Origin of the sequence: uncultured Haliea sp., assembly GCF_963973825.1 — a bacterium.
Lineage (GTDB): Bacteria > Pseudomonadota > Gammaproteobacteria > Pseudomonadales > Halieaceae > Haliea.
The window spans coordinates 169,556-227,226 of record NZ_CAXBAE010000004.1; the positions used below are offsets into that span (position 1 = coordinate 169,556).

The 57,671-nt window shown below is 60.0% G+C and carries 39 protein-coding genes (2 of these 39 running past the window's edge); 20 read left to right on the forward strand and 19 right to left on the reverse strand.

Going from position 1 to position 57,671, the window contains the following annotated elements; all coding sequences use genetic code 11:
* The 4 genes from AACZ17_RS07180 to AACZ17_RS07195 all read right to left on the reverse strand — a co-directional run.
* On the reverse strand, nt 1-327 hold the 5' end (the start) of the coding sequence (locus AACZ17_RS07180) for an acyl-CoA thioesterase II (protein WP_290743042.1). 549 nt of this gene lie to the left of the window's left edge; only the first 327 of its 876 coding nucleotides appear in the window; its start codon is at nt 325-327; its stop codon lies off the left edge, out of view.
* A 22-nt stretch (nt 328-349) separates the two neighbouring features.
* Entirely contained in the window at nt 350-1,642 is a 1,293-nt protein-coding gene (locus tag AACZ17_RS07185; protein ID WP_290743045.1) for a TetR family transcriptional regulator, read from the reverse strand.
* Nucleotides 1,643-1,727: 85 nt separating this feature from the next.
* The gene (locus AACZ17_RS07190) at nt 1,728-3,101 is read right to left on the reverse strand and encodes an MATE family efflux transporter (protein ID WP_290743048.1); all 1,374 of its coding nucleotides are present in this window, start codon (nt 3,099-3,101) and stop codon (nt 1,728-1,730) included.
* The gene (locus AACZ17_RS07195) at nt 3,101-3,697 is read right to left on the reverse strand and encodes a DNA-3-methyladenine glycosylase I (protein ID WP_290743051.1); all 597 of its coding nucleotides are present in this window, start codon (nt 3,695-3,697) and stop codon (nt 3,101-3,103) included. The genes AACZ17_RS07190 and AACZ17_RS07195 overlap by 1 nt, the downstream gene beginning before the upstream one ends.
* 115 nt (nt 3,698-3,812) lie before the next feature.
* On the opposite strand from AACZ17_RS07195, the gene AACZ17_RS07200 reads away from it, so the two are divergent.
* Nucleotides 3,813-4,571, forward strand: coding sequence for an enoyl-CoA hydratase-related protein (locus AACZ17_RS07200; RefSeq protein WP_290743053.1), 759 nt, complete (start codon nt 3,813-3,815; stop codon nt 4,569-4,571).
* Here the strand turns inward: AACZ17_RS07200 and AACZ17_RS07205 are convergent.
* The 6 genes from AACZ17_RS07205 to AACZ17_RS07230 all read right to left on the reverse strand — a co-directional run bounded on the left by AACZ17_RS07205 (nt 4,559) and on the right by AACZ17_RS07230 (nt 18,943).
* The gene (locus tag AACZ17_RS07205; RefSeq protein WP_290743311.1) at nt 4,559-7,093 is read right to left on the reverse strand and encodes a triple tyrosine motif-containing protein; all 2,535 of its coding nucleotides are present in this window, start codon (nt 7,091-7,093) and stop codon (nt 4,559-4,561) included. The genes AACZ17_RS07200 and AACZ17_RS07205 overlap by 13 nt on opposite strands.
* A gap of 582 nt (nt 7,094-7,675) precedes the next feature.
* Nucleotides 7,676-12,163 (reverse strand): two-component regulator propeller domain-containing protein, encoded by a 4,488-nt coding sequence (locus AACZ17_RS07210; protein ID WP_290743055.1) that lies wholly within the window; start codon nt 12,161-12,163, stop codon nt 7,676-7,678.
* 134 nt (nt 12,164-12,297) lie between these two features.
* Nucleotides 12,298-12,948 (reverse strand): hypothetical protein, encoded by a 651-nt coding sequence (locus AACZ17_RS07215; RefSeq protein ID WP_290743058.1) that lies wholly within the window; start codon nt 12,946-12,948, stop codon nt 12,298-12,300.
* A gap of 330 nt (nt 12,949-13,278) precedes the next feature.
* Complete coding sequence (locus tag AACZ17_RS07220) at nt 13,279-15,303, reverse strand: S8 family peptidase (protein ID WP_290743061.1); 2,025 nt, start codon at nt 15,301-15,303, stop codon at nt 13,279-13,281.
* A 1-nt stretch (nt 15,304) separates the two neighbouring features.
* Nucleotides 15,305-17,146: an EAL domain-containing protein gene (locus tag AACZ17_RS07225; protein ID WP_290743064.1), complete on the reverse strand. Its 1,842-nt coding sequence runs from the start codon at nt 17,144-17,146 to the stop codon at nt 15,305-15,307.
* A gap of 87 nt (nt 17,147-17,233) precedes the next feature.
* The gene (locus AACZ17_RS07230; RefSeq protein WP_290743067.1) at nt 17,234-18,943 is read right to left on the reverse strand and encodes a bifunctional diguanylate cyclase/phosphodiesterase; all 1,710 of its coding nucleotides are present in this window, start codon (nt 18,941-18,943) and stop codon (nt 17,234-17,236) included.
* Nucleotides 18,944-19,193: 250 nt separating this feature from the next.
* On the opposite strand from AACZ17_RS07230, the gene nadA reads away from it, so the two are divergent.
* Nucleotides 19,194-20,267: a quinolinate synthase NadA gene (nadA, locus tag AACZ17_RS07235; protein ID WP_290743070.1), complete on the forward strand. Its 1,074-nt coding sequence runs from the start codon at nt 19,194-19,196 to the stop codon at nt 20,265-20,267.
* Nucleotide 20,268: 1 nt separating this feature from the next.
* On the opposite strand, the gene AACZ17_RS07240 is transcribed toward nadA, so the two are convergent.
* Nucleotides 20,269-21,735 (reverse strand): M48 family metalloprotease, encoded by a 1,467-nt coding sequence (locus AACZ17_RS07240; RefSeq protein ID WP_290743073.1) that lies wholly within the window; start codon nt 21,733-21,735, stop codon nt 20,269-20,271.
* A gap of 194 nt (nt 21,736-21,929) precedes the next feature.
* Here AACZ17_RS07240 and AACZ17_RS07245 point away from each other — a divergent pair, with 194 nt between their 5' ends.
* The 9 genes from AACZ17_RS07245 to AACZ17_RS07285 all read left to right on the forward strand — a co-directional run bounded on the left by AACZ17_RS07245 (nt 21,930) and on the right by AACZ17_RS07285 (nt 35,555).
* The gene (locus AACZ17_RS07245; protein ID WP_290743314.1) at nt 21,930-22,169 is read left to right on the forward strand and encodes a sulfurtransferase TusA family protein; all 240 of its coding nucleotides are present in this window, start codon (nt 21,930-21,932) and stop codon (nt 22,167-22,169) included.
* A gap of 18 nt (nt 22,170-22,187) precedes the next feature.
* Nucleotides 22,188-23,264, forward strand: a complete 1,077-nt coding sequence (locus AACZ17_RS07250) for an AI-2E family transporter (RefSeq protein WP_290743075.1) — start codon at nt 22,188-22,190, stop codon at nt 23,262-23,264.
* A 4-nt stretch (nt 23,265-23,268) separates the two neighbouring features.
* On the forward strand, nt 23,269-26,127 hold the full coding sequence (locus AACZ17_RS07255; protein ID WP_290743078.1) for an insulinase family protein: 2,859 nt from the start codon (nt 23,269-23,271) through the stop codon (nt 26,125-26,127).
* A gap of 253 nt (nt 26,128-26,380) precedes the next feature.
* Nucleotides 26,381-29,032, forward strand: coding sequence for a pyruvate dehydrogenase (acetyl-transferring), homodimeric type (gene aceE, locus AACZ17_RS07260; RefSeq protein WP_290743081.1), 2,652 nt, complete (start codon nt 26,381-26,383; stop codon nt 29,030-29,032).
* A gap of 20 nt (nt 29,033-29,052) precedes the next feature.
* Nucleotides 29,053-30,717, forward strand: coding sequence for a dihydrolipoyllysine-residue acetyltransferase (aceF, locus tag AACZ17_RS07265; RefSeq protein ID WP_290743085.1), 1,665 nt, complete (start codon nt 29,053-29,055; stop codon nt 30,715-30,717).
* A gap of 71 nt (nt 30,718-30,788) precedes the next feature.
* Entirely contained in the window at nt 30,789-31,715 is a 927-nt protein-coding gene (locus AACZ17_RS07270; protein WP_290743089.1) for a hypothetical protein, read from the forward strand.
* Nucleotides 31,712-32,548 carry an HAD-IIB family hydrolase gene (locus AACZ17_RS07275; protein WP_290743092.1) on the forward strand — a complete coding sequence of 279 codons (837 nt, stop codon included), beginning with the start codon at nt 31,712-31,714 and terminating at the stop codon, nt 32,546-32,548. Before AACZ17_RS07270 ends, AACZ17_RS07275 begins: the two co-directional genes overlap by 4 nt.
* A 5-nt stretch (nt 32,549-32,553) precedes the next feature.
* Nucleotides 32,554-33,783: a glycosyl transferase gene (locus tag AACZ17_RS07280; RefSeq protein ID WP_290743095.1), complete on the forward strand. Its 1,230-nt coding sequence runs from the start codon at nt 32,554-32,556 to the stop codon at nt 33,781-33,783.
* Nucleotides 33,783-35,555 carry an alpha-amylase family glycosyl hydrolase gene (locus tag AACZ17_RS07285; protein WP_290743098.1) on the forward strand — a complete coding sequence of 591 codons (1,773 nt, stop codon included), beginning with the start codon at nt 33,783-33,785 and terminating at the stop codon, nt 35,553-35,555. The genes AACZ17_RS07280 and AACZ17_RS07285 overlap by 1 nt, the downstream gene beginning before the upstream one ends.
* Here the strand turns inward: AACZ17_RS07285 and AACZ17_RS07290 are convergent.
* Nucleotides 35,542-37,389, reverse strand: a complete 1,848-nt coding sequence (locus AACZ17_RS07290; protein ID WP_290743101.1) for a choice-of-anchor I family protein — start codon at nt 37,387-37,389, stop codon at nt 35,542-35,544. The genes AACZ17_RS07285 and AACZ17_RS07290 overlap by 14 nt on opposite strands.
* A 202-nt stretch (nt 37,390-37,591) precedes the next feature.
* Between AACZ17_RS07290 and fabV the strand changes: the two genes are divergently transcribed.
* The 3 genes from fabV to acs all read left to right on the forward strand — a co-directional run bounded on the left by fabV (nt 37,592) and on the right by acs (nt 41,649).
* Complete coding sequence (gene fabV, locus AACZ17_RS07295) at nt 37,592-38,782, forward strand: enoyl-ACP reductase FabV (protein WP_290743103.1); 1,191 nt, start codon at nt 37,592-37,594, stop codon at nt 38,780-38,782.
* A gap of 4 nt (nt 38,783-38,786) precedes the next feature.
* Entirely contained in the window at nt 38,787-39,620 is an 834-nt protein-coding gene (locus AACZ17_RS07300; protein WP_290743106.1) for an MBL fold metallo-hydrolase, read from the forward strand.
* An 88-nt stretch (nt 39,621-39,708) separates the two neighbouring features.
* A complete protein-coding gene (gene acs / locus AACZ17_RS07305; RefSeq protein WP_290743109.1) occupies nt 39,709-41,649 on the forward strand; it encodes an acetate--CoA ligase in 1,941 nt (646 codons plus the stop codon).
* Between the two features lie 9 nt (nt 41,650-41,658).
* Here the strand turns inward: acs and AACZ17_RS07310 are convergent, their stop codons facing one another.
* The 6 genes from AACZ17_RS07310 to AACZ17_RS07335 all read right to left on the reverse strand — a co-directional run bounded on the left by AACZ17_RS07310 (nt 41,659) and on the right by AACZ17_RS07335 (nt 48,119).
* Nucleotides 41,659-42,321: an exonuclease domain-containing protein gene (locus tag AACZ17_RS07310; protein WP_290743112.1), complete on the reverse strand. Its 663-nt coding sequence runs from the start codon at nt 42,319-42,321 to the stop codon at nt 41,659-41,661.
* Entirely contained in the window at nt 42,321-44,156 is a 1,836-nt protein-coding gene (locus AACZ17_RS07315) for a DUF294 nucleotidyltransferase-like domain-containing protein (protein WP_290743116.1), read from the reverse strand. Before AACZ17_RS07315 ends, AACZ17_RS07310 begins: the two co-directional genes overlap by 1 nt.
* Nucleotides 44,157-44,200: 44 nt before the next feature.
* Nucleotides 44,201-44,677, reverse strand: a complete 477-nt coding sequence (locus tag AACZ17_RS07320; protein WP_290743118.1) for a hypothetical protein — start codon at nt 44,675-44,677, stop codon at nt 44,201-44,203.
* Between the two features lie 17 nt (nt 44,678-44,694).
* Nucleotides 44,695-46,425, reverse strand: coding sequence for a sodium:solute symporter family protein (locus AACZ17_RS07325; RefSeq protein ID WP_290743121.1), 1,731 nt, complete (start codon nt 46,423-46,425; stop codon nt 44,695-44,697).
* Between the two features lie 10 nt (nt 46,426-46,435).
* Nucleotides 46,436-46,702, reverse strand: coding sequence for a DUF4212 domain-containing protein (locus AACZ17_RS07330; RefSeq protein ID WP_290743124.1), 267 nt, complete (start codon nt 46,700-46,702; stop codon nt 46,436-46,438).
* Nucleotides 46,703-46,796: 94 nt separating this feature from the next.
* Nucleotides 46,797-48,119: a DcaP family trimeric outer membrane transporter gene (locus AACZ17_RS07335; RefSeq protein WP_290743127.1), complete on the reverse strand. Its 1,323-nt coding sequence runs from the start codon at nt 48,117-48,119 to the stop codon at nt 46,797-46,799.
* Nucleotides 48,120-48,261: 142 nt separating this feature from the next.
* On the opposite strand from AACZ17_RS07335, the gene AACZ17_RS07340 reads away from it, so the two are divergent.
* A complete protein-coding gene (locus AACZ17_RS07340; RefSeq protein ID WP_290743131.1) occupies nt 48,262-48,918 on the forward strand; it encodes a response regulator transcription factor in 657 nt (218 codons plus the stop codon).
* A gap of 57 nt (nt 48,919-48,975) precedes the next feature.
* Here AACZ17_RS07340 and AACZ17_RS07345 read toward each other — a convergent pair whose 3' ends face one another.
* The gene (locus tag AACZ17_RS07345) at nt 48,976-52,485 is read right to left on the reverse strand and encodes a PAS-domain containing protein (RefSeq protein WP_290743134.1); all 3,510 of its coding nucleotides are present in this window, start codon (nt 52,483-52,485) and stop codon (nt 48,976-48,978) included.
* Between the two features lie 199 nt (nt 52,486-52,684).
* Between AACZ17_RS07345 and AACZ17_RS07350 the strand changes: the two genes are divergently transcribed.
* The 5 genes from AACZ17_RS07350 to AACZ17_RS07370 form a co-directional block, all read left to right on the forward strand.
* Entirely contained in the window at nt 52,685-54,316 is a 1,632-nt protein-coding gene (locus AACZ17_RS07350) for a 3-(methylthio)propionyl-CoA ligase (RefSeq protein WP_290743136.1), read from the forward strand.
* A 143-nt stretch (nt 54,317-54,459) separates the two neighbouring features.
* The gene (locus tag AACZ17_RS07355) at nt 54,460-56,043 is read left to right on the forward strand and encodes a FadD3 family acyl-CoA ligase (RefSeq protein WP_290743139.1); all 1,584 of its coding nucleotides are present in this window, start codon (nt 54,460-54,462) and stop codon (nt 56,041-56,043) included.
* A 28-nt stretch (nt 56,044-56,071) separates the two neighbouring features.
* Nucleotides 56,072-56,557 carry an Lrp/AsnC family transcriptional regulator gene (locus tag AACZ17_RS07360; protein ID WP_290743141.1) on the forward strand — a complete coding sequence of 162 codons (486 nt, stop codon included), beginning with the start codon at nt 56,072-56,074 and terminating at the stop codon, nt 56,555-56,557.
* The gene (locus AACZ17_RS07365; RefSeq protein WP_290743143.1) at nt 56,554-57,021 is read left to right on the forward strand and encodes an Lrp/AsnC family transcriptional regulator; all 468 of its coding nucleotides are present in this window, start codon (nt 56,554-56,556) and stop codon (nt 57,019-57,021) included. Before AACZ17_RS07360 ends, AACZ17_RS07365 begins: the two co-directional genes overlap by 4 nt.
* Before the next feature lie 11 nt (nt 57,022-57,032).
* A protein-coding gene (locus AACZ17_RS07370; RefSeq protein ID WP_290743146.1) for a CoA-transferase crosses the window boundary here: on the forward strand, nt 57,033-57,671 show its 5' portion. It continues 234 nt past the right edge of the window; only the first 639 of its 873 coding nucleotides appear in the window; the start codon lies at nt 57,033-57,035; its stop codon lies beyond the right edge, outside the window.

Below are 57,671 nucleotides of genomic sequence, written 5' to 3' on the forward strand. Positions count from 1 at the left end.
GGCCTGGAATGACACCGACGTGCTGAAAATGGGAATGCCATCCTGTTTCGCGGTCACTCGCCGCGTGGTGAAGCTACCGCCGTCGCGCAGGGGGTCGACTTCGTACACTATCTGCTTCTTGGGGTTTCCCGGGCGCAGGAAATAGGCGTGCATGGAGTGTGCCTTCCGCTCGCTGTCCACGGTCCTGCTGGCCGCGTTGAGGGACTGTCCCAGCACCTGACCGCCGAATACGCGGGGCGGGTAGCTCGGGCTGTTTCCGATGAACAGGTACTTGTCGATGCGCTCGACTTCGAGCAGGGTCAGTAGCTTCTGCAGTTTGTCTGCCACAAATATGCCTCTCTGATTGGGTTCAGGCCCGGCCCTTGCGGGGCGCGAGTCCGTTGAAAAACAGGTCGAAGTAGTCGATGGCGACCGCGTCGAGATCGTCCACCCGTCGCCAAAGTTTGATGTCCATGGAGGCGTTGATGGCGCCCGTGATCAGTTGCTGTGCGATGAAGGGATCGATGTCCCGAATGCTGCCGTCGCTTATTCCCTCACGGATGAAGTCGCCAAAGCGTCGATTGGAGGCCTCAGTGCGCGCCAGGATCTGTTTACGGCGTGGCATCGGCAGTGCGGTGATGGTGCTGTAGCGAATCAGCGGGCCGCGGTCAGAGTTCTGCGCGTGAAAGATCTTCCGGCACACCTGGTCGATCTTGTGCAGCCCATTACCCTGTAGCTGCACTGCCTGGGCATGGATCTCTTCATTGATGTCCAGCGAATAGGTATAGCAGTTGAACAGCAGGTCCTCCTTGTTGCGGATATGATAGTAGAACGCACCCTTGGAAACGTTCAGCTGCTCCGCGATTTCATCCAGCGAGGTACCGGTGAACCCCTTCTTGTTAAAGAACCAGGTGCCTGTTTTGTAGAACGCCTGCTGTTTCTGCCTGTTCTGTTCATCGCGGTCGAAGCCCTGTATGTAGGGTTCCGGTGATGAGCTGATGGCCAGTGGTGCGGGTTGATAGATGTCCTCGCCGCTGCGCAGGCCATGAGCGATAATGTCCCAGGCCTGTGCTGCCACTTCGGGTACGGAGCTCCTGGGCAGGCTGTGCAGCCAGAAAAATACCCAGTCCACCGAGCCCAGGATCGCCCGCGTTGCAGCCGAGGTTTCACAGTGCCTGATTTCACCCGCGGCGATACCGTCGCGCAGGTAGCCACGTAGGTGCTTGAACATGTCAATGTAGCGTGCCTCCACCTCATCTCGCTGTGCCCCCTGCAGGGAGGCGATCTCCAGCAACGCCGCGTAGTGGGGCCCCCTGTTTTCCTGCGCCGCCAGCCAGTTTTCGAATTGCAGGAGGAAGAACTGACGCGCGCGCTCCAGCGGGCTCGCGCAGCGGCGTTCAATCTCGGCCATCGATTGCAGGTGATGATCCAGCGTTGCCAGATAGCACTGGAAAATGAGCTCTTCCTTGGTTTTTACATAGTAGTAGAGGCTGGTTTTCGTGAGTCCCAGGGACTCGGCGATATCCCGCAGCGTGGTTGCCCGCGAGCCCTTCGAATTGAACAGTTGTGCCGCCTGGGAAAGGATGGCAGCGCGTTTGGCATCGTGCTGTGCAGTTCGGTTGAACGGTGATCCTTGTTGTGGTCCCTCACTCAGTCTGGTCATGCAGCGCCTCTGCGGATTCTGGAGCTTCCGCCGTCCGTACTCGATAGTCGACAATTCAAACTTTAAGTATTTTTTTTGTCGCTGTCTAGCGCGGGACCTGTGCGTTTCTGCCGGAGGTGGTGTCCAGCCATTTCCGGGAGCGATAACGCCACATCAACAAGCAGGATTTCAACAGGTAATCCAGCAGCATCACGGCAAAAACCCAGTAGACGGACAAGCCGAACTGTACGCAGAGCCAGGCGGGCAGGAGGCGACCGAAGATAATCCCGACGAATGTTGCCAGCAGCGGAAAGCGTGTGTCGCCAGCTCCCCGCAGTGCGCCGGCCAGCGCAAAATCAACCGCCATCATGGGCTGTGCAAGACAAATGATGAAGATGAAGCCGACCGTGAGGTCTATTACCTCGGGATCGTCGATCATGAAGGCAGCCAGATCCCGGGCGTACCAGGCCATCAGTGCCGAGAGTGTGATCATGGCCAGGAGCGCCATACGCAGTGATCGCCAACCGATGAGCATCGCCTGCGCCGGGCGGCCCGCTCCCAGCTGCTGCCCGACCAGAGTCGCCGTTGCAATGCCGAAACCAAAGCCGACAACGATGGGAAAAGCCACAAGGCTGATACCAATGCCGTAGGCAGCATAGGCACTGGTGCCGTAGTTGGCCACAATTGCAAAGAATGCGAGGAAGGCGATCTGTACAACACCCTGTTCAGTGACGGCAGGGAGGGCAATGCGCACCAGTTTGCGGGCTGCGGTCCAGTCGAAGCGCGCCTCTCCTACGGGTTGCAGGTTGAAGCGGCCTCTCCACCACATCAGGACGAACGCTACGGTTACCAAAGCGCCCGCTATGCCACCGCCCAGCGCCACCCCGGCCACGCCCATGGTCGGTAACGGGCCTACGCCAAATGCCAGCGCGTAGCCGAACATGACATTCATGAAGGTGCTGCAGGCGAGAAAATACAGCGGTGTAATGACATCGCCCGTGGCACGCAACGAGGTGGACAACATCATGTTTGTTGCCGAGAAGAGATTGAACAAACCGAGCCAGAAAATAAAACTCGCGGCGAGGACGGTCGTCGCGTCGTCCAGGCCGAAAATTCCCGCGATGGCTTCGGGCACCCAAAGCACAGGAACAGTCAGCAGTGCCGCAACCAGCAGAGCCAACAGCAACGCCGTCCAGCTTGCCATCTCTGCCGCTGCGACCTGTTTGGCCCCCCAGTGCCTCGAAACGGTCGCGGTGGTCGCCACCGAAAGCCCCATGAGGATAGCCTGCACAAGAAAGAACACCCGGTGGCCTGTGGTTACCGCAGCGACAGCAGACGTTCCAAGCCCTGCGGCGATCTTGATGTGCAGAAAGCCGACGGTCGTGAACAGCAGGTTGGAAATAATCGTGGGCCACGCCAACTGCCATACCCGTGCACTGCTCGACTCCCGCGCCTCCAGCGATCGACCCGCGTCCCCCATCAGGCCCCCTCGGTCTCAAACGCGAGGCGATGGCACTCCGCGTGCCGAAAGCAGTCTGTGAGGTGATCGTTGACCATGCCTATGGCCTGCATGTAGGCATAAATGATCGTCGACCCCACGAAGCTGAATCCGTGACGCTTCAGATCCTTGCTGATCCTGTCCGAAAGCGGCGTGCGGCCCGGCACCTCAGCCATACTATTCCAGTGATTGGTGATCGGAACATTGTCGACATACTGCCAGAGGTAACTGGAGAATGAGCCAGCGGATGCCTGGATGTTCAAAAATGCCTGGGCATTTTTACGCGCGCTGAACACCTTTAGCCGGTTGCGCACGATGCCGGGATCCAGCAGGGCGCTCTCCAACTGCGCATCGGACAAGACCGCCACTTTCTCGGGGTCCAGCCCTGCAAACATGCGATGATAGCCGCCGCGCTTGCGCAGTACCGTAATCCAGGAAAGGCCCGCCTGTGCCCCCTCCAGCACCAGAAACTCGAATAGCGTAGGGTCGTGCCGCACCGGGACGCCCCACTCCTGATCGTGGTAGGCCAGGTAGAGGGGGTCCGTTCCGCACCAACCGCAGCGCTTCATTGTGTTCATTCCTCTCCTGTCCCGGCAAAAGCACTCAGTATCAGACTGGCCCGGTATCCTGTCTAGCGCCAATACGCCGGTGTTATCTGGCGCCTTATCCCGGTGTGTGCCAGAATTCATCCCCATGACAGATACCATACGCTATGAGTGCACCGGGCACATCGCCCGCCTGACACTGAACAATCCCGCTCAGCACAATGCGCTCGGGCAAGAGCAGCTGAGCGCCATTCAATCTGCCCTGGTGGCGGTGCAAGGCGACGAGCAGGTCCGGGTCCTGATCATCACCGGTGAGGGCGACAAGACCTTTTGTGCCGGTGCGTCCCTGCAGCAGCTGGGAAGCGGCAGTTTGTCCGGCGACGCCTTTCAGGAAACAACCGACCTGATCGCAGAGCTTTCTATACCCACCATCTGTGCGATCAGCGGTAACGTGTATGGCGGTGGCGCCGAATTGGCGCTCAGCTGTGACTTTCGTGTCGGAATTGCGGGCAGTAAACTAAGAGTTCCCGCGGCAGCCATAGGCCTCTGCTACCCTGTCAGCGGGGTGAACCGCTTTGTGGAGCGTTTGGGCGTTAGCGCCGCGAAGCGCATGCTACTGGCGGCAGAGGAAATGCCCGCGCAGACGCTGCTGGAGATTGGCTTCCTTGACTACCTGGTGCAGCCTGCGGCCCTCAAAGACACCGTCGACAGGCTCGCAGCCAGTATCGCAGCGCTCGCTCCGCTTTCAGTAAGAGCCATGAAAAAGATCATCCAGCAATCAGCTGCAGGCACGCTCGATCGGGCGTTCGCCCAGGGGCTGGCGGCTGAGTGCATGGAGTCACAGGACCTGCAGGAGGGGTTCAGGGCGCGTCAGGAGAAGCGTGAGCCCAGGTTTCAGGGCCGCTGATCCTTTTTCTTCGGCTTCTCAGCGAGCAAGAACTGTCCGAGCACAGACTTGCGGTCTGAACCAATCGTGAGGGCGCCGCGCGCAGCCAATGCAGCGTCAGCCACGATGGCAAAACCAGCAAACTCCGCCGCCTCAAAACTCAGGCCTGCCGGTATGCCCACGCCGTTGTCCTGAATTTCGAGCTGCACTTCGTTCACCGATGGCATCGTTAAAGCGATACGCAGGTAGCAAGGCCCCTGTGACGCTGCGAAGCTGTGACTCAAGCTGTTCTCGAATAGCTCACCAACAATCACTGCAATCGGTATGGCCTGAGAAGCTGGAAGCAGTTCGTTCGTGGCATCGTTGATTGCGGTCAGTCGCTGGTTCAACGCTGGATGCCGCTCTGCCGCGAGTGTGAAGAGCTTTGAAACGAAGGCATGGGGATCAAGGTAGAGCTGCTCCCCTCGGTAGTAAAGTGCATCCTGAACCAGATCCAGCACCCGCAGCCTGTACTCAATACCAGACTGAAGGGCTGACGCGTCGCCGTGTGCGTACTCGGCGCTGCGTCGGATACAGACATTTGCCCATGCCAGCAACTCCTTGTTGTAGCGATGCATTGAGTCTGCGAGTACACGCTGAAAGTCCATCTGGTCCTGGACCTCGTCAGCGAACTGATCCGCTATTCTCTGCATCTCATCCGCTTGCTTCTCTGCCTGCTCCTTTAGCATTCGTTCCCGGTATACCCTGAGCATCAGATAGACGATAGCCAGCACGAACAGGCCGTAGAGCGTATATGCCCACCATGTCCGCCACGGCGCGGGTTTGACAGTGACGCCGATCGATACGCCCTCCGGGCTCCATACCCCAGAGGCATTAAGAGCTTGTGCTTTGAACACGTAACTGCCGGCGGGCAAATTGGTGTATGTGGCGGAACCGCGGTTGCCGATGTCTACCCAGTCGTCATCAAAACCCTCCAGCTTGTGACGATACCTGGTGGTATCCACGTTGGTAAGGTCTCGTGTGCTGAAATTCAGTGTCAGAAACCGATCTTTGTGGGTTAGGGTGATGGTTTCGGTGCGCAACAAGCGCTGCGACCCACGAAATCGCTGAGCGCCAGCGTTAATTTTGTTCAGATAAAGACGTGATTCTTGCGGGGGCGCCGTGGCAAGGCTTGGCGTAATCTTTGTAAACCCGAGGTTGCTTCCAAAATATAACGTTCCGTCTGTAGAGCGTAGTGACGCGCCGAAATTAAAGTTGTCGGCCTGCAAGTGATTGGCTCGGCTGTATCTTCGAAGGAACCGCAGGTCTGAAGAGTATAAAAAAAGCCCGTTTGATGTTGCGATCCAGAAGCGTCCTGAATCGTCTTTCTCGATAGCATATATTGCGGACGCAAACTGCAAGATCTCTGGCATTACCTCCCGAAGAGTCGCTGTAGACTGTAGTGACTTGATTGAAGCTATCAACATGCCATGACTTTGAGTCCCAATTAAGAAACTCTCGGGTGAAACCTGACTGACTGCGGTCAAGATCATGTTATTTGGCTTGCCACCCTTTGTCAGAGATAATTCCACGACGTCCATTTCCTCCGGCTGCACTGCAAAGATTTTGGATCCACCTATAGCCAATACTCCAAACTCGACCGGAAAAATTCCAAGTATCGGCTCATTTAGCAATTGAGATGACTGTAAAGCGATTCGAGAATCGTCTACTCGGGAAAGTAAAAAAAGCCCGTGGCTATAACTGCCGATTAATGTCCTATTTGAGTCAATCTGGGCTATGCTGGCAACCGCGAAATCATCATCGAAAACCAGATCGGATAAAATTGGAGAGTTATTTCCTGTATCGAAGATAGTTAGTCCTGACCGTCTGGTTCCTATCCACAGAGATCCGAAAGCACTACTAACTGCCATAATCCTATCGTCAACAATTTCCAGCGTTGGAAGCACACTTCTTGCATCTTTGATGGATTCCGAACCAGGACTATAGCGAAGCAGTCCATTATATGTTGCAACCCAAATATCTCCGTTCGAGTCCTCAGAGAAATCTAAAACGTCTTGCAAGGGCGCTTCTTCGGTGCGACTAAAATTCCCAAAATCGCTGATGGTAAGTCGAGATAGCCCGTTGAACGTCCCGATCCAAAGTTGATTCTCGTCTGAGGCTAGTGCAGTTATGTGATCCCCTGAGAGCCCGGAGTTGCTTTTGGTATATTCCTGAAAAAGAGTTCCGGATGGAGTGAATGCTGACAGACCTTTGTCGGTACCCAAAAATATTAAATCTCGGAAAACCGCTAACTTACGCGACGATCCACGTGTAGCGTCGAGCGCGGTCTCCAAATCTGTAGGCGATGCCTGATTGCGAGCGCCATACTTCTCTGTATTCTCAAGACTATGATTCTCGCGTAGATTTAGGGTATCGCCGCCGGATGTTATCCATCGTAGAGCGTCACGCCAGGTAGTCTCTACTGACTTGCGCTCCGAAACATCCAGTTTTACAAGACCATGTGAGCCGGAGACAAAGAATACGTCGCCTCCGTTTGAAAACATCACTTGATGAGCATCGCCTGCTCCTGAGTCTCTCCAAGCACGCGTGATCCAATGGATTGGTGCGCCCGTTGATATGTCGATGCCGTGAACTTTTCCCTGTGCAATAAATATCAGGTCTCCAGAGCTATGCGCAATTGCGTCAGTAATACCTTGGCTAGGTGCACTCGGAAATAGGAGAAAGCTCTGTCGTTGAGAGCTATATCTCATGAGACCGAGGCTTGTGGACGTAGCCCAAATTTCACCGTTAGAATCCTCGGCAAGCGCGGTTATATCTAGAGAGGGTGCATAGTGCTCGTGCCCTTTTTGGGCACTAAACGAAATTACCTGCTCTCCATCATGCAGAAAAACTCCGCTTTGCGTAGACGTCCACAAGCGGCCGTAGGAATCGATTAGAATTGCTGTTACCGGCCTGTTCCTGAGATTAGCCGAGCTCGAAAAATCTTGGATTGAAATTTGACTGGCTTGGATTCGAGTCGCGTCTTGAAGGGTTGAACTTTGAATCTCAGTAGCATGCGTCGGAAAAGATACTAACAATGTTGCCAATGTGGAACATATAATTGCTAGGGGAACCTTACTCATCGTCTAAGCAGGACGGCGAAGCCGATTAATCGCCGAAAGAAAGTCTTCATTGGCGAGCTCCAACTCGTTGATTTCTCCATCCAGGATGCGAGCACTATCCGATTTTGAAATCTTCTCGATTTCCGAGCTGATTATTCGTACTCTTTCAGCCCCTAGGTTTGAGCTCATGGACTTAATGGCGTGTGCCGCTGAGAAAATGGAGTTGCTATCCCTTTCTTTTGAGGCCAACTTTAGTTGCTCAATCTTTTGAGTCATCTGGTTGCGATAGCCGTCTATAAGCTTTTCAAGTAAGTCAGAGCCGGTTTGCTTTTCAACGGCAAAAATATTCTCAAGGGCCCTCATGTTCAGAGTTTCTGTGCCCAAATAAACATTAGTGGTAGTTCTCGTGTCTGAGGAATCATCGTCTTGTGATTCTGTATGAGCCGCGCGCCTCACCACGATCCCCTGCGATTCAAGCGCATCCCTAATTTCGTCCATCTTGAACGGCTTCGTGAGGTACTGATCCATTCCGGCTGCAATGCCTCGGCGCATTTCGTCATTGCTGTTTCCGGCAGTAAGAGCAATTATCGGCGTTTTTCTAATGCCACTGATCTGCTCGTGCTCTCTTATACTGGCCGTCGCTTCATAGCCATCCATCACAGGCATTTGACAATCCATGAAGACCACGTTGTACGTGGACTCTTTGAATCTCTCGAGCGCTTCTTTTCCGTTATTTGCGACCGTTACCTCGCAACCAAACATTTCTAAAACGGCCCTCGCAATTTTCTGATTGGTTTCCAAGTCCTCTGCGATTAATACGCGGACCACCTCACCTTTGCCGGCTTGTCCAAAGTGGACGTCATCTGTGAAATCGTCATTCGGTAATCTATTGCCTGGCTTCAGCTGAAGAAGTGATGTGCTCGAAGCTGGTTTAATGATGACTGAATCGATCAGATTCTCATAAGGCTCGGTATCAAACCTGAAAGAACAAAGTAGAATCTTTCGCTCAAAATGACAGTCTGAAAGGAAGTCGATTAAATCCGTCTTTCCTATGAAAGCGTCAACATCGACTACTATTTCCGAGCTCGTATGCTCTTTGACGAATGCCTCGGTTTGAGTGCGACAGATATATGCCTTTCTTTGAGCTCGCTTCGCGTGTCCAACAAACGATTCGATAACCCTCTCGTTGATTGAATATAGAGTTACCCCAGAGGCGACATTTTCGCTGGGCGACTTGCCATTCCCGGGTGCCTCGAGGGAAGGTATCGTGATCAAAAATTTTGTCCCAACACCAAGTGATGACTCGACCGAAAGGTTTCCGCACATAAGCTCCACAAAGTTCTTCGAAATAGCTAGACCCAATCCAGTTCCGCCGTATTTTCTGGTGGTGCTTGCATCGGCTTGAGTAAATGCTTCAAACAGACGTTCCTTCGCATTGGGCTCGATCCCGATGCCGGTGTCGCTCACCTCTATAGATAGGCTGCCCTTACCATGAGTCGAATCTTCCGGTTTCCAACCTGCCCTCAGTGTCACTGAGCCTTCCTCGGTGAACTTAATTGCATTGCTAAACAGATTAGTTACGATCTGCCTAATTTTCGTTGGGTCTCCAATCAGTCTGTAAGGTATGTTAGGCTCGATGTAATAGAACATTCCGAGAGACTTCCTGTTTGCAGCTTCGCTTTGGATATAGCATATTTCATCTAGAAGTCCCACTAGGTCAAACTCGATACGCTCGACCACTACTTTGTCGGCTTCAATTTTCGAGAAGTCGAGAATCGAGTTGATGAGATCCAGAAGAGATTCTCCACTGGAATGCGCTGCTAACGCGTAACGCTTCTGCTCCTCCGAGAGTGGCGTATGCTGCAGTAGCTCCGTCATCCCAATTATTCCGTGCAGAGGAGTTCTGATTTCGTGTGTTACGGTCGCCAAGAAGTCAGATTTCGCCCGGTTTGCCCTCTCGGCTGCGTTTCTAGCTTCTTCTAAATCTACAGTGCGCTCTTGAACCTTGTTCTCTAGTTCACGTTGCCGGGCGATAGCAAGAGCGCTTCTGGCTCTTTGTTGGGCAACGATGGCCGCCATGACGAGAATTGCCGCGATACCATAGAATATGTATGCGATGGGACTAAACCATGGTGCAGGATGAACTCGCAGAGAGAAAGATAATGTTGCGGGGCTCCAGACACCATCTGAATTGCTGCCTTGTAGGAGGAACTCGTAGTTTCCAGCTGGAAGGCTTGTGAACGAGACAGACCTGGATGTGCCGAGCTCTATCCATTCATCGTCAAACCCGTTCAGCTTGTAGCGATACAGATTCGATGACGGGTTTGTGTAATCAAGAGATGCGAACGTAAAGCTGGCATATCGGAAGTCGTGAGCTAGTTCTATTTCCTTTCTTTCAGACAGCGGCTCGTCGAAGAATACTTCCTCGTTAAGAATTTTAAATTCTGTGATTTGAACTGGTGGTAAGTATACGCTTTTTCTAAGATTACTCGGGTCAATTATGTTGAAGCCATTGTTACCTCCGAAATACAGTATTGATTTGCTATCTCTAAATACGGCGCCATGATTGAACTCCGAACCCTGTAGGCCATCGGAAAGGTCGAAATTTTCTGTTGAGTTTTTATCAACAGAGAATCTTGAAAGCCCTCGATTGTGGGACATCCATATGTTTCCATCGCTGTCGCTAGTTATTGCATAGACATCCGCGCTTGGAAGATTGATCGATTCAAGGTACTGTGAAAAACGGTTGATCTTCCTCCGTCTGTCATCCCTAGTCCATGAATTTAGTCCTCCGCTTTGTGTTCCAATCCAGAGTGTCCCCGATTTGTCCTCGTGTAACGCCCAGGGCATATTGCTCGAAAGGCTCTCAGGGTCGTCTAGACTAGACTTGAATCCTTTGAATTTGACAATTTCCGCCGAGTCATCGAAGAAATTTAAGCCGTTTTCAGTTCCTATCCAGATGTCCCCGGCGCTATCTTCTGAAATTGCAATCACATTATTACTGCTGATGCTATCCGGATTGTTTGGGTCGAAAAGGTAAGTTTTAAAGCTTTTGCTTTTCTCAATAAAAACGCTCAGTCCGCCACCATATGTGCCGACCAATAAATTTCCGTTAGACGCCCGAACGATCGATGTGATTCCATCAGCCTTCAGGCTACCTTCGTCCGATATGCGCTTCTTGTAGGTTTCGACCTTGTTGTTTTCGAAGCTGAATCGGTTTAGCCCAGCATCAAGGGTTCCTATCCATAAGGACTCATCTTCAATTAACAGGCTCATTACAAGCTGAGAGGATATTTTTTCATTTATGGCTGTCGCAGGTTGATAGTGATCGGAGGTGCCCCCTCTTGGGTCGTAGATGTGTATTCCCGAGTTCGTTCCTATCCAGATTCTTCCATCGCCGTCTTCGGCAAAAGTGTTTATCGAGTCCCCAGAAGAGCCGGTTTCAGAATCTACGCGTGAGAACAGCGATCTCGTACCGTATGCAAGTCCATTGAAGGTGCCTATCCAGATAATTCCTGCTTTGCTTTGAAATATGCTAAACACTTGATCATCAGGTAGATTTGAGTTCGTAGCATTGATCCAAGTAAACGTGTCGCTCTCTGGTTCCCATACGCTCACGCCTGAACGTGTTGCTACCCAAACGTTGTTAGATTGGTCTTCGATCGACATGTACACGGTGTTGTCGGAGAGGGCTCTATTTCTTGTGGATTCGTTGGTGTAGCGTGTAAAACGTCCTGTATTCGGGTTGAACTTGATCAGCCCCCCATTGAGTGTTGATATCCACAGCTTTCCATCTTTAGATGCCATGAGGTGGCTAAAGCGAGTGACCCCGGTGAAGTTTTCAACGTCCGTTGTGACTGCAATGATATTTTCAAAGTCGCGCTGTCTGTTGAGCTGTAGTAATCCCAGTCCGTCTATTAATATCCAGAGTTTCTTGTCGGCCGTCTCCACAAAGGAAACAGCACGGGTTTGCTTCGCGGTAGTGTCGGGCGGGAAATGATCAAACTTTTGCGTATTTGGCGAAAATCTACTGAATCCGGCGCCACCCTCATAAGCTATCCAGATAAAACCATCACTATCTTTGTACATTGAATATATGTTGTTGGACAAAGGGTGCTTATCAGATTGCGTGGTTGCCGCTTGAATTGACGAGAACTTGTGGTTAGCGGGGTTGTATTTGTTTAACCCACCTCCTGCCGTTGATACCCAAAGGAAGCCGTTCGAATCCTCTACGATATCAGTAGTTGACTGATGGCTTATCGAGGCCGGATCTCGGTTAGATGCTCTAAATCTAGTGACGGAGTAGCCGTCAAATTTGTGTAGGCCCTCCTGTGTAAGTATCCAGATGAAGCCGTTACTGTCTTGAAAGACACTTCTAACAGACTGTTGCGTAAGTTCTTTGGTTGCGGGGGAAAGCTGAAACGTGTAGTCGCGGGGGCTCAACGACTCAGCCACATTGCTAAACAACAGAGCGCCGAGAAAGCAAAGCAGGGTGTTGACTGATATCTTCAAACAAATGGGCCCCGTTTAGATAAGATCGGGGTCCGATGATAGCGTGCTTGCACTGTGGAGGTCACGCCGGAGCTACAACCAAAAAAAAGCGGCTTATAGCCGCTTTTTTTCTCAGTTCTTCGCCACACGGCCGCCTATCGAATACCCCACCGATATCCTGCCTGATCGGCGACGTTGCGGATGCCCCAGCGATAACCGGCCTGGTCGGCGACGTTGCGAATGCCCCAGCGATAACCGGCCTGGTCGGCGACGTAGCGGATGCCCCAGCGATAACCGGCCTGATCGGCGACATTGCGGATGCCCCAGCGGTAACCCGCCTGGTCAGCGACGTTGCGGATGCCCCAGCGATAACCGGCCTGGTCAGCGACGTTGCGGATGCCCCAGCGGTAGCCTGCCTGGTCAGCGACGTTGCGGATGCCCCAGCGGTATCCGGCATGGCTTACAACTCCGGCGCCAGAGTCGCTTGGGTCACCAGAAACGCTGGCGCTGCCAAGCGCAGCATCGGTTGATGGTTCCCTATCAGTACTCGCCCACTTAAAATTTGGGGTGCTCGCGGCTGCGGTTTCCCAGTGTGCTGAGTATGTTTGTTGGCTGACATTGGAATCTCCCCACTTGTAGCCGGGAGCGCGATATTCATACTGTTTTGCGATCGACGCAGGTATATCGGATACTTTCAGGGTGTTTTCTTCGGTATCCTGCAGGTTGCCTGCAAACGAGTAGCTGCTGAGAGTCATCGCGGCGAAAGCGCAAGCAGCGAAGGTTTTTGTAAGTCGCAATGACTTCATGTCGTTTCTCATAAAATCCTCTGCCTCATCGCGTGATACGGCCACCCTTGTGACCCAATTTCTTTAACCTGATCTCGTCCTTGAGAGGCACTTTGCATCGCGGGTTTGTGATGCTTAGGGACGTTATAGAGTTGGGGAAGAGGGGGTTGAAGAGGTTTCCATACCCTGTTTGGGGCAGCGGTTTCTTAAAGGAGCGCGGAAGGCGTCCGCTGATTCATAGTTGGCTTGAGGTAATTGGCTCTAAATGATTGAAAAACAATTAAAAAAATATGCGCGGTGAGGTGTTGCTCCGGGTTTGACCCATATGGGGTAGCGGGTCGAAATTGCGGGTTAGTTGCTGGAATTGACGTCCGCGTTGCGCGAGAGTTCTTCGATCTTTGCTTTCTCGGAAAAGTAGATTTCGAGCCAGTTTATCGGCAAGTTTTCTTCCGGTGGGAGGCCGTCTTTTCGCTCGATGTGGGCTTTAACGCCCCACCGCAAAGCGCTGGAAGGGGCGTCCTCCGTGGCATCGGGAGCGAGCATATGCTCGATACCCGGCAGCGTCGGCTGCCCGGCATCGTCAACTACAGCGGGGCCCTCGAAGTGCATTTCTCCGCTGATCTCACGAGCGAGGTCCAGCCCCGCATTGCCGCAGCCTGATATCCCCAGCGTCACCGCGCGTGTCGCGCTGACAGCGCCGCTACCCTGCTGGAAGGGGCTGTAGTAGAGGCGACCGTTCCTGTGTATGGCAGGTTCGGCGCTGCTCATCAGTTTGCATTTGATGTCATCGGGGCTCAGGTCGGGCTCGAGTTGGAGCAACAGGGCGGCAATACCGGAAACCAGTGCGCTGGCCTGTGATGTGCCGGTCATGACCAGCTCACCGGTGCTGATCATGTAGTTTGGGTGTTTCTGCGTCAGTGCGCTGCCCGGTTCTGCCAGGCCCGCTATGTGGCCCCCAGGCGCGACGACATCCGGTTTGATATGGCCGCTGGGCGTGGGGCCTCGCGACGAGAATCCAGGGATGTAGTCGTCGTTACGGTCGTCAACTGTCCAGGAGTCCGTGTAGGCGCCAACGGTGATGATGTAAGGGAGATTACCGGGGGAGCCGATGGTCATGGGTGCGGGACCTTCGTTCCCGGCCGCCGCGACAATGGTGATCCCTGCGGCCCAGGCGCGCATCAGCGCCTGATTAATGGGGTCAAGGAAATAAGGCCAGCGGGGGCGGGCGGCAAACGAAAGATTGAGCACCTTGATATCAAGGCGCTCCCGATTGTCGACAGCCCACTGAATGCCGCGGACGATGTCCAGAAAATCGCCTTGCCCTTCTTCATCGAAGGCTTTGATGGCGACCAGTCGAGCGTCCGGGGCAATCCCTTTATAGCTGCCATCCGGCTTACCATTTGTGAGCACTTGCTCACTGTGAGCGATAACGCTGCTCATGTGTGTGCCGTGTCCGCTGGCATCAGGCACGGGGTGGTCGGCGACATCACGGATTGCGTCGTAGCGGCCTGCAATGCGGTTCTCGCCGCGGGTATCTTTGGCGAGTGCCGGGTGCTCCCAGAGTCCCGAGTCGAGTACGGCAACGGTAACGCCGCGGCCGGTGATCCCGTGGCGGTGTAGTTCGGCTGCGCCTGAGACGCTCGGGAAGTACGTGTCCGAAAAGTAATCGGTGTACCCCGGGATCATCTTGAGTTTGCACTCCTCACCGAATTGAAGCGCCACACCGAAATGGTGTTGTTGCCAGCCCGCAGACCCTGCGTCCGCTTGCTGCGGGAATGCCACGGCCAATGTTGCAATGTCACCTGGCAGGGGTGCCGGAACACGCCCGTTAATTTCGCCCTGCGTATGCCAGGCGCCGTCGCCCTTCTGCGCGGGTGGCGGGAGCTTGAGCGGCGCCGCTCCCAGCTGTATCTGTGCGTCCGGCCCAAGCGCTCCGGGCCAGGAGAGTTGCACTTGCGTGAGTTGTTCAGCGGCCGCTCCGAGATTATGTATGTCCCATTCCAGCCTGTTGTCGCTGACGCGGGCCTCCAGTGCGCCACCCAGATGGCACTGGCCCGTGTCTGGCGGAGGAAGCGGCTCGGACATGTCCATCGACAGGTCGTCAATCAGTCGTAAAATCAGCGGTGAACTGCGAATCTGGTCCAGCTGTGCCGCGGTGACAGCGGCGCCCAGCGCCTGGATGATGGGAAGATCGTGGGTGACGGTGCCGCCGACGCCTTCCACCAATTGCCGCAGTTCCGTCACGTCAGTGCCCTGCAGCATAATCATCAGGGACGCATCGTCAGGGTTTTCGGCGTGGGCCGGTAATGCGAGCCACAGCAACGCGGCCAGGCTCAGTGGCAATTTCCTCAGTGACAGACGCATCTGTGCTGTCAATCTATTGTCCCGAGGCGAGTTGCTCGGAAAAATTGTGGCGCAGCAGGTTGGGTACTTCCTCCGGATAAACCGGCACGGAAAAATAGTAGCCTTGCAGCAGGTCACACTTCTTGTCGACGAGGTAGCGCATCTGTTCTGCCGTTTCTATGCCCTCGGCGATCACACGCAGGTTGAGGGTGCGCGACAAGGCCAGGATGGCATCAATGATGGCGGCGCCATCGGGGCTGCCGAGGTCTGCGATAAAGCTCTGGTCGATCTTCAGCGTGTCGATCGGAAAGCGCTTGAGGTAGCTCAGTGAGGAGTAGCCAGTGCCAAAGTCGTCGACCGCGAGGTCCAGACCAATGGCCTTCAACTCCTTGAGTTTGACAATGTTGGCCTCCGCATCTGTCATGATGGCGCCTTCGGTGAGCTCCAGCTCCAGCCTGTGCGGCAGCATCTTCGACTTCTCCAGAAAGCCGCGTACAAACCGGGACAGGCCGCTCTGGTTAAACTGCAGGGGGGAAATATTGACGCTCACGCGGAAGGCCGGCAGTCCCAGGCTATCCCAGTACTGGCAGTCTTTTGCGACCTGGGTCATGACCCATTCCCCCAGCTCTATGATCTGCCCTGTGCGCTCCGCAACGGGGATGAACTCCGCTGGCGATACCATGCCGCGCAATGGGTGCTTCCAGCGCACCAGCGCCTCGAGGCTGACGACGTTGCCCGTGGCGACTTCGACCTGGGGCTGGTAGCGCAGCTCGAGTTCACCCGCCTGCATCCCGTGACGCAGCTCTTCTTCCATCTTGAGCTGCTCTACGGCCTTGGCGTTCATCTCTTCGTTGTAGAAGCGGAAGCAGGCTCGTCCCTCGGCCTTCGCCACGTACATGGCGGTATCGGCATTGCGGATCAGGCTGTCGGGGTCCTCCCCATCAGTCGGGTAAATGGCGATGCCGATACTGGGCGTAACAACCGGGTTGTGCGATTGCAGTGCGATGGGCTGCGACAGGCTTTCGAGAATGCGCCGCGCAATGCTCTCCACATGCTGGGTATCGGGTACGTCGGAGAGTACGACGGTGAACTCGTCACCCCCCAATCTGGCGATTTCCGCGCTGCCATCGCCGCTCGCATCGTCGTCTTCATCGTCATCACTGAAGAAGTTGATGGCGTCATCCTGTCGTAGCTCCAGTGTAAGGCGCTTGGCGATCTCTACCAGCAGCCTGTCACCCCGGCCGTGGCCGATGGAGTCGTTGATCCGTTTGAAGTTGTCCAGGTCGATAAAGAGCAGTGCAGCGTAGGACTTGCGACGTTGGCTGCGCTTCAGAATGCGCACCAGCTGTTCATTGAAATTGCGGCGGTTTGGCAGGTTCGTCAGCGGGTCGTAGTAGGCCAGATAACGCAACCGGTCTTCCTGGCGACGCAGGGCGTTGAAGGCCTGGCTGGCACGCAGCATGTACTGTACATCCCTGCCCAGCAGGGACCAGTTTACCGGCTTGGTTTTGTACTGGGTGGCGCCGGCGTCAAAGCCCAGGTCGATGGAGTCCCGATCGTCGGAGCCCGTGACGATCATGATGGGGATGGACTCCCCCTGGGGCATCTCGCGAATAAGCTTGCAGACTTCAAGCCCCGACATGCCCGGCATTTCGACATCCAGGAATACCAGGTCTGGCCGTTCAGACGAAAACAGCTCCAGCGCCTCTGGGCCACTGCTGGCCTCGATGACAATCATGTCCTCGGCTTCCAGGCACTGCCGTGTCAATAAACGCACAATCTGGTCATCATCACAGACCAGGATTTTTGCGCGTAGCGGGTGTGAACTGGACTGTGGCATCAGTACGTTATGCGCGGCAACCTGAAGATCGGTCAAGGCTACCACTCCGTGTCGCTACCGCATAGGCTTCTTTGTCCAAGGCGCCGATGCAAGGCTGCGTATCGCGGGCCCTGTTACAAAATGTCAGGATGATATGCGCTCCCGCTGCTTGAAGCGCTGCTCCTGTACGAAGCGCGGCAGCTGCTGCAGTGGAATGGCTTTGCTGTAGTAGAAGCCCTGAACCTGCTCGCAATTCTGGCCGCGCAGGAAGCTGACCTGCTCGTGATTCTCAACGCCCTCTGCGATTACTTCGATTTCCAGGCGTCGGGCCATTTCTATGATCAGGCTGCACACCGCCGCCTGCTGCGGGTTATGAGGCAGGTCCCTCACGAAAGCTGCGTCGACCTTGATGGCGGAGATGGGTAGCTCGGTGAGGTGGGTGAGTTGAGAGAAACCGGTGCCGAAGTCGTCCAGCGAAAAACGGATGCCCATCTGCATCAGTTCGTGCATGCGTGCCTTGATGGCAGAGGGATCTTTCAGGATGGTGGTTTCTGTCAGTTCGAATTCCAGGCGAGCGGGATTTGCACCCGTGCGCTGCAGAATGTCTTTCACCGCAGTGATGAACCGATCGTCCTGAATCTGCGAGAACGAAATATTGACCGCCACCACAACGTCATGCATCTGCTGGTCACCCAGCCAATTGAGGGCGCAGCAGGCGTGCTGTATGACCTGATAACCGATGGTTTTCATCAGGCCCATGTCTTCACATTCGGCGATGAATTCACCGGGACAGATCAGGCCGCGTTGCGGATGATTCCAGCGCAGCAGGGCTTCCAGCCCCGCCAGCTGCCCGCGCTCAAGGTTCATGCGCGGCTGATAATGCAGCTCGAACTGGTTGTGCCGCGCCGCCAGGCGCAATTCGGCAGCGAGCGTGCTGGTGCCCTGCATATCAAATTGCAGGTGATCGCTGTAAGCCACGAAGCGGCAGCCGCTGATCGTCTTGGCCTGCAGCATGGCACTGCGTGCATGGTCCATGAGCTCGCTCATACTGGAGGCATCGTCCGGGTAGAGCGCACCGCCAATACTCGCGTCTATGGCCACGTGCTGGCCCTCGAGGTAGTAGGGTGCCGCAATGGCCTGCAGCATCTTGTCTGCAATGCGTGCCATGTCGGCGGGCGTGCCTACATCCTCGAGTATCACCGCAAACTCGTCTCCGCCGAGGCGAGCGATACTGTCACTGCTACGCAGCTTGCTCAGCATGCGCTGGCTCAACGCCTGGATAACCGCGTCCCCATTCTGTTCACCGTAGTGATCATTGATGTTGGTGAACTGGTCGACATTGAGGTAGAGCAGGGCCGTCTTGAAGCGGTAGCGCTGCGAGCGCTGCATGGCGCGTTCGAGGTGAGCGCGAAAGCCGGCCCGGTTGAGTGTGCCGGTGAGGGTATCGCGGTTGGACAGTTCGCTGATGGTGCTGCGGGCCTGTTTCAGCTCGATGCTGTAGTCGAGCAGTCGGTGCAGCATGGGATCTTGCAGTTGCCCGCGCACCAGGTAGTCCTGTGCGCCGCTGTCCCGCAGCTGGCGTAACTGCTCGCTGTCCGGCACGCTGTCGCGCAGAAGAATGATGGGCAGGGACGGTACGTGTTTCTGTGCCAGGCGCAGCAGGTAGTCGGTTTCGGGCCCTGCGGCGAGGATGACGGCCTCTATCGCAGGGTCTGTCAGCGTATCCAGCGGGCGCTCAAGGGAGGTGCTGCTGCTCAACCGGAATCGGCGGGGCTCGGCGCGGTCCAGGCAGTCTGCCAGGATCAGATGGTCTGTTTTGTTGGCTGAAATCGCCAGAATCGTTCGCAGATCCACAGGCTCCCCGCATCATCCTTATATCGCCGCCTTCGGGCTCGCGCCCCACCGGCGTGGTTATATCGCTGCTTATTCTATATTTAACATGAGGTTATACGTAGTATGTGAGAGAAATTCTAGTAATTTTTCGCAAACACCGACGCATTCACATTTTTTTCCGGCGAAGAGGTCCGCAGTGCCGACCTTGCACGCGGCGACATCCGCTTGAATTGTGCTAGAATCCTCCGCCTTTTCGCACGACGGGCCGATCATGAGCATTGCCTCCGACAAGCTGGAATCCATCCGCAAGCAGGTTCAGGTTCATCTGGATAATGCTCAGCGGCACGAGCTGAGCCCCGAGCAGGAGCGCGAGCTGTGCGCGCGCATTGGCGAGCGTCTGCGCGCGGAAAATGCGGTGATTGTTGCGCATTACTACACCGCCCCGGCGATTCAGGCGCTGGCCGAGGCGACCGGTGGCTGCGTGTCGGATTCTCTGGAAATGGCGCGCTTTGGGCACGATCACCCGGCGACCACGCTGATTGTGGCCGGGGTACGTTTTATGGGGGAAACCGCGAAAATCCTCACCCCCGAAAAGCGTGTGCTGATGCCCACGCTTGAGGCGACCTGCTCCCTGGATCTCGGTTGTCCGATCGAGGAATTTTCAGCCTTCTGTGATGCGCATCCAGACCGCGAGGTGGTGGTGTATGCCAATACCTCGGCGGCGGTAAAGGCGCGCGCGGACTGGGTAGTAACCTCGAGCATTGCCCTGGATGTGGCCGAGCACCTGGCGGCGCAGGGCAAGAAGATCATCTGGGCCCCGGACAAACACCTTGGGGACTATGTGCGCCGCCAGAGCGGTGCCGACATCCTCATGTGGGACGGCGCCTGTATTGTGCATGAGGAATTCAAGGCCCGCGGGATAGCCGATCTGAAACGGGTCTATCCGGACGCCGCGGTGCTGGTGCACCCCGAGTCGCCTGCGGCGGTTCTCGAACTGGCCGATCGGGTCGGTTCGACCACGCAGATCATCCGCGCCGCCAGGGAGATGCCGAACCCCCGTTTTATCGTCGCCACGGACCAGGGCATCTTCTACAAGCTGCAACAGCAGGCACCGGACAAGGAATTCATTATCGCCCCGACGGCGGGCAATGGCGCTACCTGTCGCAGCTGCGCCAATTGCCCCTGGATGGCAATGAACGAACTGGAAGCGCTGGATCAGGTGTTTGAACGCGGCGGCAACGAGGTATTCGTCGACCCGGTCGTAGGGCAGCAAGCCATGGTGCCGTTGCGCCGCATGCTCGATTTTGCCGCCAATCTCAACAAGAGCGTGCTGGGTCGCGCCTGATTCAGATATCCATGCGTTCGCGCAAGGTGTTGATATCGCTCAGGCGCTCGTTGATGCGCGCAGCCGCGACGTGGTTTGAGCCCACCAGCTTCAGTGCATAGCTCAACTGTTTCTCAGCCTCACCCAGGTTGCCCGTAAGGATGAAATATTCGGCGCGAGATTGATGCAGGCCGACAATATTTCCTGACAGGCCCTGAACCTCGGCCAGCAGATACCAGAGTGCGGGGTCCTCGGGCCGGACCTTGCTCTGCTCCAGCAGCACAGCCTCCGAAATATGCGGTTTGCGGTCTTGCATCAGAGCCCGCGCATACGCCATCGCCAGCGGGTGGCTGCCGGGAGAGAGCTTCAGCTCATGCTCCAGCAGCTCTGCCGCCTTACCCGGCTCGCCGCGCGTCATGAGGATGTCTGCATTGGCCAGCTTGTACTCGAGGCGTTCCGGGTTGCTGGACCAGATGCTGTCCAGTTCCAGTGCGGCCTGATCCACCCGGCCCGCCTCCGTCAGCGCCAGAACCAGGCCGTAGGTGGATGCCTCGCGTGAGCGCGTATTGCCATCCAGCTCACCGCGAAACTGCTGTATCGCGGCCTCCGGTGTTGCGGCGAGGTGGTTGGCAACCCGGGCGCGCATCAACTGGTATTGCAGGTCATCCCGGTTCGCCGGGCTGGCGTACTGGCGCGCCCGGTTGCGGGTGTCGGCAATGCGGTTTTCCGAAAGGGGGTGGGTGCGCAGGAACTCGGGGATGCGGTTGCCGCTGGCGTAGCGCGAGGCCTGCAGCATGCGCTCGAACATGGCCGGTGTTGCATGCGGGTCGAGGCCGGCCGCAACCAGCGTCTGCATCCCTACACGGTCGGCTTCCGCCTCGTTGCTGCGGCTGTAACGCAATGCCGAATCCTGGGCTGCCGCCTGGGCCGCAGACAGTGCGGCCATGCCCGCATCGCCGCCGGCCGTGGCCAGCAACACGAAGCCCGCCAGCATGGCGGCCAGGTTCAGCGGCTGCTGATTGCGCTGGAACTCCACACGGCGCGAGAAGTGACGCTGGCTCAGGTGCGCGATTTCATGTGCCAGCACCGAGGCCAGTTCGTCTTCCGTCTGGGCATACATCAGCAGGCCGTTGTGCACGCCGATCACGCCCCCGGGGACGGCAAACGCGTTGATAGTCGGGTTGTCGACCAGCACCAGGTCGATGCGCCGGTCCTCCAGCTGACTGTGTATGACCAGACGGTAGATCAGGTCTTCGAGGTAGTCGAACAGCAGCGGGTCGTCCATGGTGGCCGCCTGGCTGCGGAAAATCTTCAGCCAGGTACGCCCCAGCTGATACTCGTATTCGGCGGAGAACAGGCTGGTGCTGGACTCGCCCAGATTGGGCAGCTTTAGCCCTTCCACAGCCTGTGTCGAAGCCGCAGCCAGGGGCAGCAGTGTCGCCAGCAGGGCGGCGTGCAGCAGGGTCGGTCTGAAACGTCGGAGCAGCATACGCTCTATACATACCACGTGTAATGACAGCCGCGCGGGCCAACGGCATTCCCTGTATTGTACGTGAACGGCGCACGGGCGGCCCAGCACAGTAACAGTCCCTGTGATGATCGTTTTACAGAAAAGTTCAGCGCTGTTGGGGTGTATCGGATGAATGGATATACTGCGCGGCGAACCAACCCGGCAGGTGAATGATGCAGAAGGCAAGGGACGCAGTGGTGGAGGTCGATGCGCAGGGGCTTGATTGCCCGATGCCGCTGCTGCTGGCGAAGAGGGCGCTTAACGGGATGGAGGCCGGGGCATGTTTGCGGGTTCTCGCGACTGACCGCGGTTCTCTGCGCGACTTCCGGGTATTCGCGGAGCAGTCCGGCCACGCGCTGCTGGCCTCCGACGAGCACGATGGCATTTATTCCTATCTGCTGAAAAAGCGGTAGGCAACGGGAAGCGGCAGCATGCTGGATATTTTCAATAAGTGGTACAAGCGCTACCTGTTCGAGGAAGAGTCGGTGCTTCTGCTGGTGCTGCTCGTCGTCGCGGTAGCGTTGCTGATGACGATCGGCGACATCCTCGCGCCGGTCGTGGCCTCCATTGTACTCGCCTATCTCATGCAGGGTCTTGCGGGGCGGCTGGAGCAGCGCGGCTTACCGGGCTGGGTGGGCGTAAGCGTGGCCTATACCCTGTTCGTCGGTATTTTCTTCGGTGTGACGCTCGGTCTGCTGCCTCTGGTCTGGCGTCAGCTGGTGGCGCTGGCCTCGGAAATGCCGCGTATGTTGGAGCAGGGCCGGCAGCTGCTGACCCTGCTGCCCGGTCGCTATCCGGATGTCGTCAGCCAGCAGCAGATCAATCAGATGGTGGCGCTGGCGCAGGCAGAGCTGGGCGGTCTCGGTCAGCAGGTGGTGACGCGGTCGCTGGCGACCATCCCCAGTATTCTCACCTTGCTGGTCTACATGATCCTGATTCCCATCCTTGTCTTCTTCTTTCTCAAGGATCGGCAGCAGATCCTGAGCTGGCTGGCCACCTTTCTGCCCAGCGAGCGCCCCTTGCTGCGGCGTATCTGGTCGGAGATGGACACCCAGGTTGCCAACTATGCGCGAGGCAAGGTGCTGGAGATCCTGATCGTCGGGTCAGTCAGCTATGTATGCTTTACCTTCCTGCAGCTCAATTACGCGGCCCTGCTGGCCCTGTGCGTCGGCCTGTCGGTGATCATCCCCTACCTGGGTGCCGCGCTTGTGACGCTGCCGGTACTGCTGGTGGGTTTTTTCCAGTGGGGGTTCACCAGTGAATTTTACTGGCTGATGGCGGTCTATTTTGTCATCCAGGGTCTGGACGGCAATGTTCTGGTGCCCCTGCTGTTCTCCGAGGCCGTGAACCTGCATCCGGTGGCCATCATTCTCGCCGTGTTGTTTTTTGGCGGTATCTGGGGAGTGTGGGGCGTTTTCTTTGCCATTCCCCTGGCAACCCTGATCAAGGCAGTGATCAATGCCTGGCCCACGCCCATGGAGGGCGATAACCAACGCAGTCTGGAGTAAGTTCATGCAAGCAACCCGGTTTGGACAGTGGCATCGATCACTGGCCCTGTTTACTGTGCTCGCCCTGCTGGCCGCCTGTGCCAGCCTACCCCCGGCGCAGCCACAGCCGGTCAAGAGTCCCAATGACGACTACGCCTACCGCTACCTCACACTCCCCAACCAGCTCGAGGTGCTGCTCATTTCAGACCCGGATGCGCCGAAGGCCGCGGCCGCCCTCGATGTGCTGGTAGGCAGCGGGGATAACCCGCCCGGACGCGAGGGCCTGGCGCACTTCCTCGAGCACATGCTGTTTCTCGGCACCGACAAATACCCGGAAGCGGGGGATTATCAGCAGTACATTGACCAGCACGGTGGCAGCCACAACGCCTACACCAGCTTTGAGCACACCAATTATTTCTTTGATATCCAGGCAGCGTATTTACCCGGCGCACTGGACCGATTTGCCCAGTTCTTCATCGCCCCACGCTTTGACGCTGTCTATGTCGAGCGCGAGATGAATGCGGTCGAGGCGGAATACCAGATGGGGCTGCGCAGTGACTCGCGGCGAGGTCTGGATGTGCTGCAGGACGTAATGAACCCGGCGCATCCCTTCAGCCAGTTCACAGTGGGCAGCCTGCAAACCCTAGCGGACACGCCGGAACAGCCGATCCGCGAAGATCTGCTGCGTTTCTACGAACAGCACTACTCGGCTGACAAGATGCGCCTGGTGGTGTTTGGTGCCGAGTCGCTTGAACAGCTGGAAGCGCTGGTGACGCCGCTGTTCAGCGCTGTCCCCAACCGTGAGGTGGAGGTGACGGATATTCCCGAACCACTTTTCACACCAGAGAGCCTGCCCATGCTGGTGCAGGTCCAGCCACAGGCGACCCTGCGCCAGCTTGAAGTGTCGTTTCCGGTAGCGGACTACCGCGCTGACTATCGCAGCAACCCCCTTGCCTACCTCGGCAACCTGGTCGGGCACGAGGGGGCGGGCAGTCTGTTGTCCCAGCTCAAGGCAGAGGGCCTGGCGGAGACGCTGGCGGCAGGCTCGGGGCTGGGCTGGCGTGGCGGCGCCTTGTTCAGTATCAGTATCGGCTTGACGGAAGCGGGACTCGCCGGGCAGGACAGGGTATTGCAACTGCTGTTTGCTTACCTCGATCTGCTGCGTGCCGAAGGCCCCCAACAGTGGTTGTACGACGAGCAGTCCCGCCTGGCCGACCTGCAGTTCCGCTTTCGCGAGCAGGCGAACCCGGTGAACTATGTCAGCGCGCTGGCCAGCGGCATGCACGATTACGCGCCCGAAGACATCCTTCGCGGTGGCAGCCTGATGAGCGAGTATGCGCCAGCGCTGATCGAGGAGCTGCTGGCTGCGGTGGTGCCGGAGAACGCACTGGTGACCATCAGCCACGCCTCGGTCCCGGTCGACAGGGTAAGCCCCCACTACGAGGTGCCCTACAGCGTGCAGACCGTGAGCGCCGAGCAGCTTGCACGCTGGACTGCGCCGGTGGGCGATACCGCATTGGCCTTGCCCGCCCCGAATGAGTTTATTGCCGAAGACGTCACGCTGGTGAGCGAGGACCCGGTTGCGCAGACACCGTTGCGTACCCTGGAAACGCCGCGCCAGACCGTTTGGTTCGGTCAGGATACGGAGTTTGGTGTGCCTCGCGGGGCCCTGTACATCAACTTCCGCTCGCCGCATGTGGGAGAGACTCCCGAGCAGGCGGCTGCGGCCTTGTTGTATACCGCGCTGTTGAAAGATGCCGTCAACGAGTTCACCTATCCTGCGTTGTTGGCGGGGCTGAATTTCGATGTCTACAAGCATGCGCAGGGTATCAGCCTGCGTATCAGCGGCTATGACGACAAACAGCAGCGTCTGCTGGATCGCCTGCTGGTCGCGATCGATGAGGCCAGTTTCAGTGATCAGCGCTTCGACAACATCCGCGCTGACATGGTGCGCGGACTGAAGAACTCCGTGGCCAAGCGGCCTAGCAGCCAGGTGATCGACGATGCCCGCGAGGCATTGTTGCACGGTGAGTGGGGTGAGCAGCCGCTGATTGATGCACTGGAGGCAATCAGCCTGTCCGGCCTGAACGCCTGGGTTCAGGATTTCTGGGGTGAGGCAACGGCGGAAACCCTGCTCTACGGTAACTACACGGCGGACAAGGTGCCGGCTGTGGCCGAGCGTGTGAACACGCTGCTGGCCCCCGGGGAGCCCCTCGCCATGCCACCGCTGCAGGTGACCCGTCTGGAGCCCGGGACTGCCCTGAAGTATGTGGTGGAAGTGCCCCATGACGACGCGGTGGTGGGATGGTACCTGCAGGGAGCGGGGGATACCTGGAGCGACAGGGCGGCAACGGCTTTGACCGCGCACGTTATCAAGACGGGTTTCTACCAGCAGCTGCGCACTGAGCAGCAGCTGGGCTACGTGGTCAGCGCCTTTGCCTGGCCGCAGCTGGACGTGCCGGGGTTGATGATGCTTATCCAGTCGCCCAATACGCCCGCGCCCGCCATTGTCGAGGCGATGGATCGCTATCTGGACGGCGTCGACGCCAGTCTTGATGAGGCGCAGTTCCTGCGCTACCGCGACTCCCTGGTCGGTGAGATCCTCCGCCCCGACAAGAACCTGTGGGAGCGGGCGGAGTTCTACTGGCAGTCGATCGCCAAGCGCGAAACGGCATTTGACAGCCGCCAGCAGCTCGCCGAGGCGGTGCAATCCATGGCGCTCGATGACTGGCGCCGCTACTTCGACGCGGTGTTCATGCAGCAGCGGCGGTCCCTGCTGGTGGTTGCTCCGGGCAAAGCGGCAGCCGTTCCGGGTGGTTATGGTGAGTCGGTTGAGTCGGCGGCGGCGGTGAAGGCGCGTATGGGGGGCTACACCATCCAGTAGCATTGCCGTCTGCGCGGCCTCTGTGGCATGAAAGTGTCGAATAAGGTTCCATAAAAGAACTGTATGTTTGTCACAGCGGGTATGTGTGGTGTACTGTGCTACCCCGTACGTGAGGCGCGCGCAGGCAAAAGCAGGTAATTTCTGAGGTTACCGGCTATACTCAGCCCTGTGTTGTGAGTGCATATAAGGTTCTATTTAAGAACTAATAAAGCTGCGTACGCACAAGCCACCCCGCTTGAGGAGTTTAAGCCGCATGACCGAAGACAAGGACCCGATCGAAACACGGGAATGGATGGACGCGCTGGACGCGGTCAGCAAATACAGTGGGCCGGAGCGCGCCGCTGAGTTGCTTATCGAGCTTGCCAAGCACGCCACCGAGACCGGCGTGCGTTTGCCGACGGCGATTACCACACCGTTCCGGAATACCATCGCACCGCGCGATGAAAAGCTGATGCCCGGCGACCTGTTCATGGAACGTCGCATCCGGTCTCTGGTGCGCTGGAACGCACTGGCCATGGTGATGCGCGCCAACGACAACGACGAGGGGCTGGGTGGTCACATCTCCTCGTTTTCCTCCAGCGCTACCCTGTACGATGTGGGCTTCAACTATTTCTTCCGCGGCAACGAGAACGGGCATCCCGGTGATCTTGTGTTCTACCAGGGACACAGTGCCCCCGGCATGTATGCCCGCTCCTACCTGGAAGGCCGGCTGACCGAAGAGCAGTTGGATAACTTCCGCCGCGAAGTCGATGGCAATGGCCTGTCCTCCTACCCACACCCCTGGCTGATGCCCGATTATTGGCAATTCCCCACGGTGTCCATGGGGCTGGGGCCCATTCAGGCCATCTACCAGGCCCACGTGATGAAGTATCAGCAGAGCCGCGGGCTTGTCGATCATGGCGATCGCAACGTGTGGTGTTTCCTCGGCGATGGAGAGTGCGACGAGCCGGAGTCACTGGGTGCCATTTCCATGGCCGGGCGGGAGCGCCTCGGCAATCTGATTTTCGTGGTCAACTGCAATCTGCAGCGGCTGGATGGTCCGGTGCGCGGCAACGGCAAGATCATTCAGGAACTGGAGGGCGTGTTCCGCGGTGCGGGCTGGGACGTGCTCAAGGTGATTTGGGGGCGCAAGTGGGACCCGCTGCTGGAGAAAGACGACAGCGGCCTGCTGCAGCAGCGCATGGACGAGGTCTGCGATGGTGAGCTGCAGAACTACAAGTACAACGGTGGCGCCTACACCCGTGAGCATTTCTTCGGCAAGTACCCGGAGACCCTGAAGCTGGTCGAGGACTTGTCGGACGACGACATCATGTACCTCAACCGTGGCGGCCACGACCCCTACAAGCTTTACGCGGCCTATGCCCAGGCGGTCGCGCAGCACGAACGTCCCACAGTGATTCTGGCGATGACCGTCAAAGGCTACGGCACGGGCGAGTCGGGCGAAGCCAATAACGAGACCCACTCGCTGAAGAAGCTCGATCTCGACAGCCTGAAGGCATTCCGCGATCGCTTCGGCATTCCCATATCGGATTCCGAGCTCAAGGATGTGCCGTATTACCGGCCAGCACCGGACAGCCCGGAAATGCGCTACATGATGCAGCGGCGGGAAGAGCTGGGTGGGTTGATTCCTGCTCGGCGCAAGGAGCTTGAGCTGCTGGAGACGCCGCCGCTCAGTGCCTTCGACAACCAGCTCAAGGGTAGCGGCAAGCGGGAAATCTCCACCACGATGGCGTTCGTGCGCCTGCTCTCAACCCTGGTCAAGGACAAGCATATTGGCGAGCGCGTGGTGCCCATCGTACCCGATGAGGCCCGCACCTTCGGTATGGAAGGCATGTTCCGCCAACTGGGCATCTATTCTTCCGTTGGCCAGCGTTACACGCCGCAGGACGCCGGGCAAATCATGTTCTACAAGGAAGACCAGAAGGGACAGATCCTGGAGGAGGGCATCAACGAAGCCGGTGCCTTCTCCGCCTGGATCGCGGCGGCGACCTCCTACAGCACCAGCGGCTATCCGATGGTGCCGTTCTACATCTTCTACTCCATGTTCGGTTTCCAGCGTATTGGCGATCTGGCCTGGGCGGCTGGCGACAGCCAGGCGCGGGGGTTTCTGATCGGTGCCACGGCGGGCCGCACCACGCTCAACGGGGAGGGACTGCAACACCAGGACGGCCACAGCCACATCCTGGCCAGCACCATCCCCAATTGCGTCAGCTACGACCCTGCCTACGCCTACGAGCTGGCCGTCATCATCCAGGACGGTTTGCGCCGCATGTACCAGGAAGGTGAGAACAAGTTCTATTACATCACCACCATGAACGAGAACTACCAGCAGCCAGAGATGCCCCAGGGAGTGGAGGAAGGCATTGTGCGCGGCATCTACGCCCTGCGGCGCTCGACGCGCAAGAAGGGTCCGCGCGTGCAACTCATGGGCGCCGGCACCATATTGCGGGAAGTCGAGGCGGCTGCGGCCATCCTGGAGCAGGACTACGGTGTGGCAGCGGATGTGTGGAGCCTGACGAGCATCAACGAGCTGCAGCGCGAGGGCAAGAGTGTGGCGCGCTGGAACCTGCTGCACCCGGAGGACGAGCCGCGCGTGCCCTACCTGACCGAGCAGCTGGAGGGGCATGAGGGGCCCGTCATTGCGGCGACTGACTACATGAAAGCCCATGCAGAGCAGCTGCGCCAGTTCATTCCCCGCCGCTATGCGGTGTTGGGTACGGATGGTTACGGTCGCAGTGACACCCGCGAGCGCCTGCGACGGTTCTTCGAGGTGAGTCGGGAGTTCGTGGTGCTGGCGGCCCTCAAGGCACTGGTGGATGACGGTGCGCTGAAGGCGACTGTGGTGGTCGAAGCCATGCAGGCCCTGGGCATCTCCCCGGACAAAGTCGATCCCACCACCCTTTAACGGTACAGGAAACGAGGCGCATGGCTAAGCAACAGATAACAGTACCGGATATCGGCGGCGCAGAGGGCGCAGAGGTCATCGAACTGCTGGTCGCGGCAGGGGACCAGATTGAGCTGGAACAGGGCTTGCTGGTACTCGAATCGGACAAGGCCTCCATGGAGATTCCCTCCACGCTGGCCGGTAAGGTTCTGCAGGTTCTGGTGAAGGTAGGTGATGAGCTTGCCGAGGGGCACCCGATTGTCGTTGTGGAAACCGGGGACGAGACAGAGGCCGAGCCCGAACCCGAACCCGAATCCAGCCCCGATACGGCAGAGCCCGAGGGCGAGTCTCCCGCCAGGGAGACCGCGCAGGGCGCCAAGGCTGAGCCGGCTTCCGAGCAGGCGTCGCCGGACAGCGGTGCGCCCAGCGAGGTCACCGTCGAGGTGCCCGACATTGGCACCGAGGATGCAGTCGATGTCATTGAGCTCTGTGTAAAGCCCGGGGACGAGGTCGCCGAGGGCGACTCACTGGTGGTGCTGGAGTCCGACAAGGCCTCTATGGAGGTGCCATCCCCGCGCGCCGGCAAGGTGATCCGCATGCTGGTCAAAGAGGGTGCGGCGGTGCGTGAGGGCGATCCGCTGGTACTGCTGGAGAGCGCCCGCGATGAGTCGGTCGAGCCGAGCTCGGGCGGCGATAGTCCTGCGGCCAGCGCGGAGTCGACCCCGGTTAATGAGGCCGCGGTGCAAGCACCCGCGACACCGGCAGCGGCCACCAGCCAGCCAGCGGCCCGAGACAGTGATGACGCGCTGGTGTACGCGGGCCCCGCGGTGCGCAAGCTGGCCCGTGAACTCGGCGTTGACCTGGCGAAAGTGACAGGTTCCGGGCCCCGTGAGCGGGTGCTCAAGGAGGATGTGCAGGGATTCGTGCAGCGCGCCTTGAGTGGCAAGGCGCCCGTCGCCGCTGTCGGAGCCGGCTTGCCGACCGTCCCGGATGTCGACTTCAGCGCCTTCGGTGCTATCGAAACCGTGCCGCGTACCAAGCTCGACAAGCTCACGGCCGCCAATATGCAGCGCAGTTGGTTGAATGTGCCGCATGTCACCCAGTTCGACGACGCAGACATCACCGACCTGGAAGCGTTTCGCAAGAGCATGAAGGAGGAGGCCGAACAGCGTGGCACGCGGCTTACACCGATGCCCTTCCTGCTCAAGGCCTGCGCCACTGCTCTGCGCGACAACCCGAAGTTCAACGCCTCGGTGACAGCCGATGGTGAGAATCTGGTCTACAAGCACTATGTGCACATCGGCATGGCGGTGGATACACCGGTAGGGCTTATGGTGCCGGTGATACGCGATGTGGATCGCAAGTCCATCTGGGAACTCGCGGAAGAGGTAGTGGAACTGGCGGAAAAGGCGCGAGAGCGCAAGCTCAAGCCTGCCGAGATGCAGGGCGGCTGCTTCACGATTTCCAGCCTGGGCAATATCGGTGGCAATGGCTTCTCCCCGATTGTGAACACCCCGGAGGTGGGGATCCTGGGCGTGTCCCGCGCGGCGGTGAAACCGGTGTGGGACGGCAAGGCGTTCCAGCCGCGCACGCTGCTGCCGCTGTCACTGTCCTACGATCATCGCGTCATCAATGGCGGTGATGCCGGCCGTTTCTGCACACAACTGGTGACGCTGCTGGGGGATATACGCAGGTTATTGTTCTAGCGCGTCGCGCCGGTTGGCACGGAGCCTGCTAGGACTGTCAGCAGGCGAATGTGAACGCGACAGGAGAAGGCGTGACGGCAGGCAACATACAGGATTCTGGCCAGCAGGACTGGCGTGCTGCTTTCCTCGCCAGAGAAAACCTGCCTGCGGACTACCTGACCGAGGCCGGGCGCTGGTTTGATCCGGTGGCGGTGCAGCTCGTCAAAGCGCACCGCAGTAGTGCGCAGCCGACGCTATTGGTGGGCATAAATGGTGCGCAAGGGGCGGGAAAGACCACGCTCGTAGCCTATCTCTGCGACTGGTTGGTGCATGAGGCCGGGCTCTCTGCACTGTGTATGTCGCTGGACGATTTCTACCTGACGCGCGCGGAGCGTCAGGCGCTGGCGGACGCCGTGCATCCCCTGTTGGCAACGCGCGGTGTTCCCGGCACGCACGATATTCCCTTGTTGTTGCATACCCTGCAGGCCTTGACTGTTTCCGGCGACGTAGCGGTTCCCCGCTTCAGCAAGGCGGAGGATGATCGGCAGCCCGCTGCGGCGTGGCCGCGTATCCGCGCGCCGCTGGACGTTGTGCTGCTTGAAGGATGGTGCCTCGGTGCCACGCCCGAACCGCCGGCGGCGCTTGCAGTGCCCTGTAACGCGCTGGAACGGCGTGAGGATCCGCAGGCGGTCTGGCGTGGTTATGTCAATCAGCAGCTGGCCGGCGACTATGCGACACTGCACGCACAGCCGGATTGCTGGTTGATGCTGAAGGCGCCCTCGTTTGACGATGTGCTGCGCTGGCGCACGGAGCAGGAGAACCGATTGCGTGCCAGGATAGGTGCCAGCGAACACGCGATTGGCCTCATGGATGAGGCCGCGCTGGCGCATTTCGTACAGCACTACGAGCGCCTCACGCGGCATTGTCTGGCGAGCCTGCCGCCGCGCATGGATTTGGTGTGGACACTTGGCAGTGACCGCAGCATAAACGCCTGGGCAGGTCCGATGGTGCCCCGATGAAGCCGCGCCTGCTGGTATTCACCGATCTGGATGGCTCCTTGCTGGACCATCACAGCTATCGCTGGGATGCCGCCGCAGACGCGCTGCGCCAGCTGCGGGAGGCCGAGATTCCGGTGATCCTCGCGAGCAGCAAGACCCGCGCGGAAATGCTCCCCCTGCAAAGCGCGCTCGGCCTCAGGCATCCCATCATTGTTGAAAATGGCGCGGCGATCGTTGTGCCCTCGGGCACCTTTCGTGAACCACTGCCTGAGGCGCTACCCTGCGGGGATGGGCAGGAGGTACGGTTCGCACCCCCCCGAGACCGCTGGCTTGCCCTGCTGAATGCGCTGGCGGCAGAGTTTACGGGCGAGTTTGCCGGCTTTGAGCGCCTGGGCATCGACGGCATCGTGGCGGCGACGGGGCTTGATGCCGACGCGGCGGCGCTGGCGGCACAGCGCGAATTCAGTGAGCCGGTGCAGTGGCTGGGTACCCCTGAGCGTCGCGCGCAGTTTGTAGACGCGCTGGAAGCCGCGGGTGCGCGTGTCCAGCAGGGAGGACGTTTCCTGACGGTGGCAGGGGATTGTGACAAGGGGCAGGCACTGCGTTACCTGCGCCGCGCCTACCAGTACGACGCGCCGGGACGGCCGCTGCATGACCTCGCCATCGGCGACAGCGGCAATGATGTGCCGATGCTGGAGGCGGCAGAAACCGCGCTGCTGGTGCGCTCGCCGACACACGACTTTCCACCGCTGGCACGCACGACCGGTGTGCTGCGCAGCACCGGGCTGGGTCCGGCTGGCTGGCGCGAAGGTGTGCTTGCCTGGCTGCACCATTACACCATTGCAGGAGACTGATCAGCATGGGCGATTTCTACCAGAACGGCATTATCACCACCTTGCATAACCTCTCGCACCGCTCCGTGGACGAACTGGAAGCCGAGCTGCTGCGGTTCTCGCGTACCCGTCCACTGGGGCTCATCCTGCCTTCCCTGTACTCGGAACTGGAGGGTGCGGCGCTACCGCATATCGTGCAGGAACTGGGGCGTGTGCCCTATCTGGCAGAAGTTGTGATCGGCCTCGACCGGGCTGACGAGGCGCAATACCGGGCCGCCCTGACCTTCTTCTCGGCCCTGCCCCAGCGCCATCGTGTGCTCTGGAACGACGGCCCGCGTCTACGCGCTCTGGATGCGGAGCTGGAGGCCCGCGATCTGGCGCCGCGCGAGGCCGGCAAGGGTCGCAATGTGTGGTACTGCATGGGCTACACGCTGGCCTCCGGGCGCGCCGAATCAGTGGCGCTGCACGATTGCGACATTCTTACCTACGAGCGCGGATTGCTGGCGCGCCTGATTTATCCCGTATCCAACCCGCAGTTCAACTACGAGTTCTGCAAGGGCTACTATGCGCGGGTGGCGGATGGCAGGATCAACGGGCGGGTCAGCCGCCTGCTGGTGACGCCGCTGCTGCGCGCCCTGAAGAAAACCGTGGGCGATATGGAATACCTGGATTACATGGACAGCTTCCGCTACCCGCTGGCGGGCGAGTTCTCCTTCCGCCGCGATGTGCTCACCGATATTCGCATTCCCAGTGACTGGGGGCTGGAAATCGGTGTGCTGTCTGAAGTGTATCGCAACTACGCCAACAACCGGCTTTGCCAGGTCGACATCGCAGACGTCTATGATCACAAGCATCAGGAGATGTCACAGGACGATGCGACCCGCGGTCTCTCGCGCATGTCGATCGACATTGCCAAGGCGCTGTTCCGCAAACTCGCAACCCGCGGGGTCACTTTCAACAGCGAAACCTTCCGCTCCCTGAAAGCGACCTATTACCGCATCGCTCTCGATTTTGTGGAGACCTATCACAATGACGCGGTGATGAATGGCTTGAGTCTCGATATCCACAAGGAGGAAATGGCGGTCGAAATGTTCGCCGAGAATATCATGAAGGCCGGCGAGGCCTTCCTTGAGCACCCTATGGAGCGGCCTTTCATTCCCAGTTGGAACCGGGTGATCAGTGCAGTACCCGACATCCTCGAGCGGCTGCAGGAGGCTGTGGACGCAGACATGCAGGATTACGGTACACCCCGGTGATGAGCTCCGCACAGTCCGACTTTGAATGGCTGCAGGCGCGCGTGCAGCAGCACCTGGAGGTGATCTACGCGGATACGCCGGCCGCCGCATCAGCCCACGAGCTGGTGCCCCAGCTGATACAGGCAATGCGACTGCAGCGCGATGTATTGACACCGGCGCCCGGCAGGAACACCTGGAGTGAGCGCGATGCCCTGCTCATTACCTATGGGGACAGTCTGCTGGCACCTGGCGAGAAGCCCCTGCACACGCTGAAACGGTTTCTCGATGCCCATACCAACGGCGTGATCAGCGGCGTGCACATCCTGCCGTTCTATCCCTGGACATCAGATGATGGCTTTGCAGTGCTTGACTATTCCAGCGTCAATGAAGCGCTGGGCGATTGGGACGATATCGGTGAGATCGCCGCATCCTGCGACCTGATGGCTGATCTGGTGATAAACCACTGCTCGAGCCGCAGTGCCTGGTTCGAAAATTTCCTGCGCGACGAGTCCCCCGGTCGCGACTACTTCTTCACTGCGGATCCCGCGCAGGATCTTTCCGCGGTGGTGAGGCCCCGGACCTCGCCGCTACTGCGCATGGTGGAGACCGTGCGCGGCCCTCGCCATGTCTGGTGCACCTTCAGCCACGACCAGGTCGATCTCGATTTCCGCAACCCTGAGGTGTTGCTGCAATTCGTGCGCATCGTGCGACTCTATCTGGATCGCGGAGTGCGCATCTTTCGTCTCGATGCCATCGCCTTCCTGTGGAAAATCCCGGGAACCAGCTGCCTCAATCTTGAGCAAACACACGAAGTAGTGCGGCTGTTCCGTACCCTGAGCGAGCATGCAAGACACGATGCCATCCTGATTACGGAAACCAACATCCCCAACCTGGAGAATCTGTCCTACTTTGGGAACGCCAACGAGGCCCACTGTGTCTACAATTTTTCGCTGCCGCCACTGTTGATCAATACGCTATTGACCGGGGATTGCACCTATCTGCGGCAATGGCTGATGGCAATGCCGCCAGCCCGCAGCGGCACGACGTTTTTCAACTTCATTGCCTCGCACGATGGTATCGGCCTGCGCCCCGTTGAGGGGCTGTTGAGTGACGACGAACTGGCTGCCTTGCTCGGCGCGCTGCAGCGCTTTGGTGGACAGGTGTCCTGGCGCGCGCTGGAGGGTGGGGCGCAGCGCCCTTACGAGGTGAACATTGCGCTTTATGATGCCTTGCAGGGTACCGTTCGGGGGCCAGATAGCTGGGGCTTTGCACGCTTCGTCTGCGCACACGCCATCATGTTCGCGCTGGAGGGCATCCCCGGTTTGTACATCCACAGCCTGCTGGGCACACGCAACGATTACCAGCGTATGGCGCATACCGGGCACAACCGTGCGATCAATCGCCATCAGTGGCAGTGGTCAGAACTCGAGGCGCAGCTTGCTGATCCAGCGAGCACCCACCGGCAGGTGATGCTGGCTCTGGAAGGCCTGCTGCGCTTGCGCGGCGCGCAGCCCGCATTCCACCCCAATGCGGCCCAGTTTACCCTGCAGCTCGGGAGCGCACTGTTTGGCTTTTCCCGGCACAGTCAGGAAGCTGCGCAGCAGATTTTCTGCATCAGCAATATCTCCGACGAACCGCAGCGTCTGAACCTCCTCGACCTGAGTCTGCCCGAGGAGGCGCAATGGGAAGACCTGATCAGCGGAGAGCCGTATCCAGACCTTGACCAGTCACTGCAGCTGGAACCCTACCGCACCGTCTGGATCAGCGGTCGCACGACGATCACTCACCGCTGACCACGTTCACGGCAAACAGGGCGGTGGTGCCGCTGACCTCGTTCCCGACGATCAGCAGCGCCTCACCATTCGGACTCTGCTCTGCCGGCACGAAGCGAATGGACTCAGGGCCCAGGTCGCCCACCGCAGAGAAGTTACCCTCGTCGACCAGGCTTTCGATATTCTGACTGAAGTCTCGCGTGTTGATGTATTGGACGAACGTTGCGTTCTCCGGGTTGCTGATGTCGTACACCATGATGCCACCCACACGCTCGAGTCCGACGAACGCATAGAACTTGCCGTCGATGCTGGCGATTTCCAGAGCTTCCGGCTCCGGGCCCTTGTCGTCCGAGCGATCGTCACCGGTGTTGTCGTCGTTGCTGGCGTTGAAGCTATCACCGAGACGCTGCGCGGTGACAGTTTCAAAGTCGGCGCCGCTGTCGAACACCAGTGAACCGTTGCGGCTGTCCCAGATGCTGAAGGAACGCGCGCCAAAGCTGTACAAGTGCTCATACACGCAGCCTGCGGTGGGTTGTCCGCTCGTTTCCAGGCTGCCGGCAGGGCAGTCTCGTACACCGAGGTTCGTGATGACCTTGATACGACCGAGGTTGGCGGTGTCCAGCAGAGAATCCAGGTCCGGTGCAAAGCGCTCCAGGTTTGCCAGTTCTATGGTCGCCCCCGTATCCAGGATGTCACCGACGCGAATCTCGTCGAGATAGTGGAAGCAGTCGCCGTCGTCGTAGTCAAAACCGCCCTGTGCGCTGCATTCGGCTTCGTTGGCGGAATCGGTGAGGTATTCTCGGCCATCGCCCTCGTTGGCACTGACCACATAGGTAATGCCATTAACGGTATAGCTCTTCACGCTATCAGGCATGAAGGTCCCCCGCAGAGGCCATTCACGAATGTTGGTGCCACCGTCCCGGTTGCTTGCGTCCAGGCCATTGCCGGTCAGGCCGTGATCCTTGTAACCCAGGCCGATGACCGCGCTGATTTCACCTGCTGCGACGTCGACAACCGCCAACGCATTGTTTTCCTGCAGCGCGACCCAGGCCGTGCTGCCGTCCGCTGCAACGGTGATGAATTCGGGTTCGAGATCCTGTGCAACACTATCGCTTTTTGGAGAAATCCGTACACCGTTCCCCAGCGTCTTGTTGCCACCGGTGTTGAAGTCGGTGAAACGCAACGTGCGACTCACGGGGTTACCTGCGCCGCCAGTCAGATCGACCAGCGTGATACTGCCTTCAGGGTCGATGCTGTAGTCTCCATTGGGCTCGCCTTCGTTGGCGACCAGCAGGGTGTTCCCGTCTGGGGTGAACGTCAGCATGTCGGGTAGCGCACCGGCTTCGGTCGCGGAAAGGAATGTGCCGTCTGTCTGGTACAGGGCGACGTAGCCGTTATCCTGTTTCGTGTCGGCTTCCACGGCTACGGCCAGCAGGCTGCCGGCCACCGCGACGCTGTTCGCAGCGCCGAGCGCTTCCGGGCCAGACAGCGCAGGCACGGCACTGGCGATATCGACCGCCACGTTCAGTGTGCCTGCCAGGACGGGCATATCGGGTGCGCTGATGTCGAGGATGTCCACCCTGCCGGATTGCGCGTTGACCACGAAGGCCTGACGGGTGGCGGGGTCATAGTCAACGATTTCGGCGGCGCTCTCATCAAATTCTCCGGTCTCGTAGCGACCCAGAAAGCTCAATGCTATGCGACTGTTGGTGGCGTTCTCCCCTGTGGGCCCCTGTTCGCCCGGACTACCGTCAGCACCATCGAGTCCATCGCGACCATCGTCGCCATCGCAGCCGGCAAGTACGGCAGGCAGAGTCAGGCAGGTGGCAAGCAGCCAGGGGTTGAGTCGGCGCATGGGATTCTCCGTTCGGTTCGGCAATGAAATGCAGGTGCAGGATGCGAGGACTTTGTGACGTAATGATGGCGTTGAGATAACGGTTCGATGACCATTCTGTGACTTACGGAAGCGACTTTGAGGCGGTGTGGCCTGTGATACACTCCCGGCAACGCCCACAGGCGGGTTATCCGAGAAAATAGAATCAGGAAGACGACCGATCATGATCATAAAGCCCCGCGTGCGCGGTTTCCTTTGCACCACAACCCATCCCGTAGGCTGTGCAGCCAACGTGCGCAACCAGATCGACTACGTCAAGCGGCAGGGCCCTGTCGACAACGGCCCAAAGCGGGTACTGGTCATTGGCGCCTCGACCGGTTACGGGCTGGCCTCCCGGATCACCGCGGCGTTTGGCGCCGGCGCGGCGACCCTCGGTATCTTCTTCGAGAAAGAAGGCACCGAGTCCAAGCCCGGCACAGCAGGCTGGTACAACAGTGCGGCGTTTCACAGCGCTGCCGAGGCGGAGGGCCTCTACGCCAAGAGCATCAATGGCGATGCGTTTAGCGATGAGGTAAAACAGAAGGCCATCGCCACAATACGCGAGGATCTGGGGCAGGTAGACCTGGTGGTTTACAGCCTGGCGTCTCCCCGTCGCCAGCATCCGGTTACCGGCGTGGTACACAATTCCACTCTGAAGCCGATCGGCAAGCCTACCGTGCAGAAAGGCGTCAACACCGACAAGCAGGAAGTGCAGGACTTTCATCTTGAGCCCGCCACGCAGGAAGAAATCGACAACACGGTAGCGGTGATGGGGGGTGAAGACTGGCAAATGTGGATAGAGGCACTCGATGACGCCGGCGTGCTGGCTGAGGGTGCGAAAACCACGGCGTACACCTATATCGGCGAGAAGATGACCTGGGATATCTACTGGCACGGCACAATCGGTGCCGCCAAGCAGGATCTGGATCGGCGGGTCGTGGGAATTCGCCAGCGTCTTTCCGCCCATGGCGGTGATGCGCGTGTTTCGGTTTTGAAAGCGGTGGTTACCCAGGCCAGCGCGGCCATTCCCGCCATGCCGATTTATCTGGCGATCCTGTTCAAGGTCATGAAGGCCCGGGGGACACACGAGGGCTGTATCGAGCAGGTGGATGGGCTGTTCCGCAACTCGCTGTACAACCCGGCGCGTGAACTGGATGATCAGGGACGCCTGCGGGCTGATGGCAAGGAACTGAATCCGGAAGTGCAGGCTGAAGTGGCGGCGCTCTGGCAACAGATCGATACCGATAACCTGCATGAGTTGTCGGACTTCCAGGGTTACCGTCGCGAGTTCCTGCAGCTCTTCGGTTTTGAGGTGGATGGCGTTGACTACGACGCCGATGTGAATCCGCTGGTTCCCATTGAGAATATGGTGTAGGCCGATGTTTGAACATGGCGTGCCTTTCCGCCTCAATGACCGCGTACGCCGCCTGGTGGCGCCCAATCCGGGCATGATGACGGGCCCGGGTACCAACACCTATCTGCTCGGTGAGGAGCAGGTCGCGGTGGTCGACCCCGGCCCCGCTATCCCGGAGCACATCGAGGCCATCCTTGCAGCTGGCGCGGGGCGGATTCGCTGGATTATCTGCACCCATACCCACCCCGACCACTCACCGGCATGGCAGGGCGTGGCAGCGGCCACCGGCGCTGAGGTGATCGGGGCAATGCCTGCCGACGATCGGTTCCAGGACGATACCTTTTCACCGACAACCCTGCTCAGTCACGATTGGGTGTTGTCGGCCCCGGAATTCACCCTGCGGGCCCTGCATACGCCGGGCCACGTGAACAATCATTACTGCTTTCTGCTGGAAGACGACGGTATGTTGTTCGCTGGCGACCACATCATGAACGGATCAACCGTCGTGATAGTGCCGCCAGGCGGTGACATGAAAGCGTACATTGCCTCCCTGCGCCTGTTGCTGGATTACCCTCTGCAGAGTATTGCGCCGGGTCATGGCGACCTGATCCACAGTCCCCGCGAGGAAGTGGCGGGTCTGGTTGAACATCGCCTGGCACGCGAGCGCAAGGTCGTCGCGGGGCTCTCATCGCTGGGACAGGCTGATCTCAATGCGCTGGTCAAGGTGGTGTACGACGACGTTGATCCCGCCCGTCACGAGTGGGCCAAACTCTCCCTGTCCGCCCATCTGATCAAGCTGGCTGCCGAGGGGCGAGCGCGCGGTGATGCCGCGGCGGAGCGCTGGACGTGGCTGGGCTAGCGACTCGGGCATAGACCTTGGTCGAGTTGCGCCCCTTCCGGGAAGCAGTATCATCGGGTGCAAAGTCACCATCGGCGGAAGCAATAACATGTCCAATTTCCCCCTACACAAGGTTCCCGAGAATTTCCGTGATGCGCACATCACTCCCGAGCGCTATCGTCAGATGTACCAGCGTTCGGTTGACGATCCCGCGGGATTCTGGGGCGAGAAAGCGACTGAATTCCTGAAGTGGGATCAACCCTGGCACACGGTTGTTGACTTCGATTTTCACGAGGGGCGTGCCAGCTGGTTCGCTGGCGGGCGCCTGAACGTCAGCGTCAACTGTATAGACCGCCATCTGGAAACCCGCGCAGACCAGACCGCGCTGCTCTGGGAGGGCGATGACCCGACACAGAGCCAGCATGTCACCTACCGTGAGTTGCACGAGCAGGTGTGTCGCCTGGCCAACGTGCTGCGAGCACGCGGCGTGGGCAAGGGTGACCGGGTGTGCATCTATATGCCCATGGTGCCGGAGGCGGCCTACGCTATGCTGGCGTGTACCCGTATTGGCGCCATCCATTCGGTGGTCTTCGGCGGATTCTCGCCCACGGCCATCGTCGATCGCATTCAGGACGCCGACTGCCAGACGGTCATTACGGCCGATGAGGGCCGCCGCGGTGGCAAGACCATCGCACTGAAGAGTAACGTGGACACGGCACTGGAGTCCTGCCCCAATGTGCACACCTGCATAGTCGCGCGGGTGACAGGCGCAGATGTGGCCTGGCAAGCGGGCAGGGACGTCTGCTACAACGAGGCGACCGCCGCGGCTTCCGCAGAGTGCGAGCCGGAGAGCATGGACGCGGAAGACCCACTGTTTATCCTGTATACCTCGGGCTCAACCGGCAAGCCGAAGGGGGTTCTGCACACCACCGGGGGTTATCTGCTGCAGGCCGCGATGACCTTCAAATACACCTTCGATTACCGCGAGGGGGAGATCTTCTGGTGCACAGCGGACGTCGGCTGGGTAACGGGCCACACCTACATCCTCTATGGCCCCCTGGCCAACGGCGCCACGACCCTGATGTTCGAGGGGGTGCCCACCTGGCCCGATTCAGGCCGCTGCTGGGAGGTAATCGACAAGCACCAGGTCAACACGTTCTACACGGCACCGACGGCCATTCGATCGCTGCATGCCCACGGTGATGCACCCGTCAAGCGCAGTTCCCGCGCGAGTCTGCGCTTGCTGGGGTCGGTCGGTGAACCTATCAATCCCGAGGCCTGGGAATGGTACTACCGGGTTGTCGGTGATTCCCGCTGTCCAATTGTCGACACCTGGTGGCAGACGGAGACAGGCGCGCAGATGATCACGCCACTGCCGGGTGCGACCGACCTCAAGCCGGGTTCCGCGAGTATGCCGTTCTTCGGCGTGCAACTTGCCCTGCTCAATGAGGACGGCAGTGAAATTGACGGTGCAGGCTCCGGCTACCTGGTCATAAAGGCGTCCTGGCCGAGCCAGATCCGCACGATCTACGGTGATCACCAGCGCATGGTAGACACCTACTTCCGCAACTACCCCGGCTACTATTTTACTGGCGATGGCGCCACTCGCGACGAAGACGGCTACTACTGGATTACCGGTCGCGTCGATGATGTGCTCAACGTATCCGGGCACCGCATGGGAACCGCCGAGGTTGAGAGCGCGCTGGTGTTGCATGAGGATATCGCCGAGGCTGCTGTCGTCGGCTACCCCCACGACATCAAGGGGCAGGGCATATACTGCTTCGTGACGCCCATGGACGGCGTTGAGCCCAGCGAGGAACTGCGCAAGGCGCTGGTGCAGCTCTGTGCCAGCGAGATCGGCCCGATCGCCAAGCCGGACGTGATCCAGTGGGCGCCCGGTTTGCCGAAAACCCGTTCGGGCAAGATCATGCGACGCATTCTGCGCAAGATTGCGGAAAATGAGGTCGGCAGTCTCGGCGATACCAGCACGCTGGCCGACCCATCCGTGGTTGATCATCTGGTCGCCAACCGCGCACACCCGGTCAGCTGATCGGGTGGCTCAGCGCAGGTCGCGCAGGCGCAGTGTTGTGTTGCGCCCGCGGTGTGCAACCTGCGCCAGCAACAGCTCTGCGGTCGCAATGGCGTCCAATAGCGCATTGTGAGCGGCATGCACAGGCAGGCCATAGTGCGCGCGGCAGCCCGCCAGGGTTAACGCGCCCGGCGCGCAGGCCTGGTTGCGGCGTTCCCGCTGTTTCTGTTCCAGACGCAGTGTATCGATTGTCGGTAGCAGCAGTGGCGCTCCGTACAGGCGTTGACACTGGCGATCCAGAAAGGCGATATCGAGTGCGGCGTGGTGAAACACGAGCACGCGGCCGGCCGCGGCCTGCAGGAACGCTTCCAGGACCGTCGAGGCGGGCGCGCCCTGGGCCAGTTCCCGGTCGTGGATATGGTGAATGGTGGCGCTCTGGCCAACAGCCTGCTCTCCGGCAATCAGGTAGTGGCGCGCACTGGCGACCTGGATGGCGCCGTGCTCGATGGCAACCCAGCCGAGGCTTAGCAGCGCACCCGTCGCGGGGTCCAGGGAGGACATCTCACCGTCACAGACCAGAAACGGTGTTTCTCTGCAGGCGGTCCGGCCGGGTGGAGTAGGGTGTTGCCAACATGCCGCCAACGGCGTTCCCGCGGCCTGCCGCCGGCGCAAGCGGCGCAGCCGCAGCCACATCAGCCCATGCCCGCCCGGTAGGTTTGGCGCATGGCGGCCTGTGATTCGTCGATCAGGGTGAAGGCATCGCGCAGCTGCTCGCGCGCCAGTGTCGGCAGCCCGTGCGGTTTCAGGAAATTGTCTGGTGTTTCTCCCGACATGATCTGCTGGCACTGGTGCTGCAGGCGATGCTCTTGAATGCAGTGCAGGGCATCGGCCAGGTTGCGGCTGTCGCCCATGGTCATCTTCTTCTCCCGCGCCAGCGCCCGCAACCGCTCTTCCGTGTTGACGGCGGGTATGCGATGAGCCAGCGCGTGCAGCCGCACGATCTCGGTGATTGGCAACACCCCGCGTTTTTTCACATCCACCGCGTCGCGGTGCTCGCCGTTGCGCTCCACCACGAAACGGCGGAACATCCCCAGCGGTGGCCGGCTCTCCAGGGCGTTTGCGGCCAGCGCGGCAAGAAAAATGGAGTTGCCCGACGCCTCCTGCAGCATCACCTCCTGGAGACGCTCGCACAGGTTTTCCTCGCCGTAGATGGGCCGCAGGTCGAAGAAGATGCTGACACGCATCACCGCCGCTGGAGAGGGGGTGGTGGTCCAGCCGCGCACAGTATCCTGCCAGCGGTGCAGCGGTTGCCGCCAACTGTCCGTGGTTGCCATGATTTCGCCGCGGCAGTATGGGTAGCCGCAGAGTTGCAGGCCGTCACAGACGCGCCGCGCCAGATCGGCAAACCAGCCAGCGTGTTCAGGCTGTGTCTCATCGGCGAAAATCATGCCATTGTCCTGATCGGCGCCAAACAGCTGCTCGGCGCGCGCCTGGGAGCCGAATCCGACCCAGCACCACGCCGCAGGGGCAGGCCCCAGTTCGGCTTCTGCCAGCTGAATCAGGCGCACGGTCACGGCATCCGATATGGCAGTGAGGACGCGGCTGACCTGATGCGCGTGCATGCCGGACTGACTCCATTGCACCACCAGCGCCGGCATGCCTGTCAGCAACGTCCTGATACCCTCGGCGCTGTCCTGCCTGGAGATATGTTGTACGAGATACACCGGGTCATTCTGGCGCGCGAGTATCAGGTCTGACGTGGTGATCATGCCCGCGAGGCGGCCCCCTTCCACGACGGGCAGGTGGTGATAGCCACGCTGGGTCATCAGCAACGTTGCATCAAACAGGGTGCAGTCCGCTTCCACTGTTTCCAGCTGAGTTGTCATGATGCTGGCAATGGGCGTGTCGGCAGGCAGTGCCGTCGTCAACGCCCGGGCCCGCAAGTCCCGGTCGGTAATAATGCCCTGCAGGCGGCCGTCATCGAGTACCAGCGCCGAGGAGACGCGCCTTTGCGTCATGGCCCGGGCCACAGCCTGCAGGGTGTCGCTGCCGCAGACGGTGAGCAGGTCCGTGCTCATGTAGTCACGGATGCTCTGCAGCAGGGCGTTCGGGGATGGCTGGTAGCGCGCGGCGCGCCGCAGTCGGCGGCTGCGCTGGCTGCTGAAATGCCGATCGATATCCCGGTGTGCCTGGCGCAGTGCCTGGTAGGCGCTGTCCGGGAGAAAATACACCAGCGCATCCTCGATCACGCAGGCCCGCACCTCGCCGCGTTCGGCGTTCAGGCCGCCAATGTGAAAGCTCTCGCCTTCGCCCAGGCGATCCAGCAGGGTGTCGTCTGCATCGCGCAGGTCGACGGCACCGCTGCGCAGTATGCGCAAGCCGCGTGGCTCGGAGCCGGCATCAAAAGATTCGCCGTGGGTGTGATAGCTGATGGCAACCGACGTCAGCAGGTCCGCCAGCTCTGCGGGAGAAAGCCGGTCGAAGGGCAGTGTGCTGGCGAGAAAATCCGCGATCGGTGCCAGATCCACGGGCGCTCGTGGCACGGTGGGCGCGTCATCGCCTGCGGCCACAGTCAGGGCCCCGGCGTGCGGAAGCGTTGCAGAAAATCCGAACCCGTGTCTGCGAAGTAGCGGCTGCCGCCTGCGGCGGCCACCAGTTGCAGTCTCGCCCCTTCGCCGGGTAGTGCAGGCAGGTTCAGCACCCAGCGTTGGGGGCTTGATTCATCGGGGCGCATGGCTCGCGGTTCGGCCGTGCTACCGGCTTCCTCAATGGCCACGACAGCGCCCTCCAGGGGGTGTGACGCCTGCAGCCGCAGTTGCCAGCCAGAGCTTCGGGCCTGTACGTCGATTTCAAGCTCCAGGTTGCCGTTGGTCAGTGCACAGCGGCCGCTGTCGTAGCGACAGTTGCTCTTGGCAATGAGTGGGTAGTCGCGACCCGCTTCAGCCAGGTGAGGCTGCTCTCCGACCAGTTGACCCACGGCAAACCACGCACCGATGGACAGCAACGGGGCCACCAGTAGTGCGATGATGACGTGTCGGTTGCTGAGCATCGGCTTTTCTCCTGCTCTCAGTGGTCGTGTGCGGCGCTGGCGCCAGCGGGTACGCGGATATGCTCCACGAGTTCCTGTACCGACTCCGGCGGTGCGCTGGTGACGCGGCTGACCAGCATGGCCACGGTGAAGTTGACGATTGCACCTACCGCGCCGAAGGCATTGGGTTCAATCCCCAGGAACCAGTTGGCCGGCATGTCACCGAGGAACGCGGTCGAAGCAATGAACATAATACCCTTGTGCTGGAACACGTAGAACAGGGTTACCCCGATGCCTGCGACCATGCCCGCAATTGCGCCCTCCTTGGTGGTGCGCTTGGAGAAGATGCCCATCATCAAGGCCGGGAAGATGGAGGAAGCGGCGAGCCCGAATGCCAGCGCCACGGTGCCCGCGGCAAACCCCGGCGGGTTGAAGCCCAGATAACCTGCCCCGGCGATCGCGGCGGCCATGGCGACCCGGCTGGCACGCAGCTCGGCGCGTTCGGAAATGCCCGGCGCTATCATCCCTTTCAGCAGGTCATGGGAGATGGCCGAGGCAATGGCCAGCAACAGCCCGGCCGCCGTGGACAGGGCGGCAGCGAGGCCGCCGGCAGCCACCAGCGCGATCACCCAGTTGGGCAGCTGCGCAATTTCCGGGTTGGCCAGTACCATGATGTCGTTATCCACGGTCACCATTTCATTGACCGCAGGGTCGGCGCTGTACTGGATGCGGCCATCCTGGTTCTTGTCCTCGAAGGCCAGCAGACCGGTGGTTTCCCAGTTGCGGAACCAGTCGGGGCGCTCTTCATATACCAGGTATTCACCGGGCGTCGGTTCGATGGTCTGCATCAGGTTCAGGCGGGCCATGCCGGCAACGGCGGGTGCTGTGGTGTAGAGGATGGCAATGAACAACAGTGCCCAGCCGGCAGAGCTGCGCGCGTCGCGTACTTTCGGCACGGTAAAGAAGCGGATGATGACGTGGGGCAGGCCGGCGGTACCAATCATCAGTGACGCCGTGTAGGCGAACATGTTCAGGCCACTCAGCCGGTATTCCGTGGTGTACTCGTTGAAGCCCAGCTCCATCACCATCTGGTCCAGCTTATCGAGCAGATAGGTGTCTGTGCCGGTCAGTGTGCTGCCGAGGCCCAACTGCGGGAAGGGATTTCCGGTCAGGTTCAGGCTGATGAATATAGCGGGAATGGTATAGGCCATGATCAGCACGCAGTACTGTGCAATCTGCGTGTAGGTGATGCCTTTCATGCCCCCCAGCACCGCGTAGAAGAACACAATGCACATGCCCACCAGCAACCCGGTGCCGTAGTCAACTTCGAGGAAGCGCGAGAAGGCAACGCCGATGCCCTTCATCTGGCCTATCACGTAGGTGACGGAGCAGATGATCAGACACACCACCGCCACCGCGCGCGCTGCTTTCGAGTAAAAACGGTCGCCGATGAATTCAGGTACCGTGAACTTGCCATACTTGCGCAGGTAGGGTGCCAGAAACATGGCGAGAATAACGAAGCCGCCGGTCCAGCCCATCAGGAACACGGAGCCGCCATAGCCCATGAAGGCGATCATGCCGGCCATGGAGATGAATGAGGCGGCGGACATCCAGTCTGCCGCCGTGGCCATGCCGTTGGCGACGGGATGCACACCGCCACCGGCGACATAAAAGTCCTTGGTGGAGCCGGCGCGCGACCAGATCGCAATGCCGATGTACAGCGCGAAGCTGGCGCCAACCACGAGGTAAGTCAGAGTTTGCAGTTCCATGAGGCGGCCCCTAGTCTTCTTCTACGTTGAATTCGCGGTCGAGCTTGCCCATCTTGCGCGTGTAGTAAAAAATCAGCAGTACGAACACGTAGATGGAGCCCTGCTGGGCGAACCAGAAGCCGAGCTTGTAACCACCGATCTGGATCTGGTTGAGCACATCGACAAACAGGATGCCGCAGCCGAAACTCACCACGAACCAGACCACCAGAAGTTTGAACATCAGGGCAAGATTGCGGCGCCAATAGGCCAGCGCCTGGGCCTCGGTTAAACGTGACATGGGGACTCTCCATTGCTGTTGTTATCGTCGCAGGCAGCCGGACTATAGCACCGGGTATCGCTGCGTCGCTGTTGGACCTTGGTCGATAGCGCCATCAGAAGGCGTACTTCATGGCAAATTGCAGGCGGCTCAGATCACCCGAGCGACCATCCTCCAGTTCCTTGCGCGCGTAAATCAGTTCCCCACCCAGCTGCAGGCCGGGATGTGGCAGCCAGTTCAGGTTGGCGTGGGCGGATTCATAGCGTTTTGCCAGCTGGCCGGCGGTGGCGTATTCACCGATCGACGGGTTGTCGGCTGCAGAGGCCGACAGGGCGAAGGTGCTGCGCCACTGCGCGCTCCAGGCGTGTTGGTAGGCGAGCATGGCACCCCACTGCGCAATGGTGTCGATGTCGCCGTTACTGTCGATGTAGCCATCGTCGAATGTGTTCAGGCCCATATAGCGGCCCAGTGCAGAGCCCTGGTTGAGCATGAAGCGCATATCGCCGTTTGCCAGCTGCCATTTGCCCGCAAGACTGAGGCCGTACCCCCAGGTGTCGTCGCTGGCCAGTTTTTCGCCACTGTTCAGGCGGCTCTCGTAGCCGAGCTGGCGTCCCATGGCTGCCAGTGTCCAGCTGAGGTCACCGGCGGTGCCGTTGTAGCGCGCAATCAGGTCTGGAATGGTCTCTGCGTTGTCCAGGCGACGGTTCACCCCGGTATCGCTGAGCTCATCGATTCGGGTCGCCGGGTTCTCCAGCGCAAACTGGAAATTGCCCTCGGTCCAGCGCACTTGCGGCTGCCTGACGAAAATGGTGCTGACGGGGCCGACGAAGTCGAGCAGGTCGGGCAGGGCGCCCACGTTGAAGAAGGTAGACCAGCTCTGCCCCGCCAGCAGTGAGCGTCCCTCGCCCATGTCCCAGTTGATATAGGCGTGGCGCAGGCGCGGGTTCCAGGAGTTGGAGATACGCTCGTCGCCTCCCGGGCTTAACATAAAGTCCAGCTCGATACGTGTGTCGATGCTGCCCTGCGCCGTTGGCGTCCGAGTGGTGAAGAAGAATCGCGATGACTGGGCGTGCAGCTTGGTGCTGGTGGCGGCCTCGCCATCGCCAGATGCCGGTTCAACCGGGATCAAAGACGAGACCAGAAAGTCGTCCACCAGATCATTGGTCGGCTTGCCTTCACTGTACCGGGAGGTGATGGCATCGAGCTGGATGTAGCCGCCGTAGCCGAAGCGGGTGCCCTTGCGCACAGGCCGCAGGGTCTCCAGTTCTTCACGAGTGGATTCGCCGGCGGCCTGCTGGTCGACGACCAGTGCCTTCAATTCGGCGATTTGCTGCTCAAGCAGGGCGATGCGTGCCGCGAGATCTTCAGCGGAGGCGCTGAAGGGCAGTAGCGCCAGCGGTGTGGCGAGTAGTGTGGCAATCAGTTTTCGCGTGGGCATGGTATGCAGATCCTCTAGCTATTATTCTGTGTGACGTGCATGTTGTACCCTTGACCAGACCAGAGGCCCATTGGACCTTGGTCAAAGCCGCGCGGCATTTTCGACTTAAGTCGAATAATCAATAACAAGAACCGGAGGCCACGTGTCTCGACGCAGTATCCTGATCGCTGACGATCACCCACTTTTTCGTGCTGCCCTGGAGCAGGTCGTCGCCAGCGCGTTTCCACAGCACCGCCTGTTGCTGGCGGCCAATGTTGCCGAGCTGCAGCAGGCAGCCCAGGCGGAACAGGGCCTCGACTTACTGTTGCTGGATCTGCACATGCCCGGAGCGCTGGGTTTTTCAGCGCTGTGCTGGGTCGGTGGCCAGCTGCCCGGTGTGCCGGTGGTGATGGTATCGGCCAATGCCCAGCCGGATACCGTGCGACGCGCACTGGATCACGGCGCAGCCGCGTTTTTGTCCAAGTCTGCGGGTATCGAGGAAATGCAGCGCTGCATGGAAGCGGTGATGGCCGGAGCACGTGGATTGCACCCCGGGCTTTCCGTGGGTCAAAAGGGCGCGCGCCTGCAGGCACTTGATGTTGCCGACACTCTGTCCAGTCTCACGCCGCAGCAGTTCCGGGTGGCGTCCATGCTGGTTGAGGGTTTGCTGAACAAGCAGATCGCGGGGCACCTGGAGGTGAAAGAGGCGACGGTGAAGGCACACATGACCGAGATTTTTCGCAAACTGGGCGTGCATTCCCGCACGCAGGCGGTGTTGGCGCTTGCCAGCCTCTCGGTAGAGGCCGCGGAGGACGTCTAGCAGCCTGTCGGACTTAGTGCATCAGCCGCAGCAGATGAGCCCAGGTCCGACAGGCTGCTAACGTCCCAGCAAGGCCAGAATCAGGGCCAGCACGCGTTGTGGATTTACCGGTTTGGGCAGGAAGCGGTGGCCTGCCTGCCGCACGCTGTCGCGCACAGCAGGCGCGTCGTCCGCTGAAACAACAATGACCGGTGGCAGGCCGTGCAGCGTTTGCAGCACGCTGAGTGCGGCGACGCCGTTATCGCCATTGTCCAGATGGTAATCGACCAGCAGCAGGCCGGGAGCTTCGCCTGCCGCAAAATGTGCCTGCAGCCCCGCGGCATCGCTGCAGGTCAGCACCCGGGCGCCATTGCCGCGCAGCAATTCGGCCATGCCCTCCAGCAGCAAGGGTTCGTTGTCCATGCACAGGACGGTGACGCCAGCGAGGTCGCCCGGCGAAGGCGGCACGTGTTCCGGTAGCGCTTGCGGCGCAGCCGTCGGGACCCTCAGGCCGAACAGCGTGCCCTGGCCGGGTGTGGACACCAGTCGCAGGGGATGCTCCAGTAGATCCGCATAGCGCTGGACGATGGCGAGGCCCAGCCCCAGGCCGTCGTCACCCTCGGGGCCGTGACCGCCGAGCCGTTCAAATTCGGTGAAGGCCCGCACCTGATCCGCCTCGGCGATGCCGGGCCCTGTGTCCCAAACCTGCAGTTCCACGCTGTCGCCGCGTCGGCGCAGGCCGAGCAGAATGCGGCCCCGCTGGGTATAGCGCACAGCGTTGGACAGCAGGTTCTGCAGAATGCGATGCAGCAGTGTTTCATCTGAATGCAGCCAGCAGGAGCTGGCGACGACCGTGAGCTGCAAGCCGCGCTCCGCGCTGCGTGGAGCAAATTCGTCCTGCAGCGTCTGCAGCAGCTGCTGTACCGGAAAATCGCGTAGCTTCGGTGTGTAGGCACCCGAGTCGAGGCGGGCGATCTCCCGCAGTTCGGCGATCAGCTGCTCTGCACGGTGCAGGGAGCGGTCAATCTGTTGCAGTGTGCCGCTGGCATCGCTGTCGGCTGTCAGTCGTGTAGCCAGGCTGGCGGCAAACAGGCGTGCCGCGTTGATCGGCTGCAGCAGGTCGTGGCTGGTCGCCGACATGAAGCGGCTCTTGCTCAGATGCGCATCCCGCAGTTGAGCCTCAACCTGCGCCCGCAGCCGGTTTTCCTGCCGTAACAGTGCATTGCTGCGGCTCAGTGATTCGGAGCCGGAAGCCAGTTTGAGCTCCAGCTCGCTCTTGGTGTCCTCCAGTTCGGCCAGCATTGCCCGGTAGTCGGTGATGTCGATATAGGTCGTGACAAATCCGCCGTTGGGCATCGGGTTGCCGCGGATATCGATAACCTTGCCATCGGGTAGCGTGCGCTCCAGACGGTAGGCACTGCCATCGCGCAGCCATTGCAGACGCCGCGCAATCTGCTGCTCGATGGGTGTGTCGTCATTGGCCTGGAGGATGCCGCGTTCAGCGTTGAATCGATAGATCCGTTCGATCGGACAGCCCACGTACAACAGCCGTTCGGGGTAGCCGAACATGCGCTGGTAGGTCTGGTTCCAGGCGACCAGCCGCAGCTGGCTGTCCACCACGGAAATACCCTGGATCATGTTTTCGACAGTGGTCTGCAGCAGTTCGCGGTTGAACGTGTTGAGGCGGCTGGCGTCGCTGACCATGCTGGCGAGGTCTGCGTAGCCCAGCTGCTGGCTGCTCTCCAGCTCCATCAGGGCTTTGTTGGCCGACGTGCTGCCGATCATGCTGGCAATCACCGCCTCCACCTCATTGACCGCGAACTGCGGAGTGCGGTCACCGGGCAGGATGCGCTGTTCGTAGCGGTCCTCAAAGCCCTGCCAGAGGCGGTGCAGCTTGTCTGCTTCGAGGAAGGGTACGAGCAGTCCCTGCAGCTGCCCACCGCGAATCAGGCTCAGGCTGAAATCACTGCGGCGCGGGTCGGGTTGGCTGTCTTGCGTGCCAAGGAAGAGTTCGGCCTGGCGTGCGTCTACCGCCGACTGGCGCAGGAGTAGCGACAGGCTGATGACGCACAGGCTGTTGGCGGTCAGGCTCAGTGCGGTCGCATAGGCCAATGGCGCATCATGGGCGAAGCCCAGCAGCGCGTTGGGACGCAGCATGGCCAGTGCCCAGGGGCCCTCCAATAACCACGGATGTGCGGCAGGCAGCAGGGCCGGCAGTACGCCGCAGTACAGCCACAGCAGCAGACCGGCGATCAACCCGATGGTGATGGCCACCCCGTGAGCGCGCCGCCAGTAGAGCCCGGCCAGCAGCGCGGGTGCCAGCTGTGCCGCGGCGAGGAATGAGAGGAAGCCGATTTGAGCCAGCCACGGCAGGCTCATCACTTCGCGCGCGACAGCCCAGGCAACCAGCATCATGCCGAGTATTGTCAGCTGCCGCGTACGTCGCAGCCTGTCACCGAGGTGCAGGATGGCCGCCGGTGAGTTGCGCTGCAATCGCACCAGCACGGGTGCGATGACTTCATTGGTAATCATGATGGCGAGGCTCACCGTTGCCACGATCACCATACCTGTCGCGGCGGAGATACCCCCGATAAACGCTGCCGTTGTCGCCCAGCCGGAGCCAAGGGCCAGTGGAATCGACTGCACCCAGGTGTCCGGATTGGCGTCGTCCAGCCCGGCGAAGAGGCGCGCGCCGGTGAGGCTGATGGGTATGACCAGCACCATGAACAGCGCGAGGTACAGCGGTAGCAGCCAACGGGCATAGCGGGTGTCAGTGCCTTCCTGCGCTTCGACCACGGTGACATGGAACTGGCGCGGCAGACAGAGGATCGCCAGTCCACTGATCAGCACTTGCGCGAAGAAGTCAGCGTTCAGGTTGAGTGCGCGGCGGCCTGTTGCCGCCGGCAGCATTGACGGTTCCGCGGCCTGCATCAGTTGCAGCCCTGCGAGCGCAGCGATCAGCGCAAAGGCGGCCAGTTTCACGACGGATTCAAGAGCAATGGCTGCCATGACACCGCGATGCCGTTCACGGCCGTCCAGGCGGCGCGTGCCGAACAGCAGCGTAAACACCGCCAGTACCACTGCGGTGAACAGCGCCGTGTCGGAGCCGCTCTGCGCACTACCCGGTGTGCCGCCGGAGATCACGCTCCAGGCCTGGGCCAATGCCTTGAATTGCAGGGCGACATAGGGGAGGACCGTCGCGGCAGCAACCAGGGTGACCAGCACTGCCAGCGACTGCCTTTTGCCATAGCGCGCGCCGATGTAGTCGGCGATGGACGTCACCCGATGCCGCTCGCCAAGCCGGATCAGGCGTCGCACCAGGCTCCAGCCGAACAGGAAGACCAGTATCGGCCCGAGATAAATGGGCGCATGGCTCCAGGCGGATTGGGCATCACTGCCCACCGCACCGTAAAATGTCCACGAGCTGCAGTAGACGGTGAGTGATAGCGCATAGACCAGCCCGTTCCAGGCGGGCCGCCTGATGGGTGTAGCCTGTACCGATGCGTCGCGATCTGCTTTCCAGGCGACGGCAAAAAGAATGCAGACGTAGGCGAGGGCGAGTCCGAGAAGCGTTGCGGGGGTGGGCATGCGGTCGCCGGCACCTGTATTTACTGTTATGGGATGACTATAACATTCCCGCTATGGCACGTGCAGACAGGCTGCGCCTGCAGACGGCGAGCCCCTGCCGGTTTTTGACATTCTGGGGCCGCGAGCGGTGTTATCCTCAGCGCAAATGACTACAATTCGCACTCAACGAGTCCCGTCACGATAAAAGGAGAAAATCCCAATGCACGGTTTGATGATGGATATGCCGCTGTTGATTACTTCGATCATTCAGCATGCGGAGCGGGTTAATGGCGACCAGGAAATCGTCTCGGTCACCCGCGACAACCCGCGTCATCGATATACCTATCGCGAGGCTTTCGTGCGTACCCGCCAGCTCGCCAATGCCATGGGCCCCTGGGGCCTGCAGCGCGGCGATCGCATCGGGACCCTGGCCTGGAACGACTACAGGCACCTGGAAACCTATTACGCCTCTGCCTGCAGCGGCTTCGTCTGCCACACCATCAACCCGCGGCTGTTTCCTGAGCAATTGGTCTATATCATCAACCACGCGGAAGACCGCTATGTGTTTATTGACCCCGACTTTGTGCCGCTGGCGGAGAAGCTGGCCCCGGAGTGCCCGGGGGTTGAAGGCTGGGTGGTGCTCACCAATGCCGAGCACATGCCGGAGACCACGCTGCCCAATGCCATCTGCTACGAGACACTCATTCACGGCGCCAGCAGCGACTTCGAATGGCCGGAGCTGGATGAGCGTGACGCCTGCGCCCTGTGCTACACCTCAGGTACGACGGGTAACCCCAAGGGCGTCCTGTATTCCCACCGCTCAACCATGCTGCATGCCTACGCCACCATGATGCCCGACGCCATGGGCCTTTCGGCCAGTGACGTCGTGCTGCCCATTGTCCCGATGTTCCATGTCAACGCCTGGGGCAACCCGTACTCCTGCCCCATGGCGGGCTCCAAGCTGGTGTTCCCGGGGAACAAGATGGGTGATGGCGAAACCCTCTCCGCCCTCATCAACGAGGAACAGGTGACCATGTCGGCCGGTGTGCCCACCGTCTGGCTGGCCCTGCTCGCACACCTCAAGGCAACGGGTAAGCAGGTGGAATCCCTGAAGCGCATCGTGGTGGGCGGCGCCGCCTGCCCCCTGGCCATTGCGGAGGAGTTTGACCGCTACGGTGTGGTAACCCGGGTCGGGTGGGGGATGACCGAGATGAGTCCCCTGGGCAGCATCAACGCCAGCGATAGTGAGCGTGAGCGGTTCAGCGAGGAGGACTATCGCAAGCGTCGCCTGAAGGCAGGGCGGGCCATCTTCGGCGTGGAAATGAAGATTGTCGGCGATGACGGCGAGGAATTGCCCTGGGATGGCAAGGCCTACGGCTCACTGAAAGTGCGCGGCCCCTGGATCTGTTCGGGTTACTACAAGCGCGATGCCGACGGTGCGCACGCGGAAGCGGGCTGGTTCGAAACCGGCGACGTCGCCACCATCGACCCCGACGGCTACATGGCCATTACGGACCGCACCAAGGATGTCATCAAATCCGGCGGTGAGTGGATTTCGTCGATCGAGTTGGAAAACGTTGCGATGAGTCACCCCAAGGTCGCAGAGGCGGCGGTCATCGGCCATTACCACCCCAAGTGGAGCGAGCGCCCCTTGCTGATCGTCGTGCGCAAGGGCGACGGGCAGGACCTGTCAGCTGCAGACATGCTGGCGTGGTTCGAAGGGAAGGTGGCGACCTGGTGGAAGCCGGATGCTGTCGAGTTTGTGGATGAGCTGCCACACGGCGCTACCGGCAAGATCCACAAGGTCTCGCTGCGTGAGCAGTTCAAGGACTACAGCTTCCCGGGTCAGTAGGCGCCCCTCGCGCCCCACCGGTGCCGGAGGGGCGCGATTTCATTATGCGTAGTTTGTTGCGCCGATAATTACGAATTTCGGTTGTAAAACCGTGTTTCACTGACTAGTATTGTGGCCCGAGTTCCAAGTTTGCACGTGCCGCCATGGTCAACACCGAGTCACAACAGCGTACATTGCCGCAGGTTGTCGCCGCCACTGCACGGTCCCTGCCCGAACGGGTGGCGATCAGCGACGGCCCTGTATCGCTCACCTACGCCGAACTGGATGCCGCCAGGCTGCAGGCTGCCCGCGCATTCCTGGCCGTCGGCCTGGGTCACGGTGAACGCATTGCCATCTGGGCGCCCAACATGTGGCAGTGGATTGTCGCGGCCATGGGCGCCCAATCCATAGGCGGTGTGCTGGTTCCCCTGAACACACGTCTGAAAGGTGCGGAAGCCGGGTTCATCCTGCGTCGCAGCGGCGCCCGCTGGCTGTTCACGGTAGGTGAGTTCCTCGGCATGCGGTACCCGGCGATGCTGTCAGGGGAGGACTTGCCTGACCTGCAGGGCACCGTGCTGTTCGAGGGCGATGCCGGCGATGACACAGCCTGGACGGACTTCCTCGCCCGTGGCGACAGTGTGCCGTTGGCGGAGGTTGAGGCCCGCGAGAACCAACTGCGCCCCGACGACACCCTGGATATCCTGTTCACCTCAGGCACCACGGGCCAACCCAAGGGCGTGGTCACCAGCCACGGGCAGAATATCCGCGCGTTTGCCACCTGGAGCGCGACGGTCGGCCTGACCAGTGAAGATAACTACCTGATTATAAACCCGTTTTTCCATTCCTTCGGGTACAAGGCGGGCTGGCTCGCAGCCGCCATCACCGGGGCGCGCATTCTACCGGTCAAGCAGTTTGACCTCGATGCGGTGCTCGGCCAGATTCATCGGGACAGGGTATCGGTCATTCCCGGTCCACCCACCATCTACCAGTCCCTGCTCAGCCATCCACGGCGCGCGGATTACGACCTTTCCAGTCTGCGGCTGGCGGTGACCGGTGCCGCACCGGTGCCGGTGTCCCTGATTGAGAGGATGCGCAGTGAGCTGGGTTTCAAGGTGGTGGTGACCGCCTACGGGCTCACCGAATCCTGCGGCGTCATCTCCATCTGCCGCCCCGAGGACAGCGCTGAGCGCATTTCACACAGCTCCGGGCGCGCCATGGAAGGTGTGGAAATGCAGTGTGTTGACGCCGACGGCGTCCCGGTCCCTGCCGGTACCGAGGGGGAAATCTGGTGCCGCGGCTACAACGTCATGCAGTGCTACCTCGACAATCCGGAGGAAACCGCGCGCACGATCACCGCGGATGGCTGGTTGAAGACCGGCGATGTGGGGGTGATGGATGAAGACGGCTACGTGCGCATCACCGACCGCATCAAGGACATGTTCATTGTGGGGGGCTTCAATTGTTACCCCGCTGAAATCGAGAACAGCCTGCACAGCATGCCCGGGGTCGCGCGGGCCGCGGTGATAGGCGTGCCGGATGAGCGGATGGGCGAAGTCGCCTGCGCATGGATTGTGCCGGCCCCGGGCGCGGCGCTGGACGAGGCTGCCGTCATTGCCTGGGCGCGGGAGAACATGGCGAACTACAAAGTGCCGCGCTTTGTGCGGTTTGTAGAGGAGCTGCCCATGAATGCCGGCGGCAAGGTGCTGAAGAACGAGCTGCGCCAGCGCATGGCGGCGGAGCGGGGTTAGCCCGCTGATGGCTGGCCAGGAGCAGCGAATGGAGCGCGCATCCCAGATTGAGCTGGACGAGACGGACCATGCGATTATTGCCCTGTTGCGCACGGATGGTCGCCTGCCTTTCCGGTCCATCGCGCGAGAGCTCGCACTTACTGAGGCGACTGTGCGGGCACGGGTGCGGCGCCTGGAGGAGTCACGCACCATGCGCGTGGTAGCCGTCACCGACATTGAGGCGGCGGGGTTCGGCATGTTGCTGGCCATTGGCGTACAGGTCGAAAACCGCTCGCCGGAGGATGTCGCGCGGGAGCTTGCCGGCGTGCCCGAGGTGTTCTCGGTCAACGTTGTGGTCGGCGCCCAGGATATAGAAATCCTGATGGCAGCCGAGGATCAGGTGGCACTGCATCGGCTGCTGCACGAGCGCATCGCGACCATGCCGGGCGTGCGCCGGTTGACGCCGGCGCTGGCGGTTAACGTACTGAAGAACCAGCCCGATTGGGTACCCTTTGATCGGGGTGCAGGCGCATGACCCGTCGGCGCCTGGACGCGATCGACCGGCAGATTGTGGCGCGGCTGTCTGAGGATGCCCGTATCAGCAATCGACAGATTGCCACCGATCTCGGTGTCACTGAGGGCACGGTGCGGGCCCGGGTCAAGCGCATGGAAGAGGAGCGACAGATTCGCATCACCGCCGTCACCAACATCGACCGCTTTCGCAACGGCGCACTGGCGTATATCTGGATAGAGGTCGAGCGCAGTCACCAGGTACAGGCGGTTGCACAGGCGCTGTCGGGGATCGCAGAGCTGGGCTTCGTGGGTGAGATGCTCGGTCGTTCCGACCTGCTGGCCATCACCATGGTGCGCAGCAACGAACACCTTGCGGAGTTCGTGCACCAGCGTATCAGTGGAATTCCCGGTGTGCGGCGTACGGAAAGCACGCTTGGGGTCAATTTTGTCAAACACGATTACCGCATGGCGCGGATCGTCAGCTGAAGGAATGCAACATGGATAAACGGCTCAGTGCCCGCGATGCGGTGGCACAAATCGAAGACGGCATGACCGTGGGTATCGGCGGCTGGGGGCCACGGCGCAAGCCGATGGCGCTGGTGCGCGAAATTCTCCGCTCGGACGTGAAGGACCTCACGGTAGTCGCCTACGGCGGCGCCGACGTCGGCATGCTCTGTGCCGCGGGCAAAGTGAAAAAGCTGGTTTTCGCCTTCGTGTCCCTGGACTTCATTCCGCTGGAACCTTACTTCCGTCAGGCCCGCCAGAGCGGGTCCATCGAGGTGATGGAGATCGACGAGGGCATGATGTTGCTGGGGCTGCGTGCAGCCGCCTGGGGCCTGCCCTTCATCCCCACGGCGGTTGGCCTGGGTACCGACATCATCAAGCAGAACCCGGATATCAAGCTGGTTGACAGTCCCTACGATGATAAAGAGTGGGTGGCGATGCCGGCCTTGAACCTCGACGTGTCGCTGATTCATGTCGATCGCGCGGATTTTCGCGGTGTGTGCCAGATATCCGGCCCCGACCACTATCTCGACGACTGGTTTGCGCGCGCCGCGAAAACCACCATCGTGTCCTGTGATGAGCTGGTCGATACCACGTTTTTTGCCGACCCCGCACGGGCTCGCGAGGTGTTC

Coding starts and splice junctions, on each gene's coding strand:
- AACZ17_RS07185 (WP_290743045.1), bottom strand. CDS start 1,642: ATGACCAGACTGAGTGAGGGACCACAACAAGGATCACCGTTCAACCGA.
- AACZ17_RS07190 (WP_290743048.1), bottom strand. CDS start 3,101: ATGGGGGACGCGGGTCGATCGCTGGAGGCGCGGGAGTCGAGCAGTGCA.
- AACZ17_RS07195 (WP_290743051.1), bottom strand. CDS start 3,697: ATGAACACAATGAAGCGCTGCGGTTGGTGCGGAACGGACCCCCTCTAC.
- AACZ17_RS07200 (WP_290743053.1), top strand. CDS start 3,813: ATGACAGATACCATACGCTATGAGTGCACCGGGCACATCGCCCGCCTG.
- AACZ17_RS07205 (WP_290743311.1), bottom strand. CDS start 7,093: ATGTTTTCAAACGGAGGCGACGTATTCTTTGTCTCCGGCTCACATGGT.
- AACZ17_RS07215 (WP_290743058.1), bottom strand. CDS start 12,948: ATGAAGTCATTGCGACTTACAAAAACCTTCGCTGCTTGCGCTTTCGCC.
- nadA (WP_290743070.1), top strand. CDS start 19,194: ATGAGCATTGCCTCCGACAAGCTGGAATCCATCCGCAAGCAGGTTCAG.
- AACZ17_RS07240 (WP_290743073.1), bottom strand. CDS start 21,735: ATGCTGCTCCGACGTTTCAGACCGACCCTGCTGCACGCCGCCCTGCTG.
- AACZ17_RS07245 (WP_290743314.1), top strand. CDS start 21,930: ATGCAGAAGGCAAGGGACGCAGTGGTGGAGGTCGATGCGCAGGGGCTT.
- AACZ17_RS07250 (WP_290743075.1), top strand. CDS start 22,188: ATGCTGGATATTTTCAATAAGTGGTACAAGCGCTACCTGTTCGAGGAA.
- AACZ17_RS07255 (WP_290743078.1), top strand. CDS start 23,269: ATGCAAGCAACCCGGTTTGGACAGTGGCATCGATCACTGGCCCTGTTT.
- aceE (WP_290743081.1), top strand. CDS start 26,381: ATGACCGAAGACAAGGACCCGATCGAAACACGGGAATGGATGGACGCG.
- aceF (WP_290743085.1), top strand. CDS start 29,053: ATGGCTAAGCAACAGATAACAGTACCGGATATCGGCGGCGCAGAGGGC.
- AACZ17_RS07275 (WP_290743092.1), top strand. CDS start 31,712: ATGAAGCCGCGCCTGCTGGTATTCACCGATCTGGATGGCTCCTTGCTG.
- AACZ17_RS07280 (WP_290743095.1), top strand. CDS start 32,554: ATGGGCGATTTCTACCAGAACGGCATTATCACCACCTTGCATAACCTC.
- AACZ17_RS07285 (WP_290743098.1), top strand. CDS start 33,783: ATGAGCTCCGCACAGTCCGACTTTGAATGGCTGCAGGCGCGCGTGCAG.
- AACZ17_RS07290 (WP_290743101.1), bottom strand. CDS start 37,389: ATGCGCCGACTCAACCCCTGGCTGCTTGCCACCTGCCTGACTCTGCCT.
- fabV (WP_290743103.1), top strand. CDS start 37,592: ATGATCATAAAGCCCCGCGTGCGCGGTTTCCTTTGCACCACAACCCAT.
- AACZ17_RS07300 (WP_290743106.1), top strand. CDS start 38,787: ATGTTTGAACATGGCGTGCCTTTCCGCCTCAATGACCGCGTACGCCGC.
- acs (WP_290743109.1), top strand. CDS start 39,709: ATGTCCAATTTCCCCCTACACAAGGTTCCCGAGAATTTCCGTGATGCG.
- AACZ17_RS07310 (WP_290743112.1), bottom strand. CDS start 42,321: ATGTGGCTGCGGCTGCGCCGCTTGCGCCGGCGGCAGGCCGCGGGAACG.
- AACZ17_RS07320 (WP_290743118.1), bottom strand. CDS start 44,677: ATGCTCAGCAACCGACACGTCATCATCGCACTACTGGTGGCCCCGTTG.
- AACZ17_RS07325 (WP_290743121.1), bottom strand. CDS start 46,425: ATGGAACTGCAAACTCTGACTTACCTCGTGGTTGGCGCCAGCTTCGCG.
- AACZ17_RS07330 (WP_290743124.1), bottom strand. CDS start 46,702: ATGTCACGTTTAACCGAGGCCCAGGCGCTGGCCTATTGGCGCCGCAAT.
- AACZ17_RS07335 (WP_290743127.1), bottom strand. CDS start 48,119: ATGCCCACGCGAAAACTGATTGCCACACTACTCGCCACACCGCTGGCG.
- AACZ17_RS07345 (WP_290743134.1), bottom strand. CDS start 52,485: ATGCCCACCCCCGCAACGCTTCTCGGACTCGCCCTCGCCTACGTCTGC.
- AACZ17_RS07350 (WP_290743136.1), top strand. CDS start 52,685: ATGCACGGTTTGATGATGGATATGCCGCTGTTGATTACTTCGATCATT.
- AACZ17_RS07355 (WP_290743139.1), top strand. CDS start 54,460: ATGGTCAACACCGAGTCACAACAGCGTACATTGCCGCAGGTTGTCGCC.
- AACZ17_RS07360 (WP_290743141.1), top strand. CDS start 56,072: ATGGAGCGCGCATCCCAGATTGAGCTGGACGAGACGGACCATGCGATT.
- AACZ17_RS07365 (WP_290743143.1), top strand. CDS start 56,554: ATGACCCGTCGGCGCCTGGACGCGATCGACCGGCAGATTGTGGCGCGG.